Annotated in this window: 41 protein-coding genes and 1 pseudogene (1 of these 42 running past the window's edge); 9 read left to right on the top strand and 33 right to left on the bottom strand. The window is 40.7% G+C overall.

The genetic code is table 11. From position 1 onward, the window contains the following. Both AAEZ22_RS09685 and mdoH read left to right on the top strand, forming a co-directional pair. On the top strand, positions 1-1,395 hold the 3' portion of the coding sequence (locus AAEZ22_RS09685) for a glucan biosynthesis protein G (protein WP_182678397.1). It extends 213 nt beyond the left edge of the window; only the last 1,395 of its 1,608 coding nucleotides appear in the window; its start codon lies beyond the left edge, outside the window; the stop codon is at positions 1,393-1,395. Then, positions 1,367-3,328 carry a glucans biosynthesis glucosyltransferase MdoH gene (gene mdoH, locus AAEZ22_RS09680; RefSeq protein ID WP_197182250.1) on the top strand — a complete coding sequence of 654 codons (1,962 nt, stop codon included), beginning with the start codon at positions 1,367-1,369 and terminating at the stop codon, positions 3,326-3,328. Before AAEZ22_RS09685 ends, mdoH begins: the two co-directional genes overlap by 29 nt. A gap of 404 nt (positions 3,329-3,732) precedes the next feature. Here the strand turns inward: mdoH and fusA are convergent, their stop codons facing one another. From fusA to AAEZ22_RS09620, 12 genes are all read right to left on the bottom strand, one after another. Further along, on the bottom strand, positions 3,733-5,817 hold the full coding sequence (fusA, locus tag AAEZ22_RS09675) for an elongation factor G (protein WP_011329565.1): 2,085 nt from the start codon (positions 5,815-5,817) through the stop codon (positions 3,733-3,735). A 199-nt stretch (positions 5,818-6,016) separates the two neighbouring features. Beyond that, a complete protein-coding gene (locus AAEZ22_RS09670; protein WP_089368885.1) occupies positions 6,017-6,742 on the bottom strand; it encodes a response regulator in 726 nt (241 codons plus the stop codon). Between the two features lie 15 nt (positions 6,743-6,757). Beyond that, positions 6,758-8,380, bottom strand: coding sequence for an ATP-binding protein (locus AAEZ22_RS09665; RefSeq protein WP_089368886.1), 1,623 nt, complete (start codon positions 8,378-8,380; stop codon positions 6,758-6,760). Positions 8,381-8,392: 12 nt separating this feature from the next. Continuing rightward, positions 8,393-9,925, bottom strand: a complete 1,533-nt coding sequence (locus AAEZ22_RS09660) for a tripartite tricarboxylate transporter permease (protein WP_089368887.1) — start codon at positions 9,923-9,925, stop codon at positions 8,393-8,395. 3 nt (positions 9,926-9,928) lie between these two features. Continuing rightward, positions 9,929-10,396, bottom strand: coding sequence for a tripartite tricarboxylate transporter TctB family protein (locus AAEZ22_RS09655; protein WP_089368888.1), 468 nt, complete (start codon positions 10,394-10,396; stop codon positions 9,929-9,931). A 12-nt stretch (positions 10,397-10,408) separates the two neighbouring features. Next, a complete protein-coding gene (locus tag AAEZ22_RS09650) occupies positions 10,409-11,389 on the bottom strand; it encodes a Bug family tripartite tricarboxylate transporter substrate binding protein (protein WP_089368889.1) in 981 nt (326 codons plus the stop codon). A gap of 11 nt (positions 11,390-11,400) precedes the next feature. Beyond that, positions 11,401-12,642, bottom strand: a complete 1,242-nt coding sequence (locus AAEZ22_RS09645; protein ID WP_089368890.1) for an OprO/OprP family phosphate-selective porin — start codon at positions 12,640-12,642, stop codon at positions 11,401-11,403. 307 nt (positions 12,643-12,949) lie between these two features. After that, the gene (locus AAEZ22_RS09640) at positions 12,950-13,606 is read right to left on the bottom strand and encodes a 3-oxoacid CoA-transferase subunit B (protein WP_024594936.1); all 657 of its coding nucleotides are present in this window, start codon (positions 13,604-13,606) and stop codon (positions 12,950-12,952) included. A gap of 11 nt (positions 13,607-13,617) precedes the next feature. After that, positions 13,618-14,325, bottom strand: coding sequence for a CoA transferase subunit A (locus AAEZ22_RS09635; RefSeq protein ID WP_011329568.1), 708 nt, complete (start codon positions 14,323-14,325; stop codon positions 13,618-13,620). A gap of 9 nt (positions 14,326-14,334) precedes the next feature. After that, positions 14,335-15,096, bottom strand: coding sequence for a 3-hydroxybutyrate dehydrogenase (locus tag AAEZ22_RS09630; RefSeq protein WP_352297088.1), 762 nt, complete (start codon positions 15,094-15,096; stop codon positions 14,335-14,337). 9 nt (positions 15,097-15,105) lie between these two features. Next, positions 15,106-16,290 (bottom strand): E22 family MetX-like putative esterase, encoded by a 1,185-nt coding sequence (locus tag AAEZ22_RS09625; protein ID WP_197182249.1) that lies wholly within the window; start codon positions 16,288-16,290, stop codon positions 15,106-15,108. A 9-nt stretch (positions 16,291-16,299) separates the two neighbouring features. Beyond that, positions 16,300-17,601 (bottom strand): GntP family permease, encoded by a 1,302-nt coding sequence (locus tag AAEZ22_RS09620; protein WP_011329571.1) that lies wholly within the window; start codon positions 17,599-17,601, stop codon positions 16,300-16,302. Between the two features lie 354 nt (positions 17,602-17,955). On the opposite strand from AAEZ22_RS09620, the gene AAEZ22_RS09615 reads away from it, so the two are divergent. Together AAEZ22_RS09615 and AAEZ22_RS09610 are read left to right on the top strand one after the other, a co-directional pair. After that, complete coding sequence (locus tag AAEZ22_RS09615) at positions 17,956-20,247, top strand: TonB-dependent receptor (protein WP_058374420.1); 2,292 nt, start codon at positions 17,956-17,958, stop codon at positions 20,245-20,247. Between the two features lie 101 nt (positions 20,248-20,348). Further along, positions 20,349-21,011, top strand: coding sequence for a response regulator transcription factor (locus AAEZ22_RS09610; protein ID WP_011329573.1), 663 nt, complete (start codon positions 20,349-20,351; stop codon positions 21,009-21,011). A gap of 22 nt (positions 21,012-21,033) precedes the next feature. Here the strand turns inward: AAEZ22_RS09610 and AAEZ22_RS09605 are convergent, their stop codons facing one another. From AAEZ22_RS09605 to AAEZ22_RS09560, 10 genes and pseudogenes are all read right to left on the bottom strand, one after another. Next, positions 21,034-24,489: a PAS domain-containing hybrid sensor histidine kinase/response regulator gene (locus tag AAEZ22_RS09605; protein ID WP_011329574.1), complete on the bottom strand. Its 3,456-nt coding sequence runs from the start codon at positions 24,487-24,489 to the stop codon at positions 21,034-21,036. Between the two features lie 449 nt (positions 24,490-24,938). Continuing rightward, complete coding sequence (gene ylqF / locus AAEZ22_RS09600; RefSeq protein ID WP_011329575.1) at positions 24,939-25,892, bottom strand: ribosome biogenesis GTPase YlqF; 954 nt, start codon at positions 25,890-25,892, stop codon at positions 24,939-24,941. 212 nt (positions 25,893-26,104) lie between these two features. Continuing rightward, a complete protein-coding gene (locus AAEZ22_RS09595) occupies positions 26,105-26,719 on the bottom strand; it encodes a hypothetical protein (RefSeq protein ID WP_197182248.1) in 615 nt (204 codons plus the stop codon). A gap of 264 nt (positions 26,720-26,983) precedes the next feature. Further along, on the bottom strand, positions 26,984-28,051 hold the full coding sequence (darG, locus tag AAEZ22_RS09590) for a type II toxin-antitoxin system antitoxin DNA ADP-ribosyl glycohydrolase DarG (protein WP_197182247.1): 1,068 nt from the start codon (positions 28,049-28,051) through the stop codon (positions 26,984-26,986). Positions 28,052-28,133: 82 nt separating this feature from the next. Then, complete coding sequence (locus AAEZ22_RS09585) at positions 28,134-31,247, bottom strand: HsdR family type I site-specific deoxyribonuclease (RefSeq protein WP_197182246.1); 3,114 nt, start codon at positions 31,245-31,247, stop codon at positions 28,134-28,136. Continuing rightward, positions 31,244-32,284: a virulence RhuM family protein gene (locus AAEZ22_RS09580; RefSeq protein WP_231617961.1), complete on the bottom strand. Its 1,041-nt coding sequence runs from the start codon at positions 32,282-32,284 to the stop codon at positions 31,244-31,246. Before AAEZ22_RS09580 ends, AAEZ22_RS09585 begins: the two co-directional genes overlap by 4 nt. A gap of 4 nt (positions 32,285-32,288) precedes the next feature. After that, positions 32,289-33,935: an AAA family ATPase gene (locus AAEZ22_RS09575; protein ID WP_352297083.1), complete on the bottom strand. Its 1,647-nt coding sequence runs from the start codon at positions 33,933-33,935 to the stop codon at positions 32,289-32,291. Beyond that, positions 33,936-35,183 carry a restriction endonuclease subunit S gene (locus AAEZ22_RS09570; protein WP_197182244.1) on the bottom strand — a complete coding sequence of 416 codons (1,248 nt, stop codon included), beginning with the start codon at positions 35,181-35,183 and terminating at the stop codon, positions 33,936-33,938. Further along, complete coding sequence (locus tag AAEZ22_RS09565) at positions 35,180-36,736, bottom strand: type I restriction-modification system subunit M (protein ID WP_197182243.1); 1,557 nt, start codon at positions 36,734-36,736, stop codon at positions 35,180-35,182. The genes AAEZ22_RS09570 and AAEZ22_RS09565 overlap by 4 nt, the downstream gene beginning before the upstream one ends. A gap of 165 nt (positions 36,737-36,901) precedes the next feature. Beyond that, a pseudogene (locus tag AAEZ22_RS09560) lies at positions 36,902-37,054 on the bottom strand (helix-turn-helix transcriptional regulator); the annotation flags it as partial. Between the two features lie 139 nt (positions 37,055-37,193). On the opposite strand from AAEZ22_RS09560, the gene AAEZ22_RS09555 reads away from it, so the two are divergent. Beyond that, complete coding sequence (locus AAEZ22_RS09555) at positions 37,194-37,730, top strand: YaeQ family protein (protein WP_058374423.1); 537 nt, start codon at positions 37,194-37,196, stop codon at positions 37,728-37,730. Between the two features lie 21 nt (positions 37,731-37,751). Beyond that, positions 37,752-38,357: a PGAP1-like alpha/beta domain-containing protein gene (locus AAEZ22_RS09550; RefSeq protein WP_197182242.1), complete on the top strand. Its 606-nt coding sequence runs from the start codon at positions 37,752-37,754 to the stop codon at positions 38,355-38,357. Here the strand turns inward: AAEZ22_RS09550 and AAEZ22_RS09545 are convergent. Continuing rightward, the gene (locus tag AAEZ22_RS09545; RefSeq protein WP_011329578.1) at positions 38,354-38,563 is read right to left on the bottom strand and encodes a hypothetical protein; all 210 of its coding nucleotides are present in this window, start codon (positions 38,561-38,563) and stop codon (positions 38,354-38,356) included. The genes AAEZ22_RS09550 and AAEZ22_RS09545 overlap by 4 nt on opposite strands. Before the next feature lie 340 nt (positions 38,564-38,903). Here AAEZ22_RS09545 and AAEZ22_RS09540 point away from each other — a divergent pair, with 340 nt between their 5' ends. After that, positions 38,904-39,377, top strand: a complete 474-nt coding sequence (locus tag AAEZ22_RS09540; RefSeq protein ID WP_011329579.1) for a Dps family protein — start codon at positions 38,904-38,906, stop codon at positions 39,375-39,377. A 104-nt stretch (positions 39,378-39,481) separates the two neighbouring features. Here the strand turns inward: AAEZ22_RS09540 and AAEZ22_RS09535 are convergent, their stop codons facing one another. The 6 genes from AAEZ22_RS09535 to AAEZ22_RS09510 form a co-directional block, all read right to left on the bottom strand. After that, the gene (locus AAEZ22_RS09535) at positions 39,482-41,560 is read right to left on the bottom strand and encodes a S9 family peptidase (protein ID WP_197182241.1); all 2,079 of its coding nucleotides are present in this window, start codon (positions 41,558-41,560) and stop codon (positions 39,482-39,484) included. Between the two features lie 234 nt (positions 41,561-41,794). Next, positions 41,795-42,361, bottom strand: coding sequence for a chitin-binding protein (locus AAEZ22_RS09530; protein ID WP_086993163.1), 567 nt, complete (start codon positions 42,359-42,361; stop codon positions 41,795-41,797). Between the two features lie 265 nt (positions 42,362-42,626). Next, positions 42,627-45,752, bottom strand: a complete 3,126-nt coding sequence (locus AAEZ22_RS09525) for an efflux RND transporter permease subunit (protein ID WP_352297079.1) — start codon at positions 45,750-45,752, stop codon at positions 42,627-42,629. 11 nt (positions 45,753-45,763) lie between these two features. Next, on the bottom strand, positions 45,764-46,948 hold the full coding sequence (locus AAEZ22_RS09520; RefSeq protein WP_352297076.1) for an efflux RND transporter periplasmic adaptor subunit: 1,185 nt from the start codon (positions 46,946-46,948) through the stop codon (positions 45,764-45,766). A gap of 346 nt (positions 46,949-47,294) precedes the next feature. Then, entirely contained in the window at positions 47,295-48,083 is a 789-nt protein-coding gene (locus tag AAEZ22_RS09515) for a PhzF family phenazine biosynthesis protein (RefSeq protein ID WP_089368898.1), read from the bottom strand. Between the two features lie 73 nt (positions 48,084-48,156). Further along, positions 48,157-48,771: a PQ-loop domain-containing transporter gene (locus tag AAEZ22_RS09510; protein ID WP_011329585.1), complete on the bottom strand. Its 615-nt coding sequence runs from the start codon at positions 48,769-48,771 to the stop codon at positions 48,157-48,159. 283 nt (positions 48,772-49,054) lie between these two features. Here AAEZ22_RS09510 and AAEZ22_RS09505 point away from each other — a divergent pair, with 283 nt between their 5' ends. Further along, a complete protein-coding gene (locus AAEZ22_RS09505) occupies positions 49,055-50,188 on the top strand; it encodes a PepSY-associated TM helix domain-containing protein (RefSeq protein WP_182684142.1) in 1,134 nt (377 codons plus the stop codon). A gap of 86 nt (positions 50,189-50,274) precedes the next feature. Further along, positions 50,275-51,450, top strand: a complete 1,176-nt coding sequence (locus AAEZ22_RS09500; RefSeq protein WP_011329587.1) for a tetratricopeptide repeat protein — start codon at positions 50,275-50,277, stop codon at positions 51,448-51,450. Between the two features lie 74 nt (positions 51,451-51,524). On the opposite strand, the gene AAEZ22_RS09495 is transcribed toward AAEZ22_RS09500, so the two are convergent. The 4 genes from AAEZ22_RS09495 to AAEZ22_RS09480 form a co-directional block, all read right to left on the bottom strand. Continuing rightward, the gene (locus AAEZ22_RS09495) at positions 51,525-54,356 is read right to left on the bottom strand and encodes a TolB family protein (RefSeq protein WP_352297071.1); all 2,832 of its coding nucleotides are present in this window, start codon (positions 54,354-54,356) and stop codon (positions 51,525-51,527) included. 118 nt (positions 54,357-54,474) lie between these two features. Beyond that, a complete protein-coding gene (locus AAEZ22_RS09490) occupies positions 54,475-56,010 on the bottom strand; it encodes a PH domain-containing protein (RefSeq protein WP_352297068.1) in 1,536 nt (511 codons plus the stop codon). Then, the gene (locus tag AAEZ22_RS09485) at positions 56,003-56,536 is read right to left on the bottom strand and encodes a PH domain-containing protein (RefSeq protein WP_080516832.1); all 534 of its coding nucleotides are present in this window, start codon (positions 56,534-56,536) and stop codon (positions 56,003-56,005) included. The genes AAEZ22_RS09490 and AAEZ22_RS09485 overlap by 8 nt, the downstream gene beginning before the upstream one ends. 44 nt (positions 56,537-56,580) lie before the next feature. Then, positions 56,581-57,435 carry a D-hexose-6-phosphate mutarotase gene (locus AAEZ22_RS09480; RefSeq protein ID WP_011329591.1) on the bottom strand — a complete coding sequence of 285 codons (855 nt, stop codon included), beginning with the start codon at positions 57,433-57,435 and terminating at the stop codon, positions 56,581-56,583. Positions 57,436-57,671: the final 236 nt, after the last annotated feature.

The following is a 57,671-nucleotide window of genomic DNA, read 5'->3' as shown; positions in this document are numbered from 1 at the left end:
AATAATATTGAATATCAAGATTATCGCTCTATTCGTTTTAAACAAGACAAGTCAATGTGGAAAGATGAAGGTCTTTACGAGCTACAGTTGTTTCACCCCGGCTTTTTATATAAAACACCAGTAACAATTAATACAGTTGATAGCGATTCTAAACTTAGCCGTTTGCCGTTTAGTACTGACTTTTATCAGTACGATGGTACTGCAGCACCTTTAAAAGATGAAATAGCCAAGAGTATTGCCAATAAACAATTAGGCCATGCTGGATTTAGGCTGCATTACCCAATTAATACCACTGAGTACAAAGATGAAGTAATGGTGTTTCAAGGTGCTTCTTATTTTAGAGTTGTTGGGCCTAATCAAGTGTATGGCCTATCGGCGCGAGGGTTAGCAATTGATACTGCTGAAGCGTCTGGTGAGGAGTTTCCTGTGTTTAAAGAGTTTTGGCTAGTAAAACCACAGCCAGAACAAACTAACATTATCATTTTTGCACTGCTTGATAGCCCATCGGTTGCCGGCGCTTATAAGTTTAGTATTGACCCTACCACCAACACCAGCGTTAAAGTAGATATGCAAATTTTTGCCCGTAAAGACGTGAAAAAATTAGGCGTAGCACCACTAACAAGCATGTTTTATCACGGCGAAAACAGCACTAAGTTTTTTGACGATTACCGCCCAGAAGTGCATGACTCAGACGGACTGTTAACCCAATCTCAGGATAACAACTGGATTTGGCGTCCGCTTAATAATCCGTCGCAACTTAGCGTAACCTCTTTTTCATACGAGAACCCTAAGGGATTTGGCTTAGCGCAACGTGATCGTGAATTTAATAATTACTTTGATATTGAAGCGCATTATCACAACCGCCCTAGCCTGTGGATAGAGCCTGAAGGTGACTGGGGAAATGGTCGAGTAGAGCTGGTAGAAATACCGACAGATACAGAAACAAACGACAACATAGTGAGCTACTGGGTACCTGAAAAACCATTTAAAGCAGGCGATTCGTTAAAGCTAAGCTATAAAATGACCACCTTTAATGCTTACTTAACTCAGCATGATAAGGCACGCGCAGTTCGCACTCGCATTGGTAGCGCGGCATTACCGGGTGAAGATAATCCGCCACCTAAAAGCCATCGCCAATTTACGGTTGATTTTGCTGGGCCTGATATAAATAAGCTTTCAGAAAAGTTAAATTTAAATGCCGACATCCAATTAACAACGGGTGAGGTTAGAGATGTAACTGTGCAAAAATTACCTGATTCATTAGGCTGGCGAGTTGCTTTTAAAATAGCTCCACAAAATGGCAAACCTGTAGACATGCGCTTATCGTTAAAGCTGCATGATAAAGAAATTAGCGAGGTATGGAGTTATGTTTGGTATCCAAATGACATCAAGTAAACAAACCACCAAAATATCTATGCCCTTTAAGGCACTTCGTATTTGGTTATTTGCCATTGCCGCAATTGGTATATCTGCGTATGGCATCTCTATTATGTTTGAAATTTTAAACTCAAATGGTATGACACCACTTGAATATGCTTTGCTGGCATTATTTTCAATTACCTTTGCATGGATTGTTACCGCATTTTGTAGTGGTACTATAGGGTTTGTACTGCAGTTACTGCGTATTGATCCGCTTACCCTTAGGCGCATAAAACCTATAAAGCTTGATAGTCAGGCATTTTCTCAGCAAAAAACTGCCATAGTAATGCCTATTTATAACGAAGATACACACCGTGTTATTGCAGGCTTTGAAGTGAGCTTACAGTCATTAAAAGAGACTGGGGAATTAGCCAACTTTGATTTTTATTTACTCAGTGATACACAAGATCCAACAATAGCTAAAAATGAACTAAGTGCTTGGCATGCTTTGTGTGAGCGCCTAGGCGAGACATCAAAGCAGTTGTTTTATCGTCGCCGCGAAGATAATAAACACCGTAAAGTAGGTAATTTAACCGACTTTTGTGAGCGCTGGGGAAGCCAGTACGATCATATGATTGTCCTTGATGCCGACAGCGTTATGACAGGTAAATGCATGCTAGAGCTAACGGCAAGCATGATTAACAACCCGCAAGTAGGACTTATTCAAACCATTCCTATTCCGGTACGCCAAGATACCTTTTTTGGTCGTTTTTTACAGTTTGCTTCGGTACTTTATAGCCCTATGCTGGCAACAGGATCGGCATTTTGGCAAACCGATAAAGCAAACTACTGGGGCCATAATGCCATAATTAGAGTAAGCGCATTTATTGACTGCTGTGGTTTACCCACACTTAAAGGCAATGCTCCTTTTGGTGGTGAAATACTCAGCCATGACTTTGTAGAAGCATCATTACTACACAGTGCAAATTGGGAAGTATTACTACTTGCAGATATTGAAGGCAGCTATGAAGAAGTCCCAAGTAATATTTTAGATTATGCCGTGCGCGACAGACGTTGGGTACAGGGTAATATTCAACACATTGGATTACTCCCGTCACCAAAGTTAAAGCTGATGAGCAAATTTCACTTTTTACTTGGCGCTACCGCTTATATTTCGTCATTAATATGGTTACTTATGCTCGCGTTAAGTACGGTTGATGCCGTAACACGTGCTTTAAATAGCGACGTTTATTTTAACCGCGCTTATCAATTGTTCCCTACTTGGCAAATAGCTAAAACCGATTTAATTGATGCTCTGCTCTATCTTACTATTGTTATTTTATTGCTACCAAAACTAATGGGTATAATCGTAACCTTGGTGCACAGAAAAAACCGCTTCGGTGGTGCTATTAAGCTTACGTTAGGCGCAATTATAGAAACAGTTTTTGCTATTGTCATGGCTCCATTAATGATGGTGTTTCATGCTTATTTTGTTGTTTGTGTGTTTTTAGGCAAAAAAGTTAAGTGGGATGCTCAACCACGAGAAGGCCGTATGGTGCCATGGAAAGAAGCGTTTAGTTATACGTTATTTTCTACTTTGGTCGCTATTGCTTGGGGTAGCACAGCGTATTACTTCACGCCGGTATTTTTTTTGTGGCTATCACCTATATTACTAGGTTTAGTACTAGCTGCACCTATAGTGCGTTATTCAAGCAGTATAAAACTGGGGGTTAAACTCAGAAAGCTAGGTATATTTATCTGCCCTAGTGAAGTAGATAACGATACCATGCTAGAGGCACTTAAAGTGCACCTTAAAGAGATTTCGGTACCCACCGCAGGGCAATACCCTTTAACTATACCCGCATTGCCAAAAGAGCACTTGGTTACCATGCCAATACAAAGCTTTAATAAGTCACGCTCGCCAAAGATGAAAGCGCTAAAAGAAAAGCTAATTAAAAAGCTTAGCTAGCGCCACACTTTAAAATAAAAAAGGAGCTACAAATAGCTCCTTTTTTATTATCGGCAATTAGCTGTTTACACCTTTTTTATTAATTGTATTAAATTAGTAGCGTTTATAGGCAAAGGTATACCACTCAACAATAATATCATGGTGTATAGCGCATCATCGTAATACTCCTCACACTTGCATACGCACAGCTAAGTTAACAACTCATTTAGCTCACTGTAGCCGTTATATTTAACGCCAAATTAGCGCATGCTGGGCATTTATGCGCCGTTATTACCTAACCTTAAAAGGAAACGCAATGCTGTAAATTTAACCTCGAAAGATAAGCACACCCTAATATATCAATTTTATTATGGGCAATAAAAAACCCGCAACATGTGCGGGTTTTTAAAGAGTTAAGGTGCTAATTACTTAGCAGCTTTTTTCTCTTTTTCTGCAGCGATTACAGCTTCAGCAACGTTATTAGGACATGGTGCGTAATGTGAGAACTCCATAGAGAACTGACCACGACCTGATGTCATTGTACGTAATGAACCGATGTAACCGAACATTTCTGATAACGGTACGTCTACTTTAATGCGAACGCCAGTTAAACCAGGCTCTTGGTCTTTCATCATACCACGACGACGGTTAAGGTCACCGATTACGTCACCTACATGATCTTCCGGCGTGAACACGTCAACTTTCATGATTGGCTCAAGAAGTTGTGCACCCGCTTTAGGGATAGATTGACGGAAAGCACCTTTAGCAGCGATTTCGAACGCGATTGCTGATGAATCCACTGCGTGGAAGCCACCATCAAAAAGCTCAACTTCAACGTCAAGTACTGGGAAGCCAGCTAGAACACCAGTGCCCATCATTGACTTAAAGCCTTTCTCAACTGCAGGCCAGAATTCTTTAGGTACGTTACCACCAACAACAGATGATTTAAACGTGAAACCAGAAGCAACTTCGCCTGGCTTAATACGGTAATCAATTTTACCGAACTGACCAGAACCACCAGACTGTTTCTTATGCGTGTAGCTATCTTCAATTTCTTTAGTGATAGTTTCACGGTAAGCAACCTGTGGTTGACCAACAATAAGGTCTACACCGTAAGTACGCTTAAGGATATCTACTTTGATATCTAAGTGAAGCTCGCCCATTCCTTTAAGAATAGTTTCGCCTGAATCTTCATCAGTCTCAACTTGGAAAGATGGATCTTCTGCAACCATTTTACCGATAGCAACACCCATTTTCTCATTACCGCCTTTATCTTTAGGCTGTACAGCAATCGAGATTACTGGAGTTGGGAATACCATTGGCTCAAGTGTTACTGGGTGCTTAGGATCACATAATGTGTGACCAGTTTGCACGTTTTTCATGCCTACGATAGCAATGATGTCACCAGCTTGTGCGCTAGCTAATTCATTACGGTCATCTGCTTGCATCTCAACCATACGGCCAACACGCTCAGTTTTACCAGTAAACGCATTAAGGATAGTGTCACCCTTGTTTAGTTTACCTGAGTAAATACGTACGAATGTTAACGCACCAAAACGGTCATCCATTATTTTGAATGCTAACGCTTTAAATGGTAGGTCTGTAGATACGATAGCGAATTCGCCGTTTTCATTACCTTCTTCATCCATAAGAGGTTGAGGATCAACTTCTGTAGGAGATGGTAAGTAATCAACAACTGCGTCAAGAATAAGCTGCATACCTTTGTTTTTGTATGCTGAGCCACAGTATGTTGGGAAGAAAGCAAGGTCACGAGTACCTTTACGAATACAACGCTTCACATCTTCAATTGAAGGGATTACACCTTCCATGTACGTTTCTAGTAGCTCATCGTCTTGCTCAACAGCAGTTTCGATAAGTAACTCATGGTATTCCTCAACTTGGTCAACCATGTCTGCAGGAACGTCTTCAATAGTGTAGTTCTCTGGAAGACCAGTCGCATCCCAAACATATGCTTGCTTGGTTAGAACGTCAACAACACCAACAAACTCATCTTCTCTACCGATTGGTAAAGTCATGATTAATGGAGTTGCACCAAGTACTTTTTGTACTTGATTAGTTACACGGAAGAAATCAGCACCCATACGGTCTAATTTGTTTACGAAAATAACACGTGCTACACCTGACTCATTCGCATAACGCCAGTTAGTTTCTGATTGTGGTTCAACACCACCAGAGCCACAGAATACACCGATGCCGCCATCTAATACTTTAAGTGAACGGTAAACTTCAACAGTGAAGTCAACGTGTCCAGGAGTATCGATAACGTTAAAACGGTGATCTTTCCAGAAACAGCTTACAGCCGCAGACTGAATAGTAATACCGCGCTCAGACTCTTGATCCATGAAATCTGTAACTGATGTGCCATCGTGCGTGTCACCACTTTTGTGGATTTGACCAGTAAGCTTTAGTATACGCTCAGTGGTGGTAGTTTTACCCGCATCAACGTGCGCGAAAATACCAATGTTTCTGTACTTCGATAAATCTGCCATTAGTTTACTCTTAATAAAGTCGAAAAATTATTCGGCCAGAGTATAACATCACTTAAAGCGAACATCACCATAGAAGTCGCTTAAAATGCAGCCAATTATATAAAAAAAATGATCCATCCTTTGAAATAGCTATTTTTTGTAGTGCGAGCGAGCGATCTATTTACCTAATGAGGCCTTACCTTACTCTGTACTCTTTATTTTATTGGCATATTTTATAGCAACGCTCTGGACGACCAATACTACCATAGCTTTGATCAGCTCTAACCTGCTCTGCTTCAAGCATGTATTCTAGATATCGGCGAGCAGTCGATCGGCTTACACCCACTAAATCACCCATTTGCTGAGCTGTAAATGCTGTTTCTTTATGTTCATTAAATGCAGTTATTATTTTTTTTAAGGTAAGCGAGTCGACTCCTTTGGGTAAGCGTGTTGTGGTACTAACACGCTCTTTTGAACCAAATAGGGTATCAACCATAGACTGCGTCACCTCAACAGCAGCCGAAAAGCATTGTTGCCGAGCTTCAAAACGTGCCAGAGCTTGATCTAACCTACTTAACATGAGTGGTTTTACTAAAAAGTCACTGGCGCCTAACTGCATTGCTTTTTCGAGTATTTCCACTTCTTTTGCCGCTGTGAGCAACATCACTTCGCTTTTTATGTTTAAGCGGCGCAAATCACTCAATAAGTCTAAGCCGTTACCGTCGGGCAAATGAATATCAAGTAACACTAAATCTGGATTAACTGCCTGCAACAAAGCCTTTGCCGTAGCTAAGTTACCGGCAATGCCCACTACCTGATACTGCCCTTGCCTGAGACTTTGCTTGGGTGTGTTGTTTCCTGCAACACCATTGGGTAGCAGTAAATATTGTGCTAATAACTGCGCAACCTCTACTTCATCTTCCACTATCACTACTGAGTACGTCATGTTTTATTACTCTTATTATTTGGGGATATAAACACTGAGGCGCGCACCCAGTAGATCTGATTCACCTATTTCTAAACTCCCACCGCACGAATCTAAATTAGTTTTAACTAAATACAAACCAATTCCATGTTCCGCCCCCGACTTAGAGCTGTATTGTGGGGTAAATATCACATTATGATCAGGTCCTAAACCAAAACCGCTATCTTCTACATCAAAAAGTAGCGTTTTGCTGGTTTCATCAACCGTTACCCGCACTTTAGCAGCACGAGTATCTGATGCTCGAATGGCCGCATCAATCGCGTTGTCGATTAGGTTACCTAAAATAGATACCACCCGCTCTAAAATATCTTTGCGAGTTATTTCACCAAGCAAGCTATCAGGGTTAAGCGTTAACACCACATTTAACTCTCTTGCTTTATGGTATTTACCAACTAACAAACCTGCAAGCACAGGATCTTGTATTCGCTCTAACAAGTTATGTATTTGCGCCTGCGATCCTTGGCTTTCTTGACCTATAATTTCAATCGCTTGCTCATTTTTGCCCATTTGCACTAACGCCCCAATTAAATTGAGCTTATTTGAATAGTCATGAGTTTGCACTCTTAACAGCTCCGCAAACGCTTGCACTTTAGTAAGTTGTTGGCTTAAATATTCGAGTTCATCAGAGGGGCGCATACTAAGTAAAATGCCATCGGCTTGGCCTTGTACCTGCAAAGCAAAGCGCGATAATATTATTCGTTTATCGGCGGCAAATAGTTCAAACCCTACTATTTCGCGTGACTGGTTACGCAGCAAAAATTCAGCATGCTCAGGAAGTAAATCAGCAAGCGTGAGGGGTTGGTGAGTATAAGCAAGAGGTTTATCTAAAATTTCGCAAGCACGTTGATTCAACTTACGTACATTCCCCTCGGGGTCGAGCGCAATTATACCGTTACGCACCGTATTTAAAATAGCATTTTGTTCTGAAAACAACCGCGCAATCTCATCTGGCTGTAAACCAAAAATAGCATTTCGCACCCGCTGACCAATATAAATAGCCACCACAATACTTAAGCCCACCACCACTAAGCCCCAAATTAAAATCTCAATACTGCGAGAACGTATAAGAGGGTCAATTGACTGCACTAAAAACCCGACCGATACCAAGCCTATTATTTGGTTATTATTCGAATAAACAGGCACCTTACCGCGAATTGACTCTCCTAAACTGCCACGGGCAAGCGAAATATAGCGCTCACCCTTTAATGCAGCTTGGCTATCGCCACCCACCATACGCTTGCCAATTTTCTTTTCATCAGGATGCACAATACGCAATGCATTTTCATCGCCAATAACAATAAAGTCGGCTCCAGTGAGTTGCCTTATTTCTTCTACTTCCTCGTTAATAGCCAATAAATCTTTTGGATTTTGCAGTGCTTTTATAACATCAACGCGTGAGGCTATACTGCTGGCAACGGCCAATGCTTTGTCGCCAATGTGACTATGTAAGCTTTGCGCCGTAAGCTGATACACCAACGCGCCAAACAACAATGCTTGTAATACACATAAACCGGTTACCCAAATAATTAGCCGAGTTTCTAGGCGTTTAGGTTTTTTAACCATATGTTGCAATGGGCTTAGCGGGTTGGTGTTTTTCATTTTATGACTCTGTTAAGCCTGCTCTTGAAGCGCAGCTTTATCTGCACGGCGCTGCATTAAGTAATCTTTTAACGGAAATAAAAGCACTAAAATTGAAATAACAAATATACTCAATGTAAGTGGGCGATCCCATAAAAAGCTCAATGAACCATCAGAAATCATCATAGAGCGACGGAAATTACGTTCTATCATATCACCCAAAATAAAACCGAGTAATAAAGGTGCCATAGGAAAAGCTAATAATCGTAATACCAACGCCACTAAGGCAAATCCCACCATCATAAATAAGTCAAAGGTATTAAAAGACACCAAATACACACCAATTAAGCTAAAGAACAAAATCATTACTGTGAGTACCGATTTGGGCATAGCTAATACTTTTGCAAAGTAAGGAATAAGCGGTAAGTTTAAAATAAGCAGCACTATATTACCAAAGTACATACTAACAATAACAGACCAAAAAACACTGGGGTTTTCTTGCATAAGCATTGGCCCTGGTTGTATACCATAGGCAATTAATGCCCCTAGCATAATAGCCGTAGTACCTGAGCCCGGAATACCTAGCGTTAACAAAGGTACAAATGAGCCAGTACATGCCGCATTATTAGCCGATTCGGGTGCAGCTAAACCACGTAATGAGCCTTTACCAAATTTTTCTTTTAAGCCTTTCGGTGCTAAGTTGCGCTCGGTTGCATAAGCCATAAAACTTGCAATAGTTGCGCCTGCGCCCGGTAACACACCGACAATAAAGCCCAAAATAGACGAGCGACCAATCACTGGCGCTATTTCTTTAATCTCGCTTTTAGTTAACTTAGTTGAACCTATTTGCGGCGTATCTGAATCGTTAATATTTTTGGCGTCTTTTTTCTCTGGTTTTACTACGTTAACTAACGCTTCTGCTAATGCAAAGGTTGCCATAGCCACTAATAAAAAGCTAATACCATCAAGTAAGTCCGCTTGGCCAAAAGTAAATCGGTCGGTGCCCGATGAAGGATCGATGCCAACAGTAGCAAGCATTAGCCCAAATACCGTCATCATCATCGCTTTTAAAAATTGTCCTTTATTAGAAAACGCTGCAATTGCGGTTAAGCCTAAAAACATCAGCACTACATAATCTGGTGATTGAAAACTCAGCGATACTTTAGCTAATAAAGGTGCGGCAACCATTAACAATATAGCGCCGATAGTGCCCCCTATAAAGGAGGAGTAGGCAGCAATTGCCAATGCTTTACCTGCATGGCCTTGTTTTGCCAGTGGGTAGCCATCAAAGGAGGATGCCACCGTACCCGCAACCCCTGGTGCGTTAATTAAAATAGATGAAGTAGAACCACCAAAAATGGCACCATAATAAACACCTGCCATTAAAATCATGCCTGAGTCGGCACCTATGCTATAAGTAATCGGGATCATTAATGCAATCGCAGTAATTGGCCCTAACCCCGGTAACATACCAATAAAAGTGCCCACTAGGCAGCCAGCAATCACATACATTAAATTATTAAAGTCGAGCACGGTCGACAAACCAAGCATAATTCCATCAAACATAATTTAACTCCACAAATCGCCCGGAACTAAGTAAATACCTAGCACTTGAGTCATTAAAAACCAAAACACCACAGCAACCGGAATCGATGCAAATAATAAAATACCTTTGCGCCTTTCACCCATTACAAAAAAGCCTGCTAACAAAAATGTACTGGTCGAAATTAAAAACCCAACCGGCTCTAACATGGCGCTATAAATCACCATTAGCACTAATAAGCTAATAGTACGCAGTACATGTGATTTTTCGAGGTTTTCATCGGTAGCTTCTTTTTCGCTTGGTTTAAGTAATGTTGTAGCAATAGCAAGTAAACACACCACAATACCAAACGCGGCATATACTTTAGGTAGAGTTGCAGAAGTCACCGTTTCGTATTCTTCAAACGGTAAAAGTGGAATTTGCCATGCAACAACGGCGTACAGGGTAAATAGCGCCAAGAATAAACTTGGCCCTAGTAATTCGCGATTCATCATTTTAAACCTCGATTATTGCAATGTACGGATAAAGCCAAGCTCTTCCATCACTACTTTAAGCTGCGCTTCTTGCGCTTCTAATGACTTAATAAACTGCTCTTTTTCTTGGAATAAATTTAACCAACCGTTACGTGCACGGACAACTTCCCACTCAGGAGTACTTTGTAATTTGCGCAGTTTTTTGGTGTACTCTGCCAATTTTTCAGCAGGTAAGTTCGGCGCTGCAAAAAAACCACGCCAGTTTACAAATTCCATATCGTAACCAAGAGATTTAAGGGTAGGTATTTCTGGGTAATCCGGTAACGGCCCACCTGAGGTAACCGCTAAAATGCGTGCTTGACCACCATTAGCTACTTCTAGTGCTTCACTTAAGCCGGTAGAAAGTAAGTTAACTTCGCCTGATAGTAATCCAGCTTTTGCTTTACCACCGGCGTCGTAAGGAATATAACGTAAACGTCGACCATCAATACCCGCCGCTTTAACTGCTTGCGCTGCAACTAAATGATCCATACTGCCACGCGCAGAACCGCCCGCTACCTTTACTGAGCTTGGATCTTCTTTGATTGATTTAACAACATCTTGCCACGTTTTAAATGGCGAATCGTTACGCACCACAAATGCGCCATAATCGGCAATCATGCTGGCAACAGGAGTTAAATCGCGGTAGCTATAAGGAATGCGACCAGTTAATGCACGCAATACGATAGGTGTTGAGTTAACCATTAAAATATCGCCCTTTTTAGTGCCCGACTCAATTAAGTAAGCAATAGCACGACCGCCGCCGCCACCCGACATATTTTGAAAAGACGCATTATCTTCAATACCTGACTTAACTAAACCTTCGCCTACACCACGTGCTGTTGTATCCCAACCGCCACCAGGGCCGCCAGGTACTAAAAAGTGAATGTCGGCCATTACAAATGGGCTGCTAAGTACCAGCGATGCTGCAAGTACTGTGGTTTTTAGTGATTTAAGTGACTTAAATAATTTCATTGTATGATTCCTTAAAATAAATACTGCATACGCGCACTAAAGCCCATACCAGAGTCTTCATCGCCTACCAAAGCTGTAGTACCAGGGCCTGTCACATCACTGTAAATAAGGTTGCCCATAAACTTAATATCGCTACTGATGTAATAAGATGTGCCTAATGTATAAGTAGTTGCTTGCGTCCCTTGTAAGCTGCTAGTTGCATCCATTTGTGAAACACGCGCAACTAACTCCCATGCATTTTTAATGTTTTTAGGTTGTACAAATAATGCTGAACTTGCTTTGTATTGGCGCTGCTCGCCACCTAAAAAGTAACTTGCCGATACATGAAAACCATCAAAGCGCTCGCCATCTAGCAAGTCTGCGCTATTAACTGCGTTTAACGAGCGGCTTGCATATTCAGCTTCAAGGGTTAAAGAATCTGCTTGGTAAGCAAATTCAAGTCCGCTTTGCGATAAGCTATCAAGTGCTGCGGTTACGCCACCAGCGGCATAATCAACAAGCCTAGTATTAGCTTCGCGAACTTCTCCACGAGCAAAACGCGCACCTAATTCATTGCCGCCCATATCACGATATGAATGCCACGCCCCTAAATGAATCACATCACCCGGTGCAGCACTTGACCACGTTACGCGCCCTGTTGCAGCCAAAGTTAGCCTGTCGTTTTCATCATTACCCGTTGCGCCAAAGGCATCATTTTTATAAACACCCACTGCGTAGCGAAATCCCGAATCTTTAAAGTATTGGTAAGCCGATGCACCCCAACGAAAAAATGGCGAGAAGGTATTTGCTAAACTACTACGCTCAATAGTGTTGATATGTTTTGAGCTGGTTAATGCATTAAGCGATATATCTTCGCGAATTTTACCTGCTTTAATTTTAAGCCCGTTATCAAACGCATAACGTACACGTGCCATAACAATTTCAGCTGTGCCTTCGCCAAATTCGAGTAATAACTTGTGATCCCAATTACCATGCTCGCTAGCAACGTAAGTACGAATACGTCGCGGAAAAAAATCACTGCCGCCAGAGCCGCCATTATCTGCATTGTAAGCGCCATCAAAATAGTTGTAGTCAAGCTGTACGCGTCCACCAAACTCTAAATTAAAACCACTCGATTTTTTTAATGCACTGACTTCTTTTTGTAATGCATCTAATTGCTGTTGTAATTTATCGGTATCGTTATCGGCTAAAACTGATGTGCTCGCTAATGCGGCAGCTACTGCCAAAGCGAGTTGTGTGTTACTTGCTTTCATTGTTGTCTCCACGCTGTGTTGGTGTATTTATTGTCAGGTAGATAAGCGACTACAAACTGCTATCTAAAGCGCAGCTTATTGTTAACGTGAAATTAACTAAATATTTAGACGGTAAGGTGCATTGATGATCTTTACGCGCTTTTTGTGCATAAAAACCATGCGCAAAAAGGACAAAACTAGCCGCGCATTACTCTTTGATTTATAGTGCCTTTATATTTAAAGTGGTTTTATAACGCGGATTCAAATTGGTAGCTTTTTAAGTTATAAAAAAACCCGCAACAATGCGGGCTTAATTAATAAGCTATTATTAAAATGTCATTTCGGGTGTGTTTTTAGGGATAATTAAACGCCCCTGTGTTTTCGCTTGAATTTCTTCTACGCTCACTCCGGGGGCGCGCTCTAATAAATGAAATGCACCATCTTTAATTTCCAGTAAGGCCAAGTCGGTAATTACTTTATTAATACACCCCACACCGGTGAGCGGTAAGCTGCACTCACTGAGTAATTTTGACTCACCATGCTTGTTAGCGTGGGTCATGGTACAAATAATGTTTTTTGCACCAGCTACTAAATCCATCGCACCGCCCATACCTTTTATTAACTTATTGGGGATCATCCAGCTAGCAATATTGCCGTTTTGGTCAACCTCAAAGGCACCCAATACGGTTAAGTCAACATGACCGCCGCGGATCATCGCAAAGCTTTCGGCTGAGTTAAAAATTGCTGCGCCAGTGGCGGCAGTAACGGTTTCTTTACCGGCGTTTATCATATCAGCATCGAGCGCATCGGCAGTAGGATACTGCCCCATACCCAGTAGGCCATTTTCTGATTGCAGCATTACTGCAATATTATCGGGGACATAGTTAGCTACTAAGGTAGGAATACCAATGCCTAAATTAACGTAATAGCCATCTTGTAATTCCATCGCGACTCGCTTGGCGATTTGTTCACGTGTTAATGCCATTAGCTTACTCCTTATTGCTTTGCTGCTTGGGTGGTCACTTTTTCTATGCGTTTTTCAAACACCCCTTTTATAACCCGATCGATATAAATACCGGGAGTGTGTATTTGGCTTGGCTCTAACTCCCCAGGCTCTACAATTTCTTCTACTTCGAGTACAGTTATTTTACCTGCGGTGGCGGCCATAGGATTAAAGTTCATCGCGGTATGGCGATAAATACAATTACCAAAGCGATCCGCTTTCCAGGCTTTTACAATGGCAAAGTCACCGGTAATACTGTGTTCTAACAAGTAGTCTCGACCATTAATATTGCGCGTTTCTTTGCCCTCAGCCACTGGCGTGCCTACTCCAGTGGCGGTATAAAAAGCAGGAATACCTGCACCACCAGCGCGCATTTTTTCAGCCAGTGTACCTTGTGGAGTAAGCTCTACATCTAGCTCACCACTAAGTAGTTGCTGCTCAAATAAGGCATTTTCGCCCACATACGAGGCCACCATTTTGCGTATTTGTTTATCCTCTAGTAACACGCCTAAACCAAAACCATCTACGCCACAGTTATTAGACACCACAGTTAAGTTACGAATACCTTGGCGTTTAATTTGGCCAATAAGTCCCTCCGGTATACCGCACAAGCCAAAACCACCGGCAATCACTGTCATGCCATCCTCAAGCCCTGCCATTGCTTCGCTGTAACTGCTTACTACTTTATCGAATCCTGCCATTGTTAGCTCCTATTGTGCGGTCCAGCCGCCATCTATTGCTATAGCTTGTGCGGTAATGTTTCGCGCCGCATCAGCCATTAAAAAGGTTACCGTATGGTGTATTTCATCTAAACCAATAAAGGCTTTTTTAGGCATGGGTGCTAGCATAATAGTATCGATAACTTGTTGCTCAGATAAACCATGCTCTTTGGCTTGTGCGGCAATTTGCTGCTCTACTAGCGGAGTTTTCACATACGCGGGGCACACGGTATTAATGGTTATATTGGCATCTCCTGTTTCAAGCGCTATGGTTTTACTAAAGCCAATTAAGCCATGTTTGGCGGCCACATAGGCCGACTTATATTTAGAGGCCACCATGGCATGAATAGAGCCAATATTAATAATTCGGCCAAAATTTTGTTCCCGCATTTTAGGCAATACCGCTTGGGTCATCATTGCGGGCCCAACTAGCATTACTTGCTGCAAAAATTGCCATTTATCAGCCGGAAATTCTTCAAGCTTTGCTACGTGCTGAATGCCGGCATTATTTATAAGTACATCAACAGCTTGCGGTAACTGCTTAAAAAAAACGGTAATTGCCTCGCTGTCGGCCACATTTAATGCATAACCTTGGGCTTTTCCGCCATTAGTAACAATATCTTCTGCCGCTTCTTTTGCGTGCGCTGTATTTAGGTCGGTTACTATAATATGATGACCCGCTGCGGCTAATTGCTGTGCTATATATAAGCCAATACCGCTGGCTGCACCGGTTATTAAAATTGTTTTGCTCATGCAGGCCTCCTAGTTGGCTAAAAACTCACTAATTTGCTGCGCTTTAGGCGTAATCGAAAATAGCCCATCTAAATGACCCCAGCCTCCCGCAATTTCAGAAATAGTAACCTCCTTACCTAGTTCATCCATTATTGAGTGCATTTTGCGGACATTTTCGGGACGTAGTAATAAATCGTTAGTGGCAGGTAGCAATAAGGTTTTTGCCTGCACCTTTTTTAGGGCATCAGTTAAATTGGCTGATCTACCTGCGGTAAATAACTGCGATGCTCGCACTAAGTACAACACATGGTTTGCATCTTGTAGCTTAGCTTTAGCTAATGCTCTAGCCTCTAAAACCTGGTTTACTTTTGGTAGAGTACGAATATCTTGCAGTGCGTCGTCATCTAGCACCTCAAAATTTGGGAAACTAGCGTTATAAATAAGCGGATGCATAGCATCTTGGGTAATGTTTAGTAGCGTAGCGGTAAGCCCTGCAAGCGGGCGCTCTTTATTATAGTAATTACCTTGCTGCCAGTTTTTATCTAAACGAATTGGCATAGCCCACTTTTCTAGTGCCGACACAGTCCATGCATCCATGGTTGCCGCACCAATTACATGTACTAAGCGCTCTACTTGCTCTGGATAACGTACCGCCCACTCCAGTGCCTGAAACGATCCCATTGAGGCACCTATTACGGCATGCAGTTTGTTAATACCTAAACTATCGAGTAAGCGTTTTTGCACTTCAACAAAATCAGTAATGGTCACTACCGGAAAATCAAGGCCATACGGTTTACCTGTTGCCGGATTAGTTGATGCAGGGCCAGTCGTAATTACATTAGGATCGTGCCAATTGGCATTAACTAAAGTGTCTGAGCTAATTACAAAGTATTTATTAGTGTCGATTGCTTTACCTGGACCAATTAACGCATCCCAATAACCCGCCAAGGCATCATCGGCTTTATATTTACCAGCTGCATGCGACGTGCCCGAAAAATAATGCGTAATTAGTACCACATTATCTTTAGCTTTATTTAAAGTACCGTAGCTCTCCCAGCCTACGTCTACTTGGCTAAGCGTAACTCCCGACACAGTAGTAAAATTTTTAGTGGTAAAATGTTGTTTTTCAACCAACATAGGCGCTGTTTTATCATTGCTATAAGCAACTGTGCTTACTATTAACAGCAGTACACTCATTATTAATTTAGTTTTCATTGTTATCCCTTAAAAGAAAATAAATAAGCCAATTGCTAATGCAACCCCAATTAGCGGTACTACGGTTGTTAACGCAGCCATAGACCAATAAGCACGCTGATGTGTTTCTTTACAAATAGCGCGGATCAAAGTAACTACATAACCATTGTGCGGCAAGGTATCTAGCGCACCTGAACTAATAGCTACCACGCGGTGTAGTTGCTCTGGGTTAACCCCCATATCTATATATCCTGGAGCAACCAGTGGTAATGCAATAACTTGCCCTCCTGAGGCAGAACCCGTTAGCCCCGCTATTACACTTACCGCTACGGCCGCGCCTACTAGCTCATTACCTGGCATATGGGTCATTACTTCAACCGCGGCAGTAAATGCTGGTGACACTTTGGCAACTGCACCAAACCCAACCACCGCGGCTGTATTTCCTATTGCCACTAATGCCCCGGTTGTTCCTACATTTACAGCGCCAGCCAGATCATGAAAGTACTTAAAGTTAATTACCATAATACTCAGCACGCCACCTAGTAGGGCAATAATAAGCGCGGTTTGTTGTAATGTATCATGTAAAGTGAATGACAATAGCAGCACCACTAATAGCGGAATAAGCCCAGTAATAGGGTGTGGCCTTTTACGATCAACCACGCTTGGATCGTCATCGCGCTCTTCAAAATGCTCACCATTGGCAAGCGCTTTTTTTATCATTTTATTGAGCCAATAATAGCCAAATGTCGCCATAAAAATAGCCACCACTAGGCTTACTTCCCATGCGGCATAGGGGGAGGTGCCTAAATATTTTATTGGGATCCAATTTTGAATTTCGGGCGATCCTGCCGAGGTCATAGTAAAAGTAACCGAACCAAAAGCCAGCGTGGCCGGAATAAAGCGCCGTGGCAGGTTTGCGTCTTTAAATAAGCTAAGCGCCATCGGGTACACCGAAAAAGCCACCACAAATAAACTAACACCACCATAGGTTAATACCGCACACGCTATCACTATTGCTAAAACAGCATGTTTCATACCTAATTTGCCAACTATATAACTGGCCACACTATCGGCAGCGCCGGTGTCTTCCATAAACTTACCAAATAGTGATCCCAGCAAGAACATAAAAAACCATGCACTTAAAAAACTAGCAAAACCATCCATATAAGCATTTATAAAATTAATATCGGCCGTGACAGGAAAAATTGCCATGTCGCTACTCAGTGCTACAAGTAACGCGCATAGCGGTGCGGCTATAAATAAATTTACCCCGCGCAAAGTTAAAATAATCAGCAGTATTAAACCACCTACTAGCCCTATCATGCTCAGCATAAGCTTTCCTAAAGTTATTGTTATTACAAAGATGAGGTGACATCGCAGTAATGTTAATTATATTGTTGCTTATTTGTAATTAAATACATAGCACTATGGTACTACATAGTTATATTTAGGCTTGCAGGCATTGTTATATATGGGTTTAACCTAGGTATAGCACTATGGTACTAATTCATTTTTTGTAACAATCTTCTAAAGTAGTTAACAGGTGACATGAGCAATGAGTAAAGGTCTGCAGCAATCTTAGTCGTTAGCGATGGCGAGGCTTAAACAACGGCACTTAGGTATAGGCAAATAAATAGCTGGTATTTATTCCGTTGGCATTAATCACAACAATAAAAGGTAATCAACATGATAAAGCTCAATAAAAAAGTCGCACCCGTTACACTCGCTGTGTCATTGGCGCTGATCGGTGCAAATAGTTATGCAGCAGAACAACAAACTAACCAAGTTAACAAAGGCGAGCTAGAGCGCATTGAAGTAACGGCGCGTAAAACGGTAGAAAACTTACAAGAAGTACCGGTAGCAGTAACCTCTATTGGCGCACAAGAGCTGGCTGAAAACGGTATTAGTGTAATGACCGAAGTACAACAATTTTCGCCTAACACTACACTGCAATCTAGCCGTGGTACTAACTCAACTATTACTGCATTTATTAGGGGTGTAGGCCAACAAGATCCGCTATGGGGATACGAAGCCGGTGTAGGTATTTATATAGATGACGTATACATAGCGCGTCCACAAGGCGCGGTACTTGACCTGCTCGACGTGCAACAAATTGAAGTACTACGCGGCCCGCAAGGCACGCTATATGGTAAAAACACTATTGGCGGCGCAATTAAATACGTCACCAAAGAAATGGATGGCGATGCAACCCTTAACATTAAAGGCACGGTAGGTAGTTATGGTCAAAAAGATCTAAAAGTTACCGGGCAACTACCGCTTATTGATGAAAAGCTCTATGTTGGCTTTGGTTTTGCTACTTTAAACCGCGATGGTTTTGGTGAGTTTTTAACCTCAGATTTAACCAATCAAGATCGTGAAAACTACAACAAAGACGTAACCGCAGCCCGCGTTACCCTAGAATACACGCCAACAGATGACTTGTTTTTTAAACTTGCTTGGGATAAAACCAAAGACACCTCAAACTCAAAAGGCGGCTATCGTTTACTACCTAGTATACTCACTGACGCTCCAGTACCCGACAGCGTATACGACTCTTACACCAGCTTACCTACCTGGAACGAAGTAGAGCTTGAAGGTTATAGTTTTACCGCACGTTGGGATATGAGTGACAGCACAAGCATTAAATATGTTGGCGCCAGCCGAGATGGTTACTCGCCAACCAATATCGACTTTGATAACACCTCAAAGCGTATTTTTGATGTACCCGCTATATATGAAGATGAGCAAACCACTCACGAAATACAACTAAATCATCAAGGCGATAACTATAAATTAGTGTCGGGCTTGTATTACTACGATGGCGAGTCGTGTGGCCAGTTTGAAGCCATACTCGAAGAATTTGGTAAATCTTTAAACTTACCAGGTTTAACTCGTGAAGTAAGTGGTTGTAGTAACTCAACAAGTAAAGCCGCTTATATTCAAGGCTCTTACGACTTTGATAACAAATGGTCAATGACCCTAGGCGCGCGTTATACCAAAGACAGCAAAGAAGCGATTGTAAATAATGGCCTCATATTCGACACTGTTTACCCTGAGTCGGGCTGGATCCCAGGTTATGTTCGCCCAGAAGGACAACTAGTACCTACCGTACTAGATGATAGCGAAGATTGGTCGCGCTTTACCCCAAGAGCGGGCGTTGAGTACCAATACAGTAACGATATTATGTTTTTTGCCAGTTACGCCCAAGGCTTTAAGTCGGGTACATTTAACCCAAGAGCCACCACGCCTGAACCAGCAGCAAAGCCAGAAGTTGTTGATTCATTTGAATTTGGTATGAAAAGCGAATGGAATAATAACTTACGCGCAAACATAACCTTGTTTACCCTTGATCATAAAGACCGCCAGTATATTTCGGTACTCCCAGGCGACAGCGGATCTGACCTAAACCAACGTTTAGGTAATATTGGTGAATCAACATCAGATGGCGTAGAAATAGAGCTTAACTATGTTGCTACTGAGTCACTAAGCTTTAATGCCTCAATTGGTTATATAGACAGTAGCTTTGATAACGTAATTGATTTTGACCCAAATACCGGCGCAGCCTTTGATAAATCTGATCGCTTTAGCGTATCAAACACGCCAGACTTAACCTTTAACTTAGGCGCTACGTACCGCATGTACACAGATATGGGCGACTTTGTAGTTAATGGTAATTACTACCACCGTGGTGATTACGCCTTATTTGAAGAAGACAGCCTACTAACTCAAGACGCGTACGGACTGCTTAATCTAGGCGTTACTTGGTACAGCGCCGACGGCCATTGGACCGCTGGTGTATATGGTAAAAACCTCACCAATGAAGAATACATGATTGGCGGTTACCAGTTTGTAGCACCCGATCCGAGTGATCCAACGAATGTAAGCAAATACCAGCCTGGTTTAGGTGGTGATAATACCTTAATTGGCTACTTTGGCGACCCACGTACTGTGTCGTTAACTGTTGGCTACCGCTTCTAGTCTTTATTATGTGAAAGGTTTGTCTGTGTTATCCCCAACAGACAAACCTTGTTTCACTGTGCAAAATCACTTATAACTAAATGTATTGGAGAATATTTGGAATGTCTTTTGCTGTGAATACCATAATTGCCGACGACCACCCGTTGTTTAGAAGTGCATTACGCCAAGCAGCCGCAACCTGCGTTCCTGAAGAACATATACAAGAAACCAGCGACATAGACGGACTGTTTGCCTTACTCAAAATACACCCAGAAATAGAACTTATATTTTTAGATTTAACCATTCCCGGTGCTAATGGCCTACAAGCGCTATCGCAACTACGTAATCATTACCCCGACATTTTAGTAATTATGGTTTCTGCCAACGAAACTCCCAGCATTATAAAACAAGCTATGAGCTTAGGTGCCGCAGGTTATATTCCTAAATCATCATCGCTCGATATAATAGGCGAAGCTATTGGCCATGTACTCAATGGCGACACTTGGCTGCCCGCAGATATTGATTTAACCGACGTAGTTGTTAATGACGAGCAAAGCAGCTTTGCCCTAAATCTCGAAAAGCTTACCCCGCAACAATACCGCGTACTTGCCATGATTGCCGACGGTTTACTGAATAAGCAAATAGCTTTTGAAATGTCGATTCAAGAAACCACTATTAAGCAGCATGTTTCTGCTATTTTACGCAAACTCAACGTTTATAACCGCACCCAAGCTGGCATTTTATTTAACCAGCTATCGCAAGTCGGTAAGTTAGAAGTAAACTAGCCCACAAACACTACACGTTAACTTACTTGGTTAGTCGCTTAATCATACGCTTTAATGCCGGTGCTTTTAGCGGTTTATACAATAGCGGATAACCTGCATCAAGCACTTGCTCACGTATGCTTTCATCATGATTTGCTGTATTTACAATTACCGGCAAGTTAGTAAGCAGCGCCTTATTAAGCACCTCAAGCCCGGTTACACCATCATCGAGCTGATAATCAATAATAAGTAGTTGTGGTAATGCAGCGCTTGCTTTTAATTGCTCAAGCTCAGCTAAATTAGTTGCCGTGGCTATTTCGCAGCCCCAGTTTTGCAGTAGTTGCTTAAGTGCATCAAGCACATTTTTATCGTTATCAAGCAGCCAAATACGCAAGCGACCTAGTTCGGTATCGGGGTTAAGCATTACCCGCTGAGTAGGTTGTACCGCTTTACTTACTGTGCATGCCATGGTGAGCGTAAATTGCGTTCCTTTACCTAGCTCAGAACCCATAACCAAAGGTATTTGCAGTAAGTCGCAAATACGCTTAGTGATCGACAGTCCTAACCCTAGGCCCTCGGCATTGGGCTTTTCGCCCAGCTGTTTAAACTCTTGATAAATACTTTGCTGATCGCTTGCGGCAATCCCCACACCGGTATCTTCAATAACAAACGACACATGGCTGTCATCTTCAAGCAACACTTTTAAGCGTACCTCGCCGCGCTCAGTATAGCGTATGGCATTACTAAGTAAATTACGTAATACCCGCCGCAACAGTGCTTTATCTGTATGTATGCGTACATCGCATTGCTTTACAATAAATTTAAGGCCTTTTTCTGCTGCTAATGCCGAATAATCGTTGCGTAGCGGCTCAATTAAACTACTAACATCAAACTCGCTGGCCTGCACTTTAAATGAGCCAGAATCTAACTTGGTTAATTCTAAAATACTGCTAAGCAGTTCTTCTGCACTGCCTAATGAGTTTTTAATATTGAGTGCTAGCGCTTTTAGCTCAGAGCTTTGTGCTTTTTCGTTCATTAAAGAACAAAACAAGCTGGCGGCATTAAATGGTTGCAATAAGTCATGGCTGGCCGCCGCAAAAAAGCGGGTTTTGCTCACAGTAGCTTGCTCGGCTACTTGTTTTGCCTGCGATAACTCTTGGTTAGCTTGCGTTAATGCTGCGGTACGAGTTGCTACTTTTTCCTCTAGGCTTACATTGGCTAGCGTTAGTGCTTTTTGTTGTTTTACAAACTCGGTAATATCGGTATAAGTAGTTACAAAGCCACCACCGGGCAGTGGGTTGCCTTGCATTTCGAACACTCGGCCATCGCTGTGCGAACGCTGAAACTTATAAGCACTGCCTTGCTTTAAATACGCTAAGCGCTTATCTATTTCAATGGCAATATTACCGCTATTAAATAACCCTCGCAGCGCATTAAAGCGAATAATATCGGCTACTGGGCGGCCAATATATAAAGCATCGTCTGGGTAAGTAAACATACGTTTATAGCCTTTATTCCACGCCACTAAACGCAATTCACTATCTACCACACTTATACCTTGTTGAATGTTTTCAATTGTAGATTGTAAAAGATCGCGGTTAAATTTAAGTACTTGGCTGGCCTCATCTACAAATTCGGCCACTTGCTCTAATGGTTGGCGTTGCTCATTTTTAGCTACGTCTAAAATAAGCCGTGCCGATGCACCGCCTATTACTGCCGACATTTCACGCTCTACCAATAACTCTAACTCGGCTTTAGCCGGGCTTTTCCATTGGCTTTTATCATCTGGAAAATAATGATTAACTAACGATTGGCTGGCCTCTTTTTCAGCAAAACGCTGCAATAAAGCCCCCAGGTCATGATAACTCAACGGATGCAATGTAGTGTCTAGGCGCGAATCATGGGGTTGTGCAATAAATTTATTACTTTGTAATCGCTCAGCAAGAGTGGCTTGGCTAAAAAAGGGCATTAATAAATACACTAAGCAATTTGCACCTAAAGATAGCAATAACGCTTGGCTAATACTCTCCAAACCAAGCGACAATAAATCGGTAGGCGCCAGCCAAGCTATTTGCCATGGCCCTTCTGTTAGCCAACTACTTTGGCTCCCCAGGCCACTGGCCAAGTTTGGTAATAGTAAGGTATAACCCCAAATAACAAAGCCGGTTAAAATACCCAGTTGCGCGCCTCTGCAAGAGGCATGTCGCCACCACAAACCAATTATCATGGCAGGTGCAAACTGCGCCACTAAAGTAAACGACATTAAGCCCACTGTGGCTAAAGTGCTGGTTTCTCCAAGTACTCGGTGAGTAAAGTAACTAAGTAGTAAAATGAGTACAATAACAATTTTGCGCGCATGTAATAAGTTGTTTTTATCTAACCCACGGCTACTTGAGGTAAGCTGCGAGCGACGTAAAATAAACTGATTAATAAAATCATTAGTGATCATTACCGATAATACAATCGACGATACAATCACCATGCTGGTTGCTGCCGAAAACCCACCTAAAAATGCCAATAACGTTACCAGGGTATTGTTTGCCGCCATAGGCAATGCTAATACAAAAGAATCGTGGCCAATATCATTGCCATTAAAGTAAACCAAGCCGGCGTAAGCTATAGGTAAAATAAATAAATTAATTAGTAGCAAATAAAGTGGAAATATCCACCGCGCTTTGGCCAGTTCATTGTCGTTATTGTTTTCAATAAAGCTCATATGAAACTGACGCGGCAAACATAACGTAGCTAAAAGCCCTAGTAAGGTGTGCGCAACATATACATAAACAGGGCTTTGCGTAGCGGTAACTTGGGTGGGTAGTTTAAGCTCATAGGCTTTTTCGTATAAGGCGACTGGGTTATCAAATAGTGCAAAGCAAACATATAAACCCACTGTAATAAATGCCAGTAACTTTACCACCGACTCAAACGCAATACTGGCGATAAGCCCTGGGTTATGCTCGCTTGGGCGTAACCGCCTAGCACCAAATAAAATAGCAAATAAAGCTAAAAGCAAGGTGATATAAAAAGTACTGTCGGCCCACACTGCATTACTTTGCGTGGGTGCTCGGTCGGTAAGCAAGTTAATACTTTGCGCCGTAGCACTAAGCTGCAAAGAAATATACGGCACAATTGCAATCACCGAAATAAGCGACACCAAACCCGACAAACTCGATGATTGTCCATACCGAGTGGCTATAAAGTCGGCCATTGAGGTAAGTTTTTGTTGCCGACAAATATGCGCAATGCGGCAATATAGCTGCCAACCAAAAATAAATAATATAATAGTGCCCGCATAAGTAGGGGCGAGCCACCAGCCATTACTTGCAGCCTGTGCGGTAGTGCCAAAAAAAGCCCACGAGGTACAATAAACCCCTAACGACAAACCATAAGTTAAGCCTTTAAAAGGTAAAACCTTACGCTTATCGGCCCACCCTGCAACAGCAAACAATATGCCTAAATACACCACGGCAATTAAGCTAATCGACCAAATAGAAAACATAGTTTTATTCTTTTAATTATTTTTATAATTATTTAACTAGCATATGTGTTTTTGCAGAAAAAAGCAGCACCCACTTTAGTGCTAACAATTCAAAACATACTCGATAAAAATAAATAAGAACTATTTGCATTTGAGTGTTGACACACACCTAAATCTAATTGATAATCACTATCAACAAGAAGGAAGTACATCCTAACTTGTTACGAAATAAACTGATTTGTTTCTCGACCCTGGAACAACGTGTAGCGCACGTTAACTGCTATGGTTACTTGTAAATTCAACACAACGCCCCTTGATGTTGATAACGAGTAACCGCCCTACTATTTTACTTGCTACATTGCTCATATCGGTGACGGTAGATATGAAACTAAAAAAGCCCTTACGGGCTTTTTTTATGTCTGTAATTTAGCTATTAAATTACTTTCAGTTATCTAAATTCAGGTTAATTATTAACGACGATTTTTACGCGCTCGCGCTCGGCGTTGTAACTTTTCGTCTTCTTTGGCTTGCTTTTTAGCCGCCGCAGCCGCACGTAAACCAGCAACCATTATCTCTTCCTCCTCACGCATTTGTGGGGTTTCCATAGTAATGCGGCCAATAATGCCATCGCGTAGTTCGTTAATTAAAATTTCCGACATTTTGTAAGTGTCTATTTGGTTACCACCACGAATACAACCACGCTTTTTACCCGCTAATTCAACAAACTCCCAGTCACTCTCTGGTAGTTCATCTATTTTGTAGCGTGTTTTTAGTAGCTCAGGGTACGCCTTTATTAAATACTCAGCTGTGTAGCTCGCCACTTCTTCATACTCAAGTGCTGTATCGCGTATTGCGCCAGTTGCGCCTAAGCGGTAACCCGAGTTTTCATTTTCAACTTTTGGCCATAGCATACCCGGCGTATCGTAAAGCATAATGCCGTCTTCAAGCTTAATACGTTGCTGCGCTTTAGTTACCGCAGGTTCGTTACCTGTTTTAGCAACTATACGCCCAGCTAACACATTAATTAACGTAGATTTCCCCACGTTAGGAATACCCATAATCATGGCTTTAATTTGCTTATCGGCACCCACCTTGTGAGGCACTAACTTTTTACACAGCTCATTAATACGGTGTACTTCAGCCGCTTTATCATTACCAAAAGCAATTGCTTTTACGCCGTTTTCTTGCTCAAAGTAATCTTTCCATATTTGAGTCATTTTTGGATCGGCTAAATCGGCTTTATTCAAAATTTTAATTACCGGTTTACCTTCACGCAGCGTCGCCACCATAGGGTTTTCGCTACTATAAGGAATGCGCGCATCAAGCACCTCAATAATCACATCCATTTGCGGCATTATTTCTTTAATTTCGTTGCGGGCTTTATTCATGTGCCCAGGGAACCACTGTATTCCTGCTCTACTCATTTGATTTATATGACCTTTAATTAAAGACCGCAGCCTATGGGTACTAATGTGGGTACTAAAAGTAAAACTATGCTTTTGTACTTTTCGTAATGAGAGTAAGTTTACTACACAATGGTACTTTAATTCTTCTTAAAATAAATTAGGCACGGAATATGACATTATTCCCTATAAATAAGAAAGGCGCCTAGTGGCGCCTTTCTTATTTATAGGATTTATTGGTTTGGTATCTGGACATATATTTCATCATCCTTGCGTATATCTACTGTAATATACACATCCACTCCATTATTCATAACAGCAGTACCTTTATAGAAGCCACTTTTAACTTCTTCATCTAGCGTTACAGCTATACATTCGCTTGATTTTTGGTAAAACTGCTCTTGATAGATTTCGGTCACTAACTGACAGGCTTGCTCTTCTATTGCGTTATCATTAATCATTTCTGTTATAAATGTTGAAAATATAAATGCAATAACCCAAGCGAAAAATGCTTTCTTGTCTTGTTTGTTGAGCTTAACTCTCTGCCAAATATATATTGGCACAACTAGAACCATCCAATGTGCAGGGGCGATTCGGTCAGTCTTTTTTAATTCTTTTTCATCGAGAATAGAGAAACCAACATTGAGACCTAAATAAATGAAAAAGCTATACATTAACGGTATAGATAAGGCCAACTCAATTACTAGGCCTAAAATAGGAACTACACATAATGCCCACAAAAAGCGATCTGGGTGCTCTTGAATAAATTTAAACGGGGATTCTTTAGGGTCAATCGCTTTAGGTTCTACTGTATTTGATTCTACTACTGAATTATTTTCTTCGTTCATTTTAAGTCCATTAATTTTAAGTTTGGAGTATTAACAACTTATACATCCATGTTTGTAGAATTTCAGTTTACCAAAATAGGATAGGATTACTAGATTTTATTATGAAAACAATGCTTTATACTTATTTAATTGTGATCGGCTTTTATAAAAACAAGCAGGTAGATGCGATAGGTAAACGTTTTAATCACAATTATATTAACGAGGATTACCTGAAGCAAAAATACGGCATAAAAAGGAAACCCCAAGCTTCCCTTTAGATTCGTTTTAAGCTGTTTGTGCTTTTAAATTTAGCCAGTCTTCTTGTTTGAGCTTGTTCCAAGCAGCAAGGATATGGGTGGGCTTCATTTGCGACTTTCTAGCATTCCAGCTATGTACTGTATTAATAAGCTCTTCATCAGTAATGTTATTGCCCTCTAGCTCATTCGTTGCAACCCAATGCACAGTTGAAAGTAACTCCATACCGTTTTGCGACTCAAAACCTTCTATTAGCCTGGCGACTTTATCAAATCGTTGCTTTGTTTCAGGGCATGCTTGCAAATAGTTAATTGCTTCGATAGCCGCATCATCTTTAAGCTCAATTGGCGTATCTGGCTTGTTTATGCCATCTGCATAGCCGGTAATAAAGTGGCCTTCCATTTTATCTAACACATGGCGAAGTACATCAGCATTAGGACCATAATGATGCTTTTGAAATACCACTTTATTTAAAGGCTCACCCGCCGCTGTTAAAAAATAAACCAGCTTTTGCACTTCTAGTAGCGATAAGCGATAACCAAACCCTGTAGAGGTATAACGTTCTATCAAACCTAAAACGGCAGCTCTACCGAGTGTCATATCGGGTCTTTTAGTTTTATTAGGCATCGCCTGGGCAGTTGGTGCATTTTGTGGTGGATATACATGCCACTCAACGTCTGGCAATTCATTTAAAGAACGCTGTATTAGTGAATCGACAGCATTCCAATCTAAGCCACCTAAGCCACTTCCCAGTGCTGGTAAAGCAACTGATTTAAGACCTAATCGTTTTACCTCAGCTTTTAAGCTGTTAAGCCCTTGCTCTATATATTCAAGCTTAGAACTACCTTTCCAATGCGCTTTAGTGGGGAAGTTAATAATATAAAATGGTGCATTAATAGAGTTAAGCTCAACTGTTAACACCTCACCTGTTATTAGCTCTTTATCATCACAGGCTTTTTTGTATATCTTAAAGTTATCAGGAAAGGCCTTTTTAAACTGCAAAGCAAGCCCTTTACCCATTACCCCTACAGTGTTAACTGTATTGATAATAGCATCAGCTTGATCATGTAATATATTGCCTGTTTGATAAGTAATCATCTTAACCTCAGTAGTACCACTGCGGCCTAACTACGACCTCAGGTTTATGTTGTGCAATCCTGTAAACATTTCCGCTACACCCCTAGAGCTGCCCACCCACACCTTTAAACTTCTCAACAAAAGCGGCGATTTTCTGAAAAACTGTTTGCTTCTGGGTTCGGTACTGTGGATTCAATGGGCTAAGCTTTGGTAGCGCTTCATTAAGTGCAGTGCCATTTTCAGAGGCATACTCTCGCTTAAGTGATGAGGCAATGTAGCGTTTGGCAGCTTCTTCATTTAGCTTTTCAGAGGCGATAATGGTATCGGCTTCGCGCTTCTGCTCCGCCTGAGCAAACTTGAAGAAGGCGTCGATGATGCTGGCTTTGTCATTGATCTCATCAAGGTTTGTCTGGTTAATAAAATCAACTACTAAGCTCTCTTTAGCTCTATTTCCAAGGCTACCGCGAATCATACGGCGGACTTCTTCAATCAAGCCACCTTTGCTCTTGTTCTTCTTATTGTGGTCAAAAATCAGTTCTAGAATGTAGTCGAGGTTGATTTCTTGAGATTTAAGCAAATCAATTTCAAATACCACATCGTCCCAGTCTACCGTTGACTTATCTTTGTCCTGGCCTTCTTTATCGCGTCGTAACCAGTCACGGGTATCGTTGTAAGTAGAACGATAATCTTGGATAGAACGCTCGCTAGGCATATCGATGGTTTGCATTGCCTCGATATCAGCATCGTCCAGATAGTACTTTGACTTAAACTCTTCAACTGCTTGTTCATCATTGGTATCTAGGCTTTGCAGCGCTTTTAAACCAGCAAACTCATCGTAGTTTTGTAAAATATTTTCTGCTTTTAGGTATTCACCAAACAGCTTTGCAAATTCTTTTTTATCTTGTTCTTTTTCAATGTTTTCTGGGTTTGGAAAGCGTTCTTGCAGCTCTTTTACGATATCAACAAAACCTCGACGCGCTTGTTTGTTAACAATATCGTAGAAGCCTTCCATGTATTCTTTGTAGCTCTTCTCCAACACCACATTTTTGGTGTTTTTGTCACCAAACAAGGTGATGGCATCAATGGTTGCCTGTTCCAAGTCCCGAAAGGTAACAATATTGCCAAAGGTCTTAGTCGCATCATAAATGCGGTTAGTGCGAGAAAACGCCTGCATCAAGCCGTGATAGCGCAAATTCTTATCAACAAACAAAGTGTTGAGCGTAGGCGCATCAAAGCCCGTTAAAAACATACCCACCACGATGAGCAAGTCTATTTCCTGGTTCTTAACTCGTTGGGCAAGGTCGCGGTAATAGTTCTGAAAGCCATTACTGTCCACGCCATAGTTGGATTTAAACATGGCGTTATAATCAGTGATCGCGGCGCTCAAAAACTCTTTCGCACTGCTGTTTAGGCTACTTACTTCAAAGCTCTCATCTAAAATATCACCAATGGCGTCCTGCTCTTCATTAGCAGCAAATGAGAAGATAGTAGCAATGCGTAAAGGCTTACTTGTGGGTCCATTCTCATCCTGGGCCTGCAATGTTTTAAAGCTTTCATAATACGCTTTAGCCGCATCAACACTACTTACCGCAAACATGGCGTTAAACCCTTTCGCGCCAGAATAGGCTCGATGCGTTTTCTGGTTAAAATGGCTCAGAATATACTGCGAGATTTCACGAATGCGCATCGGATGCAAAAATGCCTGCTTGTTCTCCGCGGCACTGAGCTTCTTATCATCCTGTTCAGTCTCAATACTCTTAAATTGTGGGCGAACATCGTTATAGTCCACTTTAAACTTAAGTACTTTCTCATCACGAATGGCATCAGTGATCACATAAGTGTGCAACTGCTGACCAAACACGTCGCCCGTTGTTTCTGCACCCAAGGCATTTTCAGGAAAAATGGGCGTACCCGTAAAGCCAAACTGGTAGTACTTTTTGAATTTCTTCTTCAGGTTTTTCTGTGCCTCACCGAACTGACTTCGATGGCACTCATCAAAAATAAATACCACTTGCTTGTTGTATATCGCTAAATCGCTCTCATTCTTTATTAAATTGTTGAGCTTTTGAATTGTCGTAACAACGATCTTGTTATCGTCTTTATCTAAGTTGCTTTTAAGCCCTGCGGTACTGTCTGAACCGTTCACACTATCAGGCGAGAATCGCTGATATTCTTTCATGGTTTGAAAATCGAGATCTTTACGGTCAACCACAAAAAAGACCTTATCAATACAGTCTAAATCGGTGGCTAAACGCGCGGCTTTAAAGCTGGTGAGGGTTTTGCCTGAACCTGTGGTATGCCAAATATACCCGCCGCTTTCAGGCTTAGCCCAACTTTTACTGTTAAATGCACTTTTTATCTTCCATAAAATACGTTCGGTGGCCGCAATCTGATAGGGGCGCATCACGAGCAAGGTATTGCTAACATCAAACACCGAGTAATGTAAGAGCACTTCAAGCAACGTCTCTTTCTGGAAAAAAGTAGCCGTGAAATCTTTCAAATCCTTAATCAGTGTATTGTCTGACTTCGCCCAGTTCATCGTAAAGTCGAAGCTGTTTTTGTCTCGCTTAGTGGTATTGGCAAAATAGCGCGTGTCGGTGCCATTGGAGATCACAAAAAGCTGCAAGAACTTGTACAGTGAATTCTCTGCATTAAAACTCTCTTTACTGTACCTATGTATTTGATTAAATGCTTCGCGGATCGCCACACCACGCTTTTTCAGTTCGATTTGCACCAAAGGCAAACCATTGACCAAAATCGTCACATCATAACGGTTTGCATGGCTCCCCGTTTGTTCAAACTGCTTAATCACCTGCACTTTGTTACGCGCAATGGTCTTCTTGTCGAACAGGTAGATGTTTTCTATATGGCCATCATCAAAAACAAAATCGAAGATATAGTCACTGTGCACCTTGCGGGTTTTGTCGAAAATATTGTCGCTGGGTGTGTTCAAGTATTGATCACAAAAGCGAACCCATTCAGCATCGGTAAACTCAACCTTATTCAGGGCTTGTAGTTGTTTGCGCACATTCACCAGCATGGCATTGGGTGTCGTTAGCGCAGGTAAATACTCATAGCCCTGGTTGCTTAGGTCCTGAATCAGCTCACGCTCTAAATCACCTTCGCTCTGAAAGTTTTCATTAACTTGCCAGTCTTTAGTGTATTTATCTAAAACAATAAAATTATTGGATTCTGCCACCGTTTTATAAGTCGTCATTCGTTTACATCCTTTTTCTTACTTCCATGCCCAAGTAGCTTTTTAACTTCGCGGTCAAAGTCAGATTCTATTTTTTGTTGTTTGTTAAATTGCTCATAAGCTTCATGGGCTTTTTGCTCAGCCGCCTTGCGGGTTACATTGCCATAGCCTTCTAATACTTGGTATTCGTTAAATGCCAAAAACTTATTCACACTTTCAGCGAAGGCTTCCATGGTAAAAGTATTACGGCGTTCAATAATACCTTCTATGTAATCAAAAAATGCTGACACAGCGCGTTCGAGCTTTTTAATTTCATCTTCTGCCAGATAGTTTTTCGCGATGGTCGTATCTGATTTAAGTATCCGCCCCTCAGGTGCATTTTTATAAGTTGTCATACCCATTAATGGCTGACTGGCATCGGCTTTAAGTGCAATAATTTCAGCCGCAGTATGGCCGGTAATAGCAAAGTGAAACTTGTCTTGCACGTGGGCGTAAAACAAACGCGTAGTTTCTGATTTAGGATCGTAATCAATACTGCATTCAGCAAAAATATCGGTGATTTGCTGATAAATACGTCGCTCACTGGTGCGAATAGAGCGCACTCGTTCCAGCAACTCTTTAAAATAATCTTTACCAAAAAAACGGCCATTTTTAAGGCGTTCATCATCCATGGCAAAGCCTTTGATGATGTAGTCTTTAATCAGCTGTGTTGCCCAAATCCTAAACTGTGTAGCTTGAGTTGAGTTAACCCGATAGCCAACGGAAATAACGGCATCTAGGTTGTAGTATTTCACCGCTTTGGTTTGGGTCTTGTCAGCTATCGCGCCATGTGCAGTGGTATGTTCCAAAATGGAACATACCAGTTGCTCTTGTAATTCACCGCTTTCAAAAATATTTTTTAAATGTTTGGTAATCGCCGGTCGCTGCACGCCAAACAGCTCTGCAATACGTTCTTGCGTCAACCAAATGGTTTCACCACTAAGTAGCACTTCCACTTTAACTTCGCCACTAGGTGCTGTGTAGAGTAAAAATTCAGAGGTTTGGTCTTGTATGGTCAAATTCTTATTGGTCACCTTCAGCCTCCAGTTTCAAAAAGCCATATTCACTGCTTAAAAAATTAACAAGTTCTTCTAGTTTTACTTTATCATTTTCCTCAACCTCTCCAGTCTCTTCACCTGCATGTGCAGAATGGCTAGATAACTGTAGAATTCGATTGGCATATGAGTCGAAAGAATTATCAGCGACTTTGGGAAGAAGGCTTTCCCATTTATCGTGCCCTAAAAACGTAGCGGTTTTCTCTAAAATATTTCTTATAAAATTAAAGTGATACTTTTTAACTTGATTATCATTAATGGCTTTTCTTATCTCCGACAATAAGTGCAAATGATATGAAAACGGCGTTTTCACACCAAGTTCAATTAAATCAAACTTCTCTTCGATATTTTTATTTAAACGATATTTCTGGCATTGGTTTGGCTTATAGTTCCAAACACGCGGCTGAGCTTCAGGATTTTTACACCATTTATTATTAAACTCATTAGATAGCACATTATAAAAAAGCGGGTTATGAGTGGTAATTACGAACTTAATATTACACTCACTTGATTTTATAAGGCTTGCCAAATTAACGGCTAATTCAATTAAGTGGTTATCATCTAAAGAGCTTACCGGATCATCGATAAAAACATACTCAAGTTCATTAAAATAGTCATCTTCACGTTTATCTATATCAGGCTCTTTTAAGATCTCCATAACTTCTTCAAGTAGCGTAAAAAAAACACTCCACACGAAGTTACTTTCTTCACCTTTGGATATTTTAATCGGCGGGGTATGTTCTGTTCCACGCTCATAGGTAAATTTAACTTCCGGAAAGGTACTAATATTAACTCTTCGACCATTCTCAGATATTTGTTTTGTTTGCTCAATAAACTGAGGCGTTAACTTATTATTGGTATAGCGCTGAAAGTTGGTAATAATGTTTTGATCTTGTCCACGATCTCTTATGATCCAATCGGTAAACGTATTGGGTTGGATTTTTAACTTCGGCTCTGAATCAGCATCTAAGTCGTTATCCCAGTAAAACAAGTCTTCCGTAAACGCGTTGTAATACAAAATCTTGTGGCGCGACAGTGGCGCTTGCTCTGCACCATCAAGATCATCAAGCCCATCTTCCTTTGGCGCGATAATCTCTTTAAATTCACGGGATAAACGCGTCTTACCTGTGCCATTAAAGGCATAGATTAACTGCACTTTTTTATCAGTATTCTTTAATTTATGAGCAATCCCTGCAAGTGATTTTAAATACTCCCCATAAAATTCAGAAATATCACATTTCTTAACGGCCCAATGCCCCCGGTGAAACTCAAAATCATCGATATCTAATTTTTGTTGTTTCTCCTTTAGAAGCCCTCTGGTTAAAGGGTAGTAGTCTTTGCCAAATCTATACTTAATGCGTAAATTATTAGAATTAACTTTAATATCGGTAATTTCCCCAATTCTTGCATCAACAGCTTCATTCTCGACCGCAAACATGGTTGGCAGATTCTTGAGCTTATTTATTGCATCCTGATCTAATGATTGAAATTGCCCTTTGATAGCGGCTTCCGTGTATTCAAGAAACCTGTCTTTCGGAATCGTGAATTCCCCTTGATCGCCTGAGTAAAAGCTAGGCACGCTTGCCATGATCAGGTTGTACATTTGACCGCTCATTTACGCTGGTTCCTCCATAGGTTCAGGGAAGCTCAACAACAGGTCACGATAATATTCGTATTGCTTTTGGCGTAACTCGATTTCGCGTGGGAGACCTTCGGTAATAGAGCTAGTTAGTGCGTCGAATTTATCGAGAATAGTAACGATGCGTTCTTGCTCAGAAAGCGATTTCTCTTTATTGCTAGCAAATGGTACTGGAACCAAATACTCCATAATTTTTAGCTTATTTCCTCGTGGCATTTTTGCACCTTTCGCATGCTGCATGTTGTATTCAAAAAACTTATCATCAGCCAACACTTGATACAAATATCGTGGATTTATAGTTTTATCAGTAGGATGAACAACAAGAACATCACCATTCGTGCCGCCAACTCGATCTGCATGCCAAATTTTCTTCAAATAAGGGCGTATATTCCCTATTAAGATGTCACCTGGATTGTATTGTGTAAGATTTCCACTATCTGGAGTACGAGTGGAGTCTATTTTACCAGCTCGATTCTGAAGCAAGCTTTCAACACCAACATAATTATTGTCATCTAGTTCTATGTGACTAATACGAGCCTTTGAATACTCGGCAACTTCACCTAACGTCTTCCACTCAACTTCACCACCTTCAAAACTCAACAACTGGTCGCGGTAGTAGTTGTATTGTTTTTTCCGTAGGTTAAGCTCGGCGGTCAGCTCGGCGGTCATGGCGGTAAATGCGTCCAGAATACGCACTATTTCAGCTTGTATTGCCAGCGATTTTTCTAGGTCATCTGGGCATGGGATGGGGATGAGTATTTTTGCTAGGTTGTCCTTTGACACTCTTCGAACTTTTGCGCCAGTTATAAATTTCCGTTTTTGCTCTTGAAATGAATCAGATGTGAAAAAATGAGCTAAGTATTTAACGTTATTACTATGCCTGTAAAGCATCATGTCACCTGAAATTGCAACATCGTCACCTAACCACGCAAGCGGCTTAACTACATCTTCATCATTCTCTGATGTTGTTGCTAACAAAAGATCATTCTTTTTGGCTTTTTTTAGTTTTTTCGCTAATTCATGAGTTACATAAACGAAAGTACTCTGTGCTTCTAGTCCGTACCGTGTATAAATTTGGCCATAATGGATTGCTGGAAAGCCAGTGTCAGTAAAGTCTTTTTTTTGCAATCCATTTCCTCTAATAAACTCACCTACCTCACCCAATGGTTTCCACTCAACCTCATAGCCATCAAGTAACTTATCCATAAAATTCAGATGGCTCATGCTTCGCCCTCGATTTCGCCCACAATGACATCAATCTCACTGCGAAGCGCATCAATTTTAGCAACAGTGGTTTTTAGATCGCGATTGAGTTCAGTAATGTTTGTGACTACGCGATTATCTTTGACTTCTACATAGCTACTCACTGATAGGTTGTAGCTATTGGCTGCAATGACATCTAAATCAACGGATTTGGCAAAGTGATCCACATCCTCTTTGCTGGCAAACACTTTCATTATGTCTTCAATGTGCTGATTGGTGATTACGTTGGTATTGGTTTCCTTTTTAAAGTAAGCCTCGCCGCTGGCATCAATAAACTGGGTGGTAGTGTCGGTTTTGTGTTTAGACAGCACTAAGATATTCACGGCAATGGTGGTGCCGAAGAACAGGTTAGGTGCCAATGAAATCACGGTTTCCACATAGTTGTTATCAATAAGGTACTGGCGAATTTTTTGTTCTGCGCCACCACGGTAAAAAATACCAGGGAAGCAAACAATCGCTGCACGGCCTTTGCTTGATAGGTAACTGAGGGCATGGAGTACAAAAGCAAAGTCGGCTTTTGATTTAGGCGCTAATACGCCAGCGGGCGCAAAGCGGTCGTCGTTGATTAGGGTTGGGTCGTCGCTACCAATCCATTTCACTGAATAAGGCGGGTTAGAGACAATCGCATCAAACGGTTTGTCGTCTAAAAAGTGCGGTTCGGTTAAAGTGTCACCCAACTGAATATTAAACTTGTCGTAGTTAATGTTGTGCAAAAACATATTCATACGCGCCAAGTTGTAGGTGGTGTGGTTTAGCTCTTGACCAAAAAAGCCATCTTCAATGATATGCGCATCGAAGTGCTTCTTAGCTTGTAACAGCAACGAGCCCGAACCCGCCGCAGGGTCATAGATTTTATTCACACTGGTTTGGCCGTGCATGGCCAGCTGCGCGATCAATTTCGAAACGTGCTGAGGGGTGAAAAATTCGCCACCGGATTTACCGGCATTTGCCGCGTAGTTGGAGATAAGGAACTCGTAAGCATCACCGAATAAATCAATTTGGTTGTCTTCGAAGTTACCAAAAGTTAAACCTGCCACACCTTTTAACACAGCTGCCAAGCGTTTGTTTTTTGCCTCTACCGTATTACCCAAGCGGTTACTGGTGGTATCAAAATCCGCAAACAAGCCTTTGATGTCTTTTTCTGAATCATAGCCATTAGCTGAGTTTTCAATTGCAGCAAAAATAGCTGCCAAATCAGTATTTAAATTTTCGTTTTTGTGTGCATTGGCCACCACATTGCTAAACAACTGGCTTGGAAGGATAAAATATCCTTTCGAACGGACTGCATCATCTTTTGCAGCGAGAATGTTTTCATCATCATCGACCATGGCAGCATAATTCACGCTTTCATCACCGCCTGTGATGTAAACTTCAAAGTTTTCACTGATAAAACGATAGAATAAAGTACCCAAAACGTACTGCTTGAAATCCCAACCATCTACTGAACCTCGCACATCGTTAGCAATAGCCCATATTTGTCGTTGAAGCTCAGCACGTTGTTGGTTACTTGTCATTTCTTTATTCCCGTAAAGTACGTTATTTAATATTAAGCCGCATATTCTAGTAAGTGAGATAAAGCTCGTATTGGCTTTATCTCACTTACTTATCATCCAAATAATACTACCACAAATTCTATATTATCAATCTGCTGCTTCACTTTATAAATAGTTTTACTATCCTTACGCTTCCCTTTCACCAATTCTGTCCATTATCCAATCATCTACTTCTGACTCAAGCCAAGCTACAGATTTAGCTCCTAGCGATATTTGCTTTGGAAATGTGCCTTTAATCATAAACTCATAAATTGTTGAACGACCTAATGATTGTTTTTTTGATTCTTCTTTTAATTAAGCACATGTGATTTTTCGGTTGAATATTTGCTCATTAGCTGTGCATTAAATTTCTTGCTATTTTCACAGGCAATTCATTTAATTGCGCTATACTGGCGCAAATTTTTTCAAATAAGTAGTTATGGCTCTTAAATCCACCATTATGAAAGTGCAGTTGTCGCTTAGCGATATGGACCGTCACGTTTACCAAGATTTTAATTTAACCTTGGCCCAGCATCCTTCAGAAACCGAACAACGTTTGATGATCCGCTTACTCGCTTTTGCACTCAATAGCTGTGATGGTTTAGAATTTACCAAAGGATTAAGTTCTGACGATGAGCCCGAGCTGTGGCATAAAAACTACAGTGAAGAAATAGAGCTGTGGATAGAGCTGGGTTTACCTGACGAAAAGCGCCTTAAAAAAGCCTGTAATAAAGCTAAAAAAGTGGTGCTTTACACTTATGGCGAAAACAACCAGGCTATTTGGTGGCAAAAACAGCAGCCTAAATTACGTGATTTTAAAAATCTTAGTATATTTAGTTTGGATTATGGTGTTACCCAAGCTTTGGCCAATTTGGTTGATCGTAATATAAAGCTTGCTATTACTATTCAAGATGGCGAGATGTGGGTTAATACCGACACGACCAATATTGAAATAAAACCACAGCAGTTAATGTGATAACACCAAGGTGAGGGGCGTATGAAGGTTAAGCAGGTTATTGTTTTACACGGCTTATATATGTCTGGCTTTGTGATGCGCCCGTTGTGCTCTCGCTTAAAAAGTTCTGGCGTAAAAGTGTTAAACCTAACTTACAATACGCTCACTCCTAATCGCGATACTATTTTTGCGCAAATAGATGAGTTTATAGGCGATCAGCCTTCGGCTTTTGTTTGCCATTCTATGGGCGGGCTTGTTGCTCGTGCGTATCTTGAGGCGAACTCGCCTGCAAGCCAACATGTTGAAAAAGTAATTACTTTAGGCACCCCACATAAAGGCAGCCATATTGCGCAAAAAATGCAGCAAAAAGGGTTTGAATCTTTTTTAAAAAATAGCGTAGAGTTTTTACTTTCTAAAAACGGTAATTGGCCTTTTAAAGCCAAACTTTACAGTATTGCTGGTGATTTACCCATAGGGCTTATGCCGCTTATTGTTAAAGGCAGTTGCTCTGATGGCACTGTATTACTTGATGAAACCAAGCTCAAAGGTATGGCCGAACATAAAGTGTTTCATTTAAGCCATACCAGTATGATTTACTCTCGCCAAGTACTCGATTATATTTTAGAGCGCTTAAACGAAGACGATTAATCTTCTGCCGCTGCTGCAATTTTATAACTAATTAAAAATATAATACCTAATACTAGTGGTATAGGTGCGGCTATATAACCAAAAGTATCAAAGTTAGCAAAGCTGGCACTGGCTAAATGCGCTATTACGCCAATTAAAAACACTACCACGGCGATACCCGTTACGATCAATTCAGCTTTATGTTGTTTAGCTGTTTTTGTGCTCACTTTATTTCTCCTAATGATTGCTACCTCCTTATTATGCGTTATCAAGTCGAATGATTTTTGACCTAAATCAATTAATGCGACAGCGGCGCACTTAACTTGTTTAAAGCTTGTTTTGGATCATGATTTGTAGTGTTGAAGATATATTTTCCCTTCAGGGGTGGTATTTTAATTAATCCGACCCATTACTATTAATGATCTATTTATTATTTTTATAAGTAATGTAAGTACACGATTTATTTAAGCTATTAATCCCATCTATTTAAATTATTTTACTAACGGCTGATGATAGGCAATACTCATTAGCAGTTAACGTTATTAACCGTTATTTAAGGAACAAGCTATGTCACAGGTAAATGCTATTGGTTTAAACAGTGCAAAAAGTGAAGACATTATTAAGTCATTAAACTCGCTACTGAGCAGCTATCAAATTCAGTACATGAACGCACGTGGGTTTCATTGGAATATTAAAGGCCGTAACTTTTTTGAACTACACATTAAGTTTGAAGAAATTTATAACTTATTGCTTTTAAAAGTAGATGAAGTTGCTGAGCGTATTTTAACGCTAGATGGTGCGCCACTGCATGCGTTTTCAGATTACCTAGAAGTAAGTAAAATTAAAGAAGCTAAAGGTATTAGCGACGGTGTAGCTGCAGTAGAGAACTTACTTGCAGGTTACAGTGTGTTGATTAAAATGCAGCGCGAAATTTTAAGCCAAGCAGCCGATGCAAACGACGAAGGTACAGCCGCGCTAATGAGTGATTATATTTCAGAGCAAGAAAAACTTGTTTGGATGTTAAAAGCTTACTTAGATTAATAAAAGTTAAATGCATTAACCGCTGTATTTAAGCAGCTATAAAATAAAAACATCGCCTACTTTACAGTGGCGATGTTTTTATTTGTGCACTTTTTAATTGTTGCCTAATTATTTAGTAAGGCGATAAAAAAGGCCATTTCGAGCGCTCTTTCTTCTAAGCTTTTAAAACGCCCAGATGCGCCACCGTGTCCGGCATCCATATCGGTTTTAAATACTAAAATATTATTATCGGTTTTTAGCTCGCGCATTTTAGCTACCCACTTCATCGGCTCCCAATATTGTACCTGTGAGTCGTGCAGCCCAGTGGTTATTAGCATATGCGGATACTCTTGCGCGCAAATATTATCGTACGGCGAATAGGCTGCAATTACATCATAAAATTGCGCATCGTTAGGGTTACCCCACTCGTCGTATTCGTTGGTGGTTAGCGGAATACTTTCATCTAACATAGTGGTTAACACATCTAAAAATGGCACATGACAACCAACGCCACAATAAAGCTCAGGTGCTTGGTTTACCACGGCTCCCATTAATAAACCACCCGCACTGCCACCCGATGCAAATACTTTATTTTTATCGCCGTAACCTTGCTCAACCAGCGCTTTAGTAACGTCTATAAAGTCGTTAAAACTGTTTTGTTTATGTTGTTTTTTACCTTGCTCGTACCACTGCCTGCCTAACATTTCTGAGCCGCGCACATGCGCAATAACGTACACAAAGCCGCGATCGAGTAAGCTTAATGATGTACTCGAAAAACTAGGATCAATAGTATAGCCATAAGCACCATAGCCATATTGAAACAACGGATTAGTACCGTCCTTTTTAAAGCTCTCTTTACGGTAAACAACAGATACAGGTACTTTTACGCCATCGCGTGCAGTTATCATTAGGCGTTCTGACTGATAATTATCGGCGTTAAAGTCTCCTAATATTTGCTGTTGTTTTAGTAAGGTTTTTTCGCCTGTAGTTAAATCAACATCGTATAGCGAGCCAGGCGTAGTTAAGCTTGAGTAGTAAATACGGGCACTGCGTGATTCTGGCTCTGGATTCATTGCTATGGCGGCGTAGTAGCAAGGATCTTCAAACGCTAATGTCATGCGTTCACCTTGTTTATTAACAACCACAAAACGGGCTTGCCCTTGCTCGCGCTCACTTAATACTAAAAAGTCGTTAAATAATTCAACACCTTCAAGCAGTACATCATCGCGATGAGCTGTGTGCTGCTGCCACTGGGTTTTGTCGGCAATAGTTTGACTGGTTGCGGTCATTAAGCGAAAGTTTTTTGCTTGCCAATTCGTCACTATGTAAAAAGTATCGCCAAGCTTATCAACGTCAAATTCATGGCCTTCTTCGCGTGGCATTAATGCGTTGAACTCGCCGTTTGGCTGGTCAGCATCAAGTACCCAAGTGTCGTTAGTTTCGGTGCTGGCTAAATCAATAATAATAAGGCTTTCGTCGCGACTTTTGCCCAGCCCCATAAAAAAGCTGCTGTCTTGCTCTTCGTACACCATTACATCTTGGCTTTGCTCTGTACCCAGCACGTGCCTAAATACTTGGTAACCTAATAATGTTTTTAGATCTTTTTTAACGTAAAAAACCGTTTTATTGTCGTTAGCCCAAACCACTTGGCCTTCGGTGTTTTCTAACTTATCGGTGAGCATTTCGTCAGTGGTTATATTTTTAAAGTGCACGGTATAAATACGACGCCCTTCAGTATCTTCTGAGTACGCCATTAATTGCTCACACGGGCTCAGTGCTACTTCGCCTAGCTCAAAAAATTCAAATCCGGCCGCTAGCTTATTTACATCTAATAAAATTTGCTTATCGCTAGTACTCATATCACTACTGCGATAATGACGAGAATATTCGTCATCGCCACGCACTTCAGAGTGATACCAGTATTTGCCATCTTTAACCGGTACTGTATTGTCGTCTTTTACAATACGGCCCTTTAGCTCTTCAAAAAGAGTGTTTTGCAATGGCTGCATTGGCGCTAATTGCGCTTCACAATAGCTGTTTTCAGCATGTAAATGCGCTAATACATCTTTATTTTGACGTTCGTCATCACGCATCCAATAGTAATTATCGATACGTGTTTTATCGTGTGTGTTAAGGGTATAGGCTTGCTTTTCAGCAATAGGGAAGCTTGGCAGCAAGGCCAAAGAAAAATCAGAAGTAGACACAAATAAACCGATTAAAAAATAACAATATTTGCCAGTTTACCATAAAAATAAAAAAGCCCACTCATTGCTGAGCGGACTAAACGGTATAAGTACAATTACTAAAATTTCTGCAATTTTTATTGTTGTCTTTATACCTTGGGAAGAGAGCACCTTGGGAAGAGAGTACCTCAAGAAGAATATCTTAAGAAAAACACCTTGAGAAATAATTCCAATTCAAAACTGTATACAAGCTATTTATTTTACTTGCTGCCAAGCCATAGCCCAGCTTTTACCCACACCGGGTTCAAACATGGCACTTTGCTCACCATTAACACGGCAATATTCACTAAATGGCCATGCTTTACACTGATAAATATGCCCTGTTTTGGGCTGCAATACTTTTATGCCCGCATTATAGTTATCGCCACCAGCGGGATAAACGCTATCGTATTCTGCGCTATTTTCTATTACCGACACATTGCGTTTAGCCAAACAATTAAAACTAACATCCGCTTTACAAATACCGCTTGATTCTAGTGCAAATATTTGATTATAACGATAAGCAACTACTAGCCCTGTATCGGTCATGCGCCCTGCGCTAACTAAGGGAACATGCACATTAATATATTCTGCTATTAGGCGCGGCCACGCATTAGGCCCTCCCTGCTCAGATACCGTCACTTCATAACTAAATGATAAATCGACTAGCTCTCCTTGCATGTCATAAAAGGTTACTACTACAGAATCGCCAATAGATAATTGGACATCCTGATTTAAGCAACCTATTGGTGTCCATTTTCCACAGACCAATGACGTATGCATAAACACAGCAACACCTTAAAATCCAAACCTTGCATTGGTAATACACAAATACACAGCCAAGACATTTAGAGCAATAAACAAACAAATGTAAACTAAATATTAGCTCAGTTTATTAATAAGATGAAGATTATAATTCGCAAGCTTGCAACAATCAAACAAAAGAATGTAACCAGAATTTAAATCTAATACTTAAGCTCTATATAAAACAAAAAAGCCAACCTAATTCGGTTGGCTTTTTACTTTGCTGCTTACTAACAATGCTATTTTAAATTGTAGCTTTAGTGGTTTTTTTACTAAACGGGCGTTTAAATAACGCGCCTATATCCGTTAAAATAATATATAAACACGGTACTAAAATCAGTGTTATTAAAGTAGCAAACATAACAGCAAAGCCCAGCGCTACTGCCATTGGGGTAACAAATTTAGCTTGTAGGCTGGTTTCAAACATAATAGGTAATACCCCTGCAAAGGTAGTAATTGAGGTGAGTAATATAGCTCTAAAACGCGCACAGCCTGCCTCAATAACGGCATCTTTAATACTTACGCCGTTACGGCGCACTTGGTTTACATAATCGGTCATAACTAGGGAGTCGTTTATTACTACCCCTGCGGCGGCTATTAAACCAAAGCCCGACATTAAACTAATATCTAAACCAAACCAATAATGCCCCCAAATAGCCCCCGTTAAGCTAAACGGAATAACCGACATAACAATAAGCGGTTGCGAGTAACTTTTTAATGGCACAGCCAGTAAAATATAAACGAGGATCATGCCACCAATAAAAAACATCATTTGCTCACTTGCTTGCGCTTGTTGTTCCTCTATTGCGCCACCAAGCTCAGATTTAACTGTAGGGAACTCATCTTTAAGCTGCGGTAATAAGTTCTCTTTAACTTGTTTAACTACTTCACCTGGCTCTATTTGTTCTTCGTCGATACTGCCATATACATAAACTGTACGATAGCCTCCTTCACGGCGAATATAACTAATGCCTGGTGTTTCGGTTAGCTCAACTACATCACCGAGTAATACCTCACGCCCTTGTGGTGTGGTGATCACTGCATGTTTAAGTGATGAAAATGCTTCGCGAGTAAGCTTAGGGTAACGAACCATTACACGTACTTCTTCGCCGTTTCTGATCACGCGCTGCGCTTCACCACCATAAAAGCTAGCACCGACTTGGGTGGCAACACTCGAAAGATCTAAACCTAAGTCGTAAGCAACCGGTTTTAAGCTCATTTGCACTTCTTTACTAGCAGGATCAATGGTCGAGCTAATATCAAACAAACCTTTTTGTTGCTGCAGTAATTGAATAAAACGACGCCCTGCATTATTTAGCGTGTCTATGTCTGAGCCATACAATAAATAGCCAAACTCACCATTACCGTTGGCACCGCCGCCGCCAGCATCATCTTGAATAGTTAACGACTTAACGCCAGCTATGGTTGGCATAGCCTCACGCCAACGACGCGATAACTCAAAGGCGTTATACGGACGCAAGTCTTCATCAACTAATGGCGCTAATAACTGTGACTCTGTTCTACCTTGGTTAAATACCAAGATATCGCGGATCATTTTTTTACCAAATTCACGCTCGGTTGCTTCATCAACTTGCAGCACCATAGCTTCAATGTCGCGAATAGCTGCAATGGTTTGTATGTCTGAAACATTGTCATTCATTTCTACGCGTATTTGTGGAAAGTCGTGCGGTACTTTAGGGGTGGGTACAGTACGTACTTTGTTTGAGGTAATTAACCCAACGCTAAGAATAAGCATTGCTATAAATGCAAACATCACCGTCCAGCGCCATTCTACGCAGCGCACTATAAAACGTTTATACGGGCCATTTACAAAGCCAAAAAAACGGGTATTAAAGCGATCGCGCCAACTGCCTTTTTTAATAGGTGCAAAGTGCGTATGAGCAATATGCGCCGGTAAAATTAGTTTTGATTCAACCAAACTAAATACTAAGCACAGCATTACCACTACCGCTATACCGTAAAAAAACGCGCTTTCTGGGCCGCTCGATAAGGTAAATGGTGCAAACACTGCAATTGTGGTTAATACGCCAAAGGTCGCAGGCGTTGCAACACGATTAGCGCCGCGCACTACGCTTTCAACACCACCACCACTTCTTTCTATTTCGGTGTAGGCGCTCTCTCCTATGACTATGGCGTCGTCCACCACTATTCCCAGCACCATAATAAACGCAAACAACGAAATAATATTAATGCTAATACCAAATACCGGCATCATCATCATCGCACCTAAAAAGCACACTGGCAGCCCTAGCATTACCCACAGCGCCAGTTTAAAACGCAAAAATAACGACAACATAATTGCCACTAAAATAGCGCCCTGAAACAAGTTAGCTTTCATCATATCAAGGCGAGCATTTAGATAGTAAGTCATATCCATTAATGGCTCTAACCGTATACTGGGCGGCAGCTGATTATTTTTTTGTTCTATAAATGCTTTAACCGACTCAGCAACCGGGATCATGTTTTGCTCTTGGGTTGCTTTAACCGAAAGGTACACCGCATTTTGCCCATTAAACTTAAAGTAGCGCTCACCTTCAGTAAATTGGTCTTTAATTACGGCAATATCTTGCAATAATACTTTTGCGCCGTACTCGCCAATTTTTACCGGTATTTTTCGAAACTCTTCGCCGCTATAAAATTGATTTTCTACGCGTACCGAAATAACCCCCGAGTCAGTTTTTAGCTGCCCTGCCGAAAAGTTAGCTGAATATCTGCGTACTGCATTCATTACATCGCTTAAGGTTAAGTTATATTGGCGCAGCGTATCGGGTTCAATTTCAATGGCTATTTCATCAAGTGGCACATCGTTAACAACTAGCGATACATTAGAAAGCTGCAATAACTCACTCTCTATTTGGTTTGCAATTGGCTTAAGCTCGCTCAGTGGCAGGTCGGCTACTAAGGTCATGCCTATTACGTCTTGTCTAAACTCTACTTGGCTAATTGTTACCGGCTCCATACCGCCAGGAAACGTGGCTATACCATCTACGCGAAGTTTTACTTTATCGAGCACGTCGGTAAGTTTAACGTCAGTATTTATTTCTAAGCTCGCACGGCCACCATTACGAAACGCACGATACACGCCTTTTTTAATTTCGGTTACATCCTTAAGCGACTCCTCAATTTTTATGAGAATGCTTTCTTCTATTTCTTGTGGCGATGCACCTGGATAGTTAGCTTCAATATTAATGTAGTTAATTTCTACATTAGGAAACATTTGGCGCTGAATAGTAAAGTAACTAATAATCCCCATTACAATGATAAAAAACATCATTAAATTGGCAGCTACCGAATTCTTTGCAAAGTAGGCAATAATACCCGTTTGTTTTTGCTCTATTGGTTCATTCATATTTTGCTGCCTTACAACTGCTGAGTATTAGAGTTGCTTGTCTCTGAGCTTTCAGTTGCGCTGTTAGTACTAGCACCAGCCACTTTTACTTCCATGCCCTTTTGCGGATACTCTGGCAAGGTAACAACGAGTTTATCGTCTGCATTTAAACCGCTGTTAATATAAAAAAACTCACCTTCTTCTCTAATAACCGTTACTTTGCGCGGCTCAAGTTGCTGCTGCTCATTTACTATCCATACCGTTTGATTATTCACTAATGCTTGCGGTAAACGGTAAATGTTACTGAGCATAGCGCCTGCAAACCTTACCTGTACGTAGCTGCCAAATTTAATTGCTGGTTGTTTGCTTTTTAAACCGTAAGGGTCGTCAATTCGCACCACTAAACTACTCATGCGGGTAGCACTATCTACAATACCTAAATCGCGGTCTATTACTGCTTCACGAGTAAAGCTATTTAGTCCTTTTTGAATCACAGTTGCAGTAATACCTTTAATACGCTCTGGTAAAAAAATACTATCAAAGCCGGCAATAGGAATGATCACCTCTGCGGTTTCTATGTTATTAAGTTCGGCCACTTGCGAACCCATAGATACAAACTGACCCACACCAATATTACGACTAATAACGAGCGCATCGTATGGCGCAGTTATTTCGCAATTTTCTAAGTCACGTTGCGCACGTTTTAAGGCAGCTTGCGCCGATTTAACCGACGCTTGTGCACTCAAAACTTGTGGTTTACGTAAAAATAAATCTGTACGGGCCTTACCAGGAAAGCGTGTTGCTTCGTCTGCTGCTACTTGCGCTTGTGCTTGTTCTTCAATTAAGCCTGCTTGTGCGCGTGCAAGCTCAGCTTCAGCCATTAAAACGGCTGCTTGGTAATTATCTTTTTCAATAGTAAATAGGGTTTCGCCACGGCCAACTACACCACCGGCAATAAAGTTAGGATGCCAACTTAATACCTCACCCGACACCTGCGCCGACAATTGGGTATTTTCAAGCGGCTTTACTTCACCGTAACTATTAATAATAACCTGATGATTATTTGCCAAAGCACTTTCCACTTTAACGGTAGGGCGTGTATCTACTGGTTTTTTTTCTGCTGATTCTTCTGCAATAGCGTTAATTCCCATAAAGCTCACTATGCCAATGGCAAGTGCAACAAAAGGAAAAACCCATTTAAGTATTCTTGTTTGCATAACTTAATTACCTCAAAAACTCACTAACAACATAATAACAGAGCTTAACCAAATATTAACGACGCATTTGTAAGTAACTATTTCTAAAATAACTCTCAATTAATAAAAAGAATAACAAGTAATACTATAGAGAAATTAAAGCTGTAATTTTTAAGTTTATAAATCAATAACTTTAAACAAGAATAAATAATAGAGGCGCGGTTTGGAGTAATAAGTATGTAGTGGCGGCTGCGTCGCCTGTGCTAACTTTCAAAAATTATATTTTTAAATAAAAGCGTTTTATTCGCAGCGCAAGAGTAATAGCATGGTTTATTTATACACAATTTAGAAAGTATGCAGCGCTTTGCTAAATAAAAATAGTGCCGGTTAAATACCTTACCGCATGCCCTGTGATCGTTACATATGTATCACCAACATCGCATAGTAACTGCCCGCCGCGGCTCGAAGCCTGATAAGCGCTTAACGTAGTTTTACCCAATTGCTGAGCCCAATAAGGGGCAAGGCCGGTATGAATAGAGCCTGTTACATAATCTTCATCGCCACCGCTTGCAGGCCAAAAGTAGCGAGACACAAAGTCGTATTCATCTCCAGGTGCACTGGCAACCACATCGAGCGGAAATAATGTTTTTAGTAACTGCGAATCGGTTTTAAGCTGAGTTACATCTTGCTCATTATCGTAAATAGCAAAATAAGCTTGGCGGTTTTTTAGCACTTTTGTGGGTGCTTTTGATAAACCATTTAGCAGTGCAGAAGGGGCATTTAATACAACAACCGGTGCTTGTTTTGGAAAGGTCATGGCAAAGCTACCATCGCTATTTTTATTAACGACTAACTCGCCCACGGCAGCAGCATAAAAACGCACTTGCGCTAAATTATGCTGCTCACAAAGCACATAAGCAGCTGCCAGTGTGGCATGGCCACAAAAGTCAATTTCCATCAAAGGTGAGAACCAGCGAATAGCAAAGCTGCCATCGCTTTGCTGGCAAGTAAAAGCGGTTTCAGACACGTTGTTTTCTGCGCCAATTTTTAGCATTAAATCGTCGCTTAACCATGTATCTAGGGGGATCACTGCGGCATAATTACCTTTAAATAATTCATTAGTAAACGCATCTATTTGATGAATAGTTAATTGCATGGTTTAAACTTTATAATTACGAATAGCTTAAACCTGCCACAGTTAAATTAAATTATCACTACTATTTTAAACGTTATACCGTATTAGGGCGCATTTTATAATATTGAATGCAACCAAGCTGCGCAGCGTTGGTGAGTAAAATCATCACAAACGTTAAAATATGCGCAATACTTTGCGTAGCCATAGCAAACTCGGCAAATAAACCACAAATACCCGCCACAAACTGCAAACTAAAATAACGTGCACTTAAATTACTAATATCACCACTGCGAATAGTTTTATACGTTTGTGGCATTACACGCACCGAGCTCATTACCAAACCAACAAAGGTTAACCACGTTAGTACCTTAGCTGTATCGAGTACTGGGTTAGCTAATAACGTAAATGGAATAAGCGAAAAAGCCAACATACACAGTAACTGAACACGCTCTTTTCGCTCAGCATTATAACGCGCAAAATAGTATAAAATAGAACCACTTAATATACCTGTTACTATAAATGGCAGCGCCATATAAAAGCGCTCAAAATACAGATTAAAGGCAATAAAGTACGTACTTTGTGCAACACCAAAGGTCATCATCAACAGCGATAAACCCGACACGCTGCGATTTTTACGAATTTTATTTAGCAGTGGTAAAAAACTAAAGACTAAAATAAATGAAGACAATACAGGCAGAAAATGTGCCAAAGCAACCTCGCTCGTTACGTAAGTGTTAATAGGAATTAAAATGGAAACATATAATAAACATATGTTTTTAAAGGATTTTATATTATAGCGGCATTGTAGTGGCGACTAGATTTTACTCAACTAAATTGAAAATATTTTTTTAGCAACTGGCAACTTAGCTATACAAAAATCGTTAGCTTAAGTTCACGCTTTTGCTGTTTTTAGCATAACCATCTGCAAAACTTGAATTGCAATTGATAATTGTTATCATGCGCAATACTTGTCATCTTTTCTTGCTTTATATATGCGAAAAACACTGTTTAAAATTCATAGCTGGGTTGCCCTTATTGCTATCATCCCCCTTATTGTTATTAGCATTACAGGGAGTGTTTTAGTATTTAAAAGCGAAATAGATGGCCTGCTAATGCCAAATAGCCACTTTGTGGTAAAAGCATTACCTGAGCGACTACCTATTGATAAGTTAATCGCTAAAACAGAGCGTACTTACCCTAATTATATAGTAGCTAGTTGGGAAATATTTAACGATGATACTGCTGATCGGGTTTACTTAATAAAGCGCGGTACAGAGCAATGGGCTAAGTTACATTTAAACCAATACACAGGTGATATTTTGTCAGAGCCTGTGGGTACCAGCCATTATTTCACCGATTGGTTTTTAGAGCTGCATTACACCTTTTTACTTAACGATTTTAAAAATTTACCAGGGCAAACGGGCACTGTATTAGGGTTCTTTTTTGCGGTGTTTTTACTCGTATTGGGTATTAGCGGCCTGATTATTTATCGCAAATTTTGGCGACGCTTATTTAGCGTACGCTGGCGTGCAACACTACAAATAGTGCTTAGCGACATTCATAAAATGACCGGCGTGTTAGGCTCACCCATTATTATTATTTTAGCCATTACTGGCGGCTACTTTAACTGGGCTGTGTGGTATCACGAAGTGATAGAACACGCACAAGAAGAGCATTATGTACTAACCAACCCCTTATACAGTCACGACATTTCGTTGCAGCAAATACTCGATGACAGCAAAAAACAAATCTCTACTTTTAACGGTACTTTTTTAGTTTTGCCATTAGAGCCAGACGAAAACATTACCTTATTTGGTGAAGTAAGCACAACCAATCCGCTGGCTAGTGAATACGCCAATACAATTACTTACAGTAAGCTAACTGGCGAACACATGGCTAACTGGGATATTCGCGAAGTAGGAATTGGCTGGCAAGTAATTGATAGCTTTAGAAAGCTCCACTTTGGCTACTTTGCAGGGCTTGTAAGTAAGGTGCTGTGGGCTGTTATTGGCTTAAGCCCTGTATGGCTTGCAGGTACTGGCTTTTATTTATGGCTTACCCGACGTGCACGCAAAAAGCAGTCACGACAAAACCGTTTAAATAAACGCCGCACAGCAAACCCTTGATTAAAAAACAAACTCATTATAATGTTAGGTAAAGTAGTAATTAACTCTATTTAAGCTACTTACTTTTGTATCAATGGAGTGAGTTTATGAAATTTTATACGCTTGTGATAATTACTATTTTTTCATTAATAACCGGCTGCAGCAGTACTAACAATCAAAAGCAAATACTGCAAACTATACCGCTTACACAAGTAATTAATCATGCTTTATTTAGCCAGCAACCCACTTTATCTGAACAAGCTATTTTTGAGCTGTCTGAGGTCGAGACAGAGCAGTTTTTAGCGTATGCCAAAAAACAGCTATTATCTGGGATTCGTACCGATAGAGTTGTTTATAATTACCTTGAAAACCAACTAACTAACTTTACATATCACGGCGATACACTCACTTCTACACAAACAGTTAATCGAGCGCAAGGAAACTGTATTAGCCTAGCGGTGCTTACCCAAAGCTATGCTCGCATTCTTGGTTTAGATACGAGTTTTCAAGAAATGACCAGCGAGCCTGTTTACGCAAAAGAAAGTAACTTAGTGTATGTAGCTAACCATTTTAGAACTATGGTTTATGCCCCTAAAGAAATAGGTACCGCTAAAAACATAAATCCAATAAGCACAATAACAACCCGCGCAGGTACGTTAATCGACTACTTCCCAACTCGAGACAGTATTTACTCAGGTAGTGCTAACCATAATGACTTACTCGCTAAGTTTTATAGCAATTTAGCCGCTAGCGCATTAGCAAACAAACAATTAAACATGGCATATTCTCTTATTTTGCAAGCTAATAACTACACCCCTAAAGATCCTGAGCTATTTAACTTAGCAGGCATATTACACCGCCATGCTGGCGACTTACAAAGCGCGAAAAATATTTATCAAGCAGCATTAAATAACAATTATGCGAGCATAAATTTAATTAGTAACTATCAATTATTAGCTCAAAAGCTTGGTGATACTCAGCTTGCGCAGCAGTTATCTTTACAACTAATAAATATAGAAAAAGATCCTTATGAGTTATTAGTACTGGCTAAAAATGAGTTGCAAACAGGAAATATTTATAGCGCTAACAAACATGTTGAGCAAGCAATAGTAAAAGCACCGTATATAGCCGATCTGTATTTAGAGCTGGCGAAAATACGCTTTCAGCAAGGTAAAACTCAACAAACACAAAGCCTACTTGAAAAAGCCATCGAACTTGAACGCGACAAACAAAAGCTTAATGTGTATCAAGCTAAGTTACTGTCGTTAAGTATGACAAAGTAAATGTGGGTTTTACGGCACTTAAATCGCCGCTCAAACCCCGTTATTAATTATTTTTACCTTTGCTTTTAAAAACGCTAAAGCGAATAATAAAAACTTAACCACGCGCGCATCTCATCTGCAAAGCTATCGCCTTCTACGCGCGATAAGCCCAAATTAAACGTTAAATCATTTATACCTGCAGGCCCCATCCCAAAGCTAATATCACCTTGATATTTTAAGCCGTAACTTTGTGCATATACCATGCTATCAAGTTGGTGTTGCTTGTAATAAAGCCAAGGTAACCCCTCTTTAAAGCTAAACCCAGCACCATAACCTTGATAACGCTTTGCAGTTGCACTGTAAAAAGGCAGCTCAGATGAAAGTACAAATTCGCTACTTTGTTGCTGATTAATCAGGTTTGAGCCAAAGCCACCTAATGCAAGGCTGCCATCATCACGTTGCTTTTGCTCAAGGCTTGCATAAAGAGGAATACCAAATGCTTTACCAAAAATTTGGGCGGCTAAATCGTAACCTTGCCAATTATTACTTTTGCTGCTGCCATCGTACCAGCTCGCATAAGTACTTTGGCCTATAACAAAGTCTTGGCGGTCATATTGCCAACTTTGAGTAACGCCTAAGCGCGTCCAGCTTTTATGGTTTTGTTTGTAGTCAGTGTAATTATAAGCAAGCTCTGGCGTTAAGTTTAACTGCCCAAATTTAAGAGGGTAACTTATTGCAGCAAAACCACCGCGCGCAGTAATATCGGCGCTTAAGCTTGTTTGATTTAAGGATTTATATTGGCGTGCTGTATTTAAATTATAATCAAACACGCTAAGTTTGAATTTTACTGGTAATGCACTGTATTTTGCCTGCACAAAACCACCATGCAAAGCACCATTGTGCAAGTCGGCGCTATACCCTGCCTGTAAGTCGAGCTGTTTTAATAAATCGCTACTTTTAACCCCTAAATTCAACAAACTGGTTGCAGCCGAATAATACTGCGCGGCTAGTGCAAAAGTGGCTTGTTGCTCAAGTGCATTGTAGCTACTTTGTGTGCCTACTTGGTTAGTGTAAATGTTAGCTTTTGGAAGTGTGTGTTGATTAACCATAAGCAGTGGCGCATGTTTAGTGGTTGCAATATCACTAACCATATTCCCTTGGTGTGTTTTCGCTAGTTGTTTTATATTGGGGCCATCTGCGCTAATCGAGAAATAAAGTAATGAGCCATCAGCCATTTCAACGGGATGTGCAACCGCTTCTTGCCCTTGAGTTAGTTTAGTGAGTGTTTTGCTTGCAATATGATAACTATAAATATCGGTAGCGCTATTTAAGCCAGCAATAAAGTAAAGCGACTCTCCATTTTGGCTAAAACTTGGTTGGCTTAAATATTGATACCCGTTTGGCATAGCCACTGATTGACGGTGCTCACCATCCGTATTTTGTATATATAATTGCCAATTTTCGTTTAAAGATGCTGATAAGTAAGCTAATTTAGTTTCATCAGGGTTTAATATTGGGTAGTCATACGCCGTTTTTAAACTTTTACTAAATAACTCAGTGACGACTTTAGTGGTTAAATTTACTTTCACTAATTCTGAGTAACCACCTCTTACTTGCTCAGCATATAAGGTTTCACCATCGCTGGTTACGCTAAAACGGCGAATACCTGCAAGCTCGGTAAGCTGCTCTATATTGCCGGTTTCAGTGTTGTAGCTAAAAACATCAGAAACACGATTATAACTCCCCGATTCCTCAGTACTAAAAGCACTAAAGTAAAGCGTGGTATTATTAATCCATTGTGGGTTAGCTATGCCTGCTCGGTTAATTTGGTTAAGCACTTGTTTTTGCTCACGCTTAAATACACCAGGTGCAGTGTCAGCAATATCTAGGGGATCATTTTCTAATAGCTTTTTTTGTGCTTTATTAAAGCTATTTTCGGCTTTAGTATTTTGCTCTGTGCTGTACACAATAAGCTTAGTGTTATCGTTTTTATCACGCTCTACAATTGCCAGCTTACTGCCATCTTTTGCAAGCGCAGGGTTACTTGCATATAAACTAAGCTGTAGCCACAACTCACTATTAAGCTTAGGTTCTAATTGCTCTTTGGCCATAGCTTTGTAAGTGTATTCAGCTACAAAACGGCGGTACAGCTTAGCGGCACTTTGCCCAAACACGCCGCTAAATGCTTGATCAAAATCACGCACTTTTACGCCTTGCATGCGTGTCCAAACGCTATCGAGCGTTTGCTCTGAATAGTTTTGCTCTAACCAATTTAAAAAACGGCTACCAATTAAATACGCCATGGAGCTGGCCATAAAGCCACCTTCGGCACTATTTAACTGTGAGTAGCTGGGCAACGCTCCTTGCTGGGCAAACTCTACTAATATTGCTTCTGAGTAGTTATCAAATAAGCGCCCACGACCGGTCATTTTAGATTCAATTAACGTGGCATAACCCTCGGCAACCCAACGAGGGGTATTGCTGTAAGTTAGATCGTATAGATCCCATAGACTGCGTATTTTTTGCTGCCAGTTATTACGTGTTGGCTGTGCTAAATGCACTAAGTGAATGTACTCGTGCAATACCAATAACTGCTGCCAACCTGAGGTATTTGATATAACAGTATCTGATTGTGGCGGCGTGGTAAAAAGTGCCATTATCGGGTTATTTGAGGTAGGTAGCGCAAAACCATTCGCTGCATTTAAGGGATCAAACACCACTACATCTACAGTTTTATCGAGTGCGCGGTTTTGTTGCTCAAGCACTTTGGTACGTACTATTTCGAGCTCTACAGCAGTCGATTTGGCAAAGTCGGTATGCTCAATACTGTAATGCACATTAAAGTGCTCGGTATGAATGGTTTGCCAGTCGTTGCCATAGCTCGGCGCGGTAAGTAATAAAGCCGCTGCGATAAGTGTTTTTTTCATTATAGTCCCTTAGATGATCCCTTAACTGCACCTAGGTTATTACTAATTACTTTTAGTTGGCAGTAATAAAGTGTAATAAAACATGTGCAACTATAAACTACACATGCTTTTAGTAGAGCTACATCCAGCTACGGGGATCAGATTCAACCTGCATAAGTGTAAAATCAATTATAAAGTCAGCATCTTGCTGCTTTATATAGGGCATAAAAGCGTAACCTGAGGCGAGTTGTATATACACACTTTTTAACCCTGAGCGACGCATTAAGTAGGTACTTATACTACGGGCACTTTGTGTTTTATACAGTTCAAACACCCGATAATGTACGCCAATCAAGCCTTTGCGCACCACCATATAATACCGGCCATTATCTTCATGTAAGTAATAGCCATAACGCTGATACGACAAGGTAACTAAACCAGCAAATGCAACAAATACACCTAAACTAAGCCACATATTAAACTCAGCTACTAAGCAAAAAACAAATACTAATATGCTCGGTAAAAGCGCATAAAAAACTAAGTTTTTATATAGTAGTGCGCGCTCTGCGCCTGTAAATGCGAGGTTTTTGCTATTAAACCAAGGATAAATCCATTGGCAAACACTGTTTACTTGTGCCGCGTTTAATACCGGTAAGAGCAAGGTTTGTTTATTATTTTTAGCAGCAACGCCTGCTACCATACCACCACTGCTCGCTTGCAAGCATTCAACGGTAAAGCGTTTTAATAGTCGGGCAACTAAGTTTTGTTTTATAACAATTGATTGCACCTTATCTAAGCTCATAGATAACTGATGGCGCTCTAATAAGCCAGCAATGCGTTTAAACTTTTGTCCTTTAAAATACAGCTCGTAGTTATAAAACCGAATCAACGACATGCCAACCGATAACAACACCGCAATAATAACCAACAAAACAATTAAGGTGATCACCGCAAACATGGCAGCATTGGCCACTATACCTAGCTCTTGCTGGTAAAAGCCCTCCATTTTAGCAATCAGCTTTTGCTCTAAAAAATCGATAACAACATTTATAAATGGCGCAATAGCTGCAAAGGCTAAAATAGCCATATTTGATATTAAACCAAACTTAGCAATTTCTTTATTGCTAATAAATAGACTGCTTTGTGCTGTTACTTGGTGATCTACATTGTCAGTTACAGTATCTTGCTGCTGGGCTTTGTAAGCAAAAATTTGTTTACGCATTTGTTGTGCGTGTTCTTTGGTTATTCCCGGCAGTACCACTTCTTGCGCTACGCTACCTGCGGCATCAAAAATACAATTTACTAAGTTAATAGGGGTAAAATAAAACGGCTCAGCAATATTTACGTTTTGTACGCGAGCAAATTTAAGGGTTAAACGCTCTTTTTTAAATACGCCTTTTTTGAGTAAAATTTCGTGTTCTTCAGAAATACAAAAACGAAAGCTTTTATAATATAAAAAAGAGTAAATAAGCAAAGCAACAAGCGCGACGGCTCCGGCAATTTGTCCCCAAAATAGTTTGTTTTCAACTTGAGTTACAAACACAATCGTAATAGGTAGCAAATTAAATATGCCATCTCTTATAACTCGCACCATAAAATGGACAACAAAATACACTAACGCCCAAGGCGATACAGCTTGCCAATGTAAACTACTTGCGCTACTAGCGTTACTCATCTGCAGGGGTTGCTTGTGCGATGTTATCGTCGTTGCGGTAGTTTTGTACAAACTGGCGCATATTTTTACAATCGTCGTGAGTTAAGCCGCTAATTTGCAGGTCGGCGCTCATGCCACCAGCGCTGTATAGCTTTAAACTCGCTAAGCCGAGTTTGCGCTCAATTGGTCCGCGGTGCACCTCAATATGCTGTACTCGCGCTAGCGGCAAAATAACTATTTGCTGCCAAATAATTCCCTTTTTAAACGCGATATCGTGGGTGCGCATTGCTACCCCTTGCAGCTTTATACTCACTACATTATAAAACATTGATAATATGATAATTATTGGCATGCCAATCAACAAATACGTTTGCGCTAGATTAGCAAAAGCAGCATTTAAGTAACACGCCACCACTAAGCCGGTTATTAAAGGAATATAAAACGCCAGCCAATTAAGTTGCACATGCAGCAAAGCGTTAGCCGCCAATGGCTTAAACTCAATATTACTATGTTGTGGTAAGTTGGTTATTTGTTGATTATTAAACACCATATTATTGTTTAAACTCACTATTACTTATATAAATACAAGGCTCAACTCAGCCATTTAATGATGGTAATTAAGGTATGGCTTTGTTTTGGCGCGAGCGTAACGGCATCATTTAATACGTTGGCTGCTTCAAGGCAAAGCATGTTGTTATATTCAGTATTAGCAAAGTTAGATAAACGCTTTGATTTTTCTATCCATGGATTCCACAGTACGCAAGAGCTGGAATTTTCTCGGCCCACACTAATTATACCCTCGGGAGTATTAATGGTTTGCACTGGCGCTGCTTGGGTATAAACCATGTCGGTTTCGCGGGCAAAACTAACCACATCACTTTGCATTACTGGAGCTTCGCCAAATTCAGTATATTGCGCACCTTGCAAACCATCAACGCTGGTATTGTTAATATCTGATGTTGGAAAATAAGTATGCAGCGCTTGCGAAAAGCTAAACGGTGTATTGCTTAAATTTGTGGTTGTTAAGCGCACTTGTAACTGCTCGTTTAGTACAAACTCAACTCGTAAGCTTGATTGATGCGGCCAATAATCAAGATTAACTAGTTTCATGGGTAATTTAAGGCTAACAATAACTTCGTATTCGGTTTCATGCACTTCATCGGCCTGCCACAAACTCGTTCGAGCAAAACCATGCGCCGGAAAATCGCTGTTATCGTGTGCTCCAAACCAAGGCCAACAAATTGGGATACCGCCGCGAATACTGGCATTTTCTTGGAATGTTTCTTCTTGAGATACCCATAACAATGGCTGCTTACCTTTTGGGGTAAACTCGGTAATTTGCCCGCCTTGCAAAAATATTTTTGCATCGCAATGGCTGCTATTTATATTAATAAATTCTAAACCGGTGTCAGTATGACAAATACTAACGGAAGGTGATAACTTCATATTATTTCCTATAATGCTGGCACGTAGTGTTAAATGTGCACCTAAATAGTCAAGTAAGCTTATAAATCATCTACATGATAAGCGAAATAATTTAAATATCGATCGCTTTATTTTCACTCGGTAATACCTGCGAGGTATTTATAAATAATTACTTTGTACTAGGGGCTGTTGATCTTTGTAGTACATATATCAATCAGCCCACATTGGTAGCCACATCATAGTAAATGCTAAAGCGA

It is taken from the genome of Pseudoalteromonas sp. 20-MNA-CIBAN-0454 (assembly GCF_040308685.1).
GTDB lineage: Bacteria > Pseudomonadota > Gammaproteobacteria > Enterobacterales > Alteromonadaceae > Pseudoalteromonas > Pseudoalteromonas nigrifaciens.
This window is presented reverse-complemented; position numbering and strand designations above follow the sequence as displayed.

Coding starts and splice junctions, on each gene's coding strand:
- mdoH (WP_197182250.1), top strand. CDS start 1,367: ATGTTTGGTATCCAAATGACATCAAGTAAACAAACCACCAAAATATCT.
- fusA (WP_011329565.1), bottom strand. CDS start 5,817: ATGGCAGATTTATCGAAGTACAGAAACATTGGTATTTTCGCGCACGTT.
- AAEZ22_RS09670 (WP_089368885.1), bottom strand. CDS start 6,742: ATGACGTACTCAGTAGTGATAGTGGAAGATGAAGTAGAGGTTGCGCAG.
- AAEZ22_RS09665 (WP_089368886.1), bottom strand. CDS start 8,380: ATGAAAAACACCAACCCGCTAAGCCCATTGCAACATATGGTTAAAAAA.
- AAEZ22_RS09660 (WP_089368887.1), bottom strand. CDS start 9,925: ATGTTTGATGGAATTATGCTTGGTTTGTCGACCGTGCTCGACTTTAAT.
- AAEZ22_RS09655 (WP_089368888.1), bottom strand. CDS start 10,396: ATGATGAATCGCGAATTACTAGGGCCAAGTTTATTCTTGGCGCTATTT.
- AAEZ22_RS09650 (WP_089368889.1), bottom strand. CDS start 11,389: ATGAAATTATTTAAGTCACTTAAATCACTAAAAACCACAGTACTTGCA.
- AAEZ22_RS09645 (WP_089368890.1), bottom strand. CDS start 12,642: ATGAAAGCAAGTAACACACAACTCGCTTTGGCAGTAGCTGCCGCATTA.
- AAEZ22_RS09640 (WP_024594936.1), bottom strand. CDS start 13,606: ATGGCATTAACACGTGAACAAATCGCCAAGCGAGTCGCGATGGAATTA.
- AAEZ22_RS09635 (WP_011329568.1), bottom strand. CDS start 14,325: ATGGCAGGATTCGATAAAGTAGTAAGCAGTTACAGCGAAGCAATGGCA.
- AAEZ22_RS09630 (WP_352297088.1), bottom strand. CDS start 15,096: ATGAGCAAAACAATTTTAATAACCGGTGCAGCCAGCGGTATTGGCTTA.
- AAEZ22_RS09625 (WP_197182249.1), bottom strand. CDS start 16,290: ATGAAAACTAAATTAATAATGAGTGTACTGCTGTTAATAGTAAGCACA.
- AAEZ22_RS09620 (WP_011329571.1), bottom strand. CDS start 17,601: ATGCTGAGCATGATAGGGCTAGTAGGTGGTTTAATACTGCTGATTATT.
- AAEZ22_RS09615 (WP_058374420.1), top strand. CDS start 17,956: ATGATAAAGCTCAATAAAAAAGTCGCACCCGTTACACTCGCTGTGTCA.
- AAEZ22_RS09610 (WP_011329573.1), top strand. CDS start 20,349: ATGTCTTTTGCTGTGAATACCATAATTGCCGACGACCACCCGTTGTTT.
- AAEZ22_RS09605 (WP_011329574.1), bottom strand. CDS start 24,489: ATGTTTTCTATTTGGTCGATTAGCTTAATTGCCGTGGTGTATTTAGGC.
- ylqF (WP_011329575.1), bottom strand. CDS start 25,892: ATGAGTAGAGCAGGAATACAGTGGTTCCCTGGGCACATGAATAAAGCC.
- AAEZ22_RS09595 (WP_197182248.1), bottom strand. CDS start 26,719: ATGAACGAAGAAAATAATTCAGTAGTAGAATCAAATACAGTAGAACCT.
- darG (WP_197182247.1), bottom strand. CDS start 28,051: ATGATTACTTATCAAACAGGCAATATATTACATGATCAAGCTGATGCT.
- AAEZ22_RS09585 (WP_197182246.1), bottom strand. CDS start 31,247: ATGACGACTTATAAAACGGTGGCAGAATCCAATAATTTTATTGTTTTA.
- AAEZ22_RS09575 (WP_352297083.1), bottom strand. CDS start 33,935: ATGAGCGGTCAAATGTACAACCTGATCATGGCAAGCGTGCCTAGCTTT.
- AAEZ22_RS09570 (WP_197182244.1), bottom strand. CDS start 35,183: ATGAGCCATCTGAATTTTATGGATAAGTTACTTGATGGCTATGAGGTT.
- AAEZ22_RS09565 (WP_197182243.1), bottom strand. CDS start 36,736: ATGACAAGTAACCAACAACGTGCTGAGCTTCAACGACAAATATGGGCT.
- AAEZ22_RS09555 (WP_058374423.1), top strand. CDS start 37,194: ATGGCTCTTAAATCCACCATTATGAAAGTGCAGTTGTCGCTTAGCGAT.
- AAEZ22_RS09550 (WP_197182242.1), top strand. CDS start 37,752: ATGAAGGTTAAGCAGGTTATTGTTTTACACGGCTTATATATGTCTGGC.
- AAEZ22_RS09540 (WP_011329579.1), top strand. CDS start 38,904: ATGTCACAGGTAAATGCTATTGGTTTAAACAGTGCAAAAAGTGAAGAC.
- AAEZ22_RS09530 (WP_086993163.1), bottom strand. CDS start 42,361: ATGCATACGTCATTGGTCTGTGGAAAATGGACACCAATAGGTTGCTTA.
- AAEZ22_RS09525 (WP_352297079.1), bottom strand. CDS start 45,752: ATGAATGAACCAATAGAGCAAAAACAAACGGGTATTATTGCCTACTTT.
- AAEZ22_RS09520 (WP_352297076.1), bottom strand. CDS start 46,948: ATGCAAACAAGAATACTTAAATGGGTTTTTCCTTTTGTTGCACTTGCC.
- AAEZ22_RS09515 (WP_089368898.1), bottom strand. CDS start 48,083: ATGCAATTAACTATTCATCAAATAGATGCGTTTACTAATGAATTATTT.
- AAEZ22_RS09505 (WP_182684142.1), top strand. CDS start 49,055: ATGCGAAAAACACTGTTTAAAATTCATAGCTGGGTTGCCCTTATTGCT.
- AAEZ22_RS09500 (WP_011329587.1), top strand. CDS start 50,275: ATGAAATTTTATACGCTTGTGATAATTACTATTTTTTCATTAATAACC.
- AAEZ22_RS09495 (WP_352297071.1), bottom strand. CDS start 54,356: ATGAAAAAAACACTTATCGCAGCGGCTTTATTACTTACCGCGCCGAGC.
- AAEZ22_RS09490 (WP_352297068.1), bottom strand. CDS start 56,010: ATGAGTAACGCTAGTAGCGCAAGTAGTTTACATTGGCAAGCTGTATCG.
- AAEZ22_RS09480 (WP_011329591.1), bottom strand. CDS start 57,435: ATGAAGTTATCACCTTCCGTTAGTATTTGTCATACTGACACCGGTTTA.